Annotated in this window: 55 protein-coding genes and 1 other RNA gene (2 of these 56 cut by a window edge); 24 read left to right on the forward strand and 32 right to left on the reverse strand. The window is 71.3% G+C overall.

Going from position 1 to position 55519, the window contains the following annotated elements; genetic code table 11:
- Positions 1 to 585, forward strand: partial view of an amylo-alpha-1,6-glucosidase gene (locus MKL01_RS28595; RefSeq protein ID WP_243908568.1) — the 3' end only. The gene continues 1761 nt to the left of window position 1, outside the view; the window shows 585 of its 2346 coding nt (coding positions 1762–2346); its start codon lies beyond the left edge, outside the window; its stop codon occupies positions 583 to 585.
- An 81-nt stretch (positions 586 to 666) separates the two neighbouring features.
- Positions 667 to 1845, forward strand: a complete 1179-nt coding sequence (dapE, locus tag MKL01_RS28600; protein WP_243908569.1) for a succinyl-diaminopimelate desuccinylase — start codon at positions 667 to 669, stop codon at positions 1843 to 1845.
- Here dapE and truA read toward each other — a convergent pair.
- From truA to recR, 4 genes are all read right to left on the reverse strand, one after another.
- Complete coding sequence (gene truA / locus MKL01_RS28605; protein ID WP_243908570.1) at positions 1827 to 2588, reverse strand: tRNA pseudouridine(38-40) synthase TruA; 762 nt, start codon at positions 2586 to 2588, stop codon at positions 1827 to 1829. The genes dapE and truA overlap by 19 nt on opposite strands.
- Complete coding sequence (gene fmt / locus MKL01_RS28610) at positions 2588 to 3517, reverse strand: methionyl-tRNA formyltransferase (protein ID WP_243908571.1); 930 nt, start codon at positions 3515 to 3517, stop codon at positions 2588 to 2590. Before fmt ends, truA begins: the two co-directional genes overlap by 1 nt.
- Positions 3518 to 3523: 6 nt before the next feature.
- The gene (gene def / locus MKL01_RS28615; protein ID WP_243908572.1) at positions 3524 to 4039 is read right to left on the reverse strand and encodes a peptide deformylase; all 516 of its coding nucleotides are present in this window, start codon (positions 4037 to 4039) and stop codon (positions 3524 to 3526) included.
- Positions 4040 to 4145: 106 nt separating this feature from the next.
- Positions 4146 to 4751, reverse strand: coding sequence for a recombination mediator RecR (gene recR, locus MKL01_RS28620; protein WP_243908573.1), 606 nt, complete (start codon positions 4749 to 4751; stop codon positions 4146 to 4148).
- 423 nt (positions 4752 to 5174) lie between these two features.
- Here recR and MKL01_RS28625 point away from each other — a divergent pair, with 423 nt between their 5' ends.
- Positions 5175 to 6794, forward strand: coding sequence for a phosphoenolpyruvate carboxykinase (locus tag MKL01_RS28625; RefSeq protein WP_243908574.1), 1620 nt, complete (start codon positions 5175 to 5177; stop codon positions 6792 to 6794).
- Positions 6795 to 7143: 349 nt separating this feature from the next.
- Here the strand turns inward: MKL01_RS28625 and MKL01_RS28630 are convergent, their stop codons facing one another.
- From MKL01_RS28630 to ffs, 3 genes are all read right to left on the reverse strand, one after another.
- Positions 7144 to 7467 carry a YbaB/EbfC family nucleoid-associated protein gene (locus tag MKL01_RS28630; RefSeq protein ID WP_243908575.1) on the reverse strand — a complete coding sequence of 108 codons (324 nt, stop codon included), beginning with the start codon at positions 7465 to 7467 and terminating at the stop codon, positions 7144 to 7146.
- A gap of 78 nt (positions 7468 to 7545) precedes the next feature.
- Positions 7546 to 9399: a DNA polymerase III subunit gamma/tau gene (locus MKL01_RS28635; RefSeq protein WP_243908576.1), complete on the reverse strand. Its 1854-nt coding sequence runs from the start codon at positions 9397 to 9399 to the stop codon at positions 7546 to 7548.
- A 48-nt stretch (positions 9400 to 9447) separates the two neighbouring features.
- An RNA gene (gene ffs, locus MKL01_RS28640) (signal recognition particle sRNA small type) lies at positions 9448 to 9546 on the reverse strand.
- A gap of 245 nt (positions 9547 to 9791) precedes the next feature.
- Here ffs and MKL01_RS28645 point away from each other — a divergent pair.
- Together MKL01_RS28645 and MKL01_RS28650 are read left to right on the forward strand one after the other, a co-directional pair.
- Entirely contained in the window at positions 9792 to 11330 is a 1539-nt protein-coding gene (locus MKL01_RS28645; protein ID WP_243908577.1) for a YifB family Mg chelatase-like AAA ATPase, read from the forward strand.
- Positions 11327 to 13090: a bifunctional protein-serine/threonine kinase/phosphatase gene (locus MKL01_RS28650; protein ID WP_243908578.1), complete on the forward strand. Its 1764-nt coding sequence runs from the start codon at positions 11327 to 11329 to the stop codon at positions 13088 to 13090. Before MKL01_RS28645 ends, MKL01_RS28650 begins: the two co-directional genes overlap by 4 nt.
- A gap of 51 nt (positions 13091 to 13141) precedes the next feature.
- On the opposite strand, the gene MKL01_RS28655 is transcribed toward MKL01_RS28650, so the two are convergent.
- The 6 genes from MKL01_RS28655 to MKL01_RS28680 form a co-directional block, all read right to left on the reverse strand.
- Positions 13142 to 13861 (reverse strand): glutathione S-transferase family protein, encoded by a 720-nt coding sequence (locus MKL01_RS28655; RefSeq protein ID WP_243908579.1) that lies wholly within the window; start codon positions 13859 to 13861, stop codon positions 13142 to 13144.
- A 26-nt stretch (positions 13862 to 13887) separates the two neighbouring features.
- A complete protein-coding gene (locus MKL01_RS28660) occupies positions 13888 to 14334 on the reverse strand; it encodes a hypothetical protein (RefSeq protein ID WP_243908580.1) in 447 nt (148 codons plus the stop codon).
- 123 nt (positions 14335 to 14457) lie between these two features.
- Positions 14458 to 14883: a hypothetical protein gene (locus tag MKL01_RS28665; protein WP_243908581.1), complete on the reverse strand. Its 426-nt coding sequence runs from the start codon at positions 14881 to 14883 to the stop codon at positions 14458 to 14460.
- Positions 14880 to 16781 carry a methylmalonyl-CoA mutase subunit beta gene (locus tag MKL01_RS28670; RefSeq protein WP_243908582.1) on the reverse strand — a complete coding sequence of 634 codons (1902 nt, stop codon included), beginning with the start codon at positions 16779 to 16781 and terminating at the stop codon, positions 14880 to 14882. Before MKL01_RS28670 ends, MKL01_RS28665 begins: the two co-directional genes overlap by 4 nt.
- 302 nt (positions 16782 to 17083) lie before the next feature.
- Positions 17084 to 17521, reverse strand: a complete 438-nt coding sequence (locus MKL01_RS28675) for a response regulator (protein ID WP_243908583.1) — start codon at positions 17519 to 17521, stop codon at positions 17084 to 17086.
- 111 nt (positions 17522 to 17632) lie between these two features.
- A complete protein-coding gene (locus MKL01_RS28680; RefSeq protein ID WP_279604943.1) occupies positions 17633 to 18709 on the reverse strand; it encodes a PAS domain-containing protein in 1077 nt (358 codons plus the stop codon).
- 205 nt (positions 18710 to 18914) lie between these two features.
- Here MKL01_RS28680 and MKL01_RS28685 point away from each other — a divergent pair, with 205 nt between their 5' ends.
- The 3 genes from MKL01_RS28685 to MKL01_RS28695 all read left to right on the forward strand — a co-directional run bounded on the left by MKL01_RS28685 (position 18915) and on the right by MKL01_RS28695 (position 21997).
- Positions 18915 to 20300, forward strand: coding sequence for an AmpG family muropeptide MFS transporter (locus MKL01_RS28685; RefSeq protein ID WP_243908584.1), 1386 nt, complete (start codon positions 18915 to 18917; stop codon positions 20298 to 20300).
- A gap of 25 nt (positions 20301 to 20325) precedes the next feature.
- Positions 20326 to 21255, forward strand: a complete 930-nt coding sequence (locus MKL01_RS28690) for an EcsC family protein (RefSeq protein ID WP_243908585.1) — start codon at positions 20326 to 20328, stop codon at positions 21253 to 21255.
- A gap of 82 nt (positions 21256 to 21337) precedes the next feature.
- Entirely contained in the window at positions 21338 to 21997 is a 660-nt protein-coding gene (locus MKL01_RS28695; RefSeq protein ID WP_243908586.1) for an MgtC/SapB family protein, read from the forward strand.
- Positions 21998 to 22009: 12 nt separating this feature from the next.
- Here MKL01_RS28695 and ilvA read toward each other — a convergent pair whose 3' ends face one another.
- Entirely contained in the window at positions 22010 to 23644 is a 1635-nt protein-coding gene (gene ilvA / locus MKL01_RS28700; protein WP_279604944.1) for a threonine ammonia-lyase, biosynthetic, read from the reverse strand.
- A 151-nt stretch (positions 23645 to 23795) separates the two neighbouring features.
- Here ilvA and MKL01_RS28705 point away from each other — a divergent pair, with 151 nt between their 5' ends.
- A complete protein-coding gene (locus tag MKL01_RS28705) occupies positions 23796 to 24362 on the forward strand; it encodes a DUF433 domain-containing protein (protein ID WP_243908588.1) in 567 nt (188 codons plus the stop codon).
- A complete protein-coding gene (locus MKL01_RS28710) occupies positions 24343 to 24708 on the forward strand; it encodes a DUF5615 family PIN-like protein (RefSeq protein ID WP_243908589.1) in 366 nt (121 codons plus the stop codon). Before MKL01_RS28705 ends, MKL01_RS28710 begins: the two co-directional genes overlap by 20 nt.
- A gap of 14 nt (positions 24709 to 24722) precedes the next feature.
- On the opposite strand, the gene MKL01_RS28715 is transcribed toward MKL01_RS28710, so the two are convergent.
- The 3 genes from MKL01_RS28715 to MKL01_RS28725 form a co-directional block, all read right to left on the reverse strand.
- Entirely contained in the window at positions 24723 to 25070 is a 348-nt protein-coding gene (locus MKL01_RS28715) for a diacylglycerol kinase (protein ID WP_243908590.1), read from the reverse strand.
- Complete coding sequence (locus tag MKL01_RS28720; protein WP_243908591.1) at positions 25067 to 26122, reverse strand: AbrB family transcriptional regulator; 1056 nt, start codon at positions 26120 to 26122, stop codon at positions 25067 to 25069. The genes MKL01_RS28715 and MKL01_RS28720 overlap by 4 nt, the downstream gene beginning before the upstream one ends.
- Before the next feature lie 457 nt (positions 26123 to 26579).
- A complete protein-coding gene (locus MKL01_RS28725) occupies positions 26580 to 27515 on the reverse strand; it encodes a LysR substrate-binding domain-containing protein (RefSeq protein ID WP_243908592.1) in 936 nt (311 codons plus the stop codon).
- Positions 27516 to 27652: 137 nt separating this feature from the next.
- On the opposite strand from MKL01_RS28725, the gene MKL01_RS28730 reads away from it, so the two are divergent.
- Positions 27653 to 29242 carry a catalase gene (locus tag MKL01_RS28730; protein WP_243908593.1) on the forward strand — a complete coding sequence of 530 codons (1590 nt, stop codon included), beginning with the start codon at positions 27653 to 27655 and terminating at the stop codon, positions 29240 to 29242.
- A gap of 126 nt (positions 29243 to 29368) precedes the next feature.
- On the opposite strand, the gene MKL01_RS28735 is transcribed toward MKL01_RS28730, so the two are convergent.
- From MKL01_RS28735 to MKL01_RS28790, 12 genes are all read right to left on the reverse strand, one after another.
- Positions 29369 to 29944, reverse strand: a complete 576-nt coding sequence (locus MKL01_RS28735; protein WP_243908594.1) for a BA14K family protein — start codon at positions 29942 to 29944, stop codon at positions 29369 to 29371.
- 356 nt (positions 29945 to 30300) lie between these two features.
- Positions 30301 to 31497 (reverse strand): MFS transporter, encoded by a 1197-nt coding sequence (locus tag MKL01_RS28740; protein ID WP_243908595.1) that lies wholly within the window; start codon positions 31495 to 31497, stop codon positions 30301 to 30303.
- Positions 31494 to 33140: an apolipoprotein N-acyltransferase gene (lnt, locus tag MKL01_RS28745; RefSeq protein ID WP_409566370.1), complete on the reverse strand. Its 1647-nt coding sequence runs from the start codon at positions 33138 to 33140 to the stop codon at positions 31494 to 31496. Before lnt ends, MKL01_RS28740 begins: the two co-directional genes overlap by 4 nt.
- A 64-nt stretch (positions 33141 to 33204) precedes the next feature.
- Complete coding sequence (locus MKL01_RS28750) at positions 33205 to 34338, reverse strand: hemolysin family protein (protein ID WP_243908596.1); 1134 nt, start codon at positions 34336 to 34338, stop codon at positions 33205 to 33207.
- A 36-nt stretch (positions 34339 to 34374) separates the two neighbouring features.
- The gene (gene ybeY, locus MKL01_RS28755) at positions 34375 to 34854 is read right to left on the reverse strand and encodes an rRNA maturation RNase YbeY (RefSeq protein ID WP_243908597.1); all 480 of its coding nucleotides are present in this window, start codon (positions 34852 to 34854) and stop codon (positions 34375 to 34377) included.
- Between the two features lie 2 nt (positions 34855 to 34856).
- Entirely contained in the window at positions 34857 to 35960 is a 1104-nt protein-coding gene (locus MKL01_RS28760) for a PhoH family protein (protein WP_409566371.1), read from the reverse strand.
- Between the two features lie 21 nt (positions 35961 to 35981).
- Positions 35982 to 37319: a tRNA (N6-isopentenyl adenosine(37)-C2)-methylthiotransferase MiaB gene (gene miaB, locus MKL01_RS28765; RefSeq protein WP_243908598.1), complete on the reverse strand. Its 1338-nt coding sequence runs from the start codon at positions 37317 to 37319 to the stop codon at positions 35982 to 35984.
- Positions 37320 to 37523: 204 nt separating this feature from the next.
- The gene (locus MKL01_RS28770) at positions 37524 to 39260 is read right to left on the reverse strand and encodes an L-lactate permease (RefSeq protein ID WP_243908599.1); all 1737 of its coding nucleotides are present in this window, start codon (positions 39258 to 39260) and stop codon (positions 37524 to 37526) included.
- 190 nt (positions 39261 to 39450) lie between these two features.
- Positions 39451 to 40320, reverse strand: coding sequence for a lysophospholipid acyltransferase family protein (locus MKL01_RS28775; RefSeq protein ID WP_243908600.1), 870 nt, complete (start codon positions 40318 to 40320; stop codon positions 39451 to 39453).
- Positions 40321 to 40324: 4 nt separating this feature from the next.
- On the reverse strand, positions 40325 to 40840 hold the full coding sequence (locus MKL01_RS28780; RefSeq protein WP_243908601.1) for a GNAT family N-acetyltransferase: 516 nt from the start codon (positions 40838 to 40840) through the stop codon (positions 40325 to 40327).
- Complete coding sequence (tsaB, locus tag MKL01_RS28785; RefSeq protein WP_243908602.1) at positions 40837 to 41517, reverse strand: tRNA (adenosine(37)-N6)-threonylcarbamoyltransferase complex dimerization subunit type 1 TsaB; 681 nt, start codon at positions 41515 to 41517, stop codon at positions 40837 to 40839. The genes MKL01_RS28780 and tsaB overlap by 4 nt, the downstream gene beginning before the upstream one ends.
- 336 nt (positions 41518 to 41853) lie before the next feature.
- Positions 41854 to 42420, reverse strand: coding sequence for a NifU family protein (locus MKL01_RS28790; protein ID WP_243908603.1), 567 nt, complete (start codon positions 42418 to 42420; stop codon positions 41854 to 41856).
- Between the two features lie 68 nt (positions 42421 to 42488).
- Between MKL01_RS28790 and MKL01_RS28795 the strand changes: the two genes are divergently transcribed.
- From MKL01_RS28795 to MKL01_RS28810, 4 genes are all read left to right on the forward strand, one after another.
- Positions 42489 to 43034, forward strand: coding sequence for an atp-dependent helicase (locus tag MKL01_RS28795; protein ID WP_313901497.1), 546 nt, complete (start codon positions 42489 to 42491; stop codon positions 43032 to 43034).
- Positions 43035 to 43143: 109 nt separating this feature from the next.
- Complete coding sequence (locus MKL01_RS28800) at positions 43144 to 43548, forward strand: DUF2934 domain-containing protein (protein ID WP_243908604.1); 405 nt, start codon at positions 43144 to 43146, stop codon at positions 43546 to 43548.
- Between the two features lie 159 nt (positions 43549 to 43707).
- Complete coding sequence (locus tag MKL01_RS28805; RefSeq protein ID WP_243908605.1) at positions 43708 to 44373, forward strand: HAD family hydrolase; 666 nt, start codon at positions 43708 to 43710, stop codon at positions 44371 to 44373.
- 191 nt (positions 44374 to 44564) lie between these two features.
- The gene (locus tag MKL01_RS28810; protein WP_243908606.1) at positions 44565 to 44771 is read left to right on the forward strand and encodes a hypothetical protein; all 207 of its coding nucleotides are present in this window, start codon (positions 44565 to 44567) and stop codon (positions 44769 to 44771) included.
- 18 nt (positions 44772 to 44789) lie between these two features.
- Here the strand turns inward: MKL01_RS28810 and MKL01_RS28815 are convergent, their stop codons facing one another.
- From MKL01_RS28815 to MKL01_RS28825, 3 genes are all read right to left on the reverse strand, one after another.
- The gene (locus tag MKL01_RS28815) at positions 44790 to 45056 is read right to left on the reverse strand and encodes a hypothetical protein (protein WP_243908607.1); all 267 of its coding nucleotides are present in this window, start codon (positions 45054 to 45056) and stop codon (positions 44790 to 44792) included.
- Positions 45057 to 45186: 130 nt separating this feature from the next.
- On the reverse strand, positions 45187 to 45468 hold the full coding sequence (locus MKL01_RS28820) for a hypothetical protein (protein WP_243908608.1): 282 nt from the start codon (positions 45466 to 45468) through the stop codon (positions 45187 to 45189).
- A gap of 179 nt (positions 45469 to 45647) precedes the next feature.
- Complete coding sequence (locus MKL01_RS28825) at positions 45648 to 46028, reverse strand: DUF6481 family protein (protein ID WP_243908609.1); 381 nt, start codon at positions 46026 to 46028, stop codon at positions 45648 to 45650.
- Between the two features lie 892 nt (positions 46029 to 46920).
- Between MKL01_RS28825 and MKL01_RS28830 the strand changes: the two genes are divergently transcribed.
- From MKL01_RS28830 to MKL01_RS28870, 9 genes are all read left to right on the forward strand, one after another.
- Entirely contained in the window at positions 46921 to 47181 is a 261-nt protein-coding gene (locus MKL01_RS28830; RefSeq protein ID WP_409566372.1) for a DUF4089 domain-containing protein, read from the forward strand.
- Positions 47178 to 48575 carry an AtzE family amidohydrolase gene (locus tag MKL01_RS28835; protein WP_243908610.1) on the forward strand — a complete coding sequence of 466 codons (1398 nt, stop codon included), beginning with the start codon at positions 47178 to 47180 and terminating at the stop codon, positions 48573 to 48575. The genes MKL01_RS28830 and MKL01_RS28835 overlap by 4 nt, the downstream gene beginning before the upstream one ends.
- Complete coding sequence (gene hpxZ / locus MKL01_RS28840) at positions 48575 to 48955, forward strand: oxalurate catabolism protein HpxZ (RefSeq protein ID WP_243908611.1); 381 nt, start codon at positions 48575 to 48577, stop codon at positions 48953 to 48955. Before MKL01_RS28835 ends, hpxZ begins: the two co-directional genes overlap by 1 nt.
- 94 nt (positions 48956 to 49049) lie before the next feature.
- Entirely contained in the window at positions 49050 to 50672 is a 1623-nt protein-coding gene (locus tag MKL01_RS28845) for an ABC transporter substrate-binding protein (protein ID WP_243908612.1), read from the forward strand.
- Positions 50673 to 50833: 161 nt separating this feature from the next.
- Positions 50834 to 51787, forward strand: coding sequence for an ABC transporter permease (locus tag MKL01_RS28850; protein ID WP_243908613.1), 954 nt, complete (start codon positions 50834 to 50836; stop codon positions 51785 to 51787).
- Between the two features lie 14 nt (positions 51788 to 51801).
- The gene (locus MKL01_RS28855) at positions 51802 to 52737 is read left to right on the forward strand and encodes an ABC transporter permease (protein WP_243908614.1); all 936 of its coding nucleotides are present in this window, start codon (positions 51802 to 51804) and stop codon (positions 52735 to 52737) included.
- Positions 52734 to 53789, forward strand: coding sequence for an ABC transporter ATP-binding protein (locus MKL01_RS28860; RefSeq protein WP_243908615.1), 1056 nt, complete (start codon positions 52734 to 52736; stop codon positions 53787 to 53789). The genes MKL01_RS28855 and MKL01_RS28860 overlap by 4 nt, the downstream gene beginning before the upstream one ends.
- Entirely contained in the window at positions 53786 to 54823 is a 1038-nt protein-coding gene (locus tag MKL01_RS28865) for an ABC transporter ATP-binding protein (RefSeq protein WP_243908616.1), read from the forward strand. Before MKL01_RS28860 ends, MKL01_RS28865 begins: the two co-directional genes overlap by 4 nt.
- A gap of 88 nt (positions 54824 to 54911) precedes the next feature.
- Positions 54912 to 55519, forward strand: the start of a protein-coding gene (locus tag MKL01_RS28870; protein ID WP_243908617.1) for a hypothetical protein. 637 nt of this gene lie beyond the right edge of the window; the window shows 608 of its 1245 coding nt (coding positions 1–608); the start codon lies at positions 54912 to 54914; its stop codon lies off the right edge, out of view.

Consider the following 55519-nt stretch of genomic DNA (forward strand, 5'->3'; position numbering starts at 1 on the left):
CTGTTCACCGGCATCGCCAAGCCCGAGCGCGCGGCCCGGGTCGCCGAGACCCTTCTGTGCAAGGACGGGTTCAACGGCTGGGGCGTGCGCACCATCGCCCGGGGCGAGGCGCGCTACAACCCGATGTCCTACCACAACGGCTCGATCTGGCCGCACGACAATGCGCTGATCGCCATGGGCCTCGCCCGCTACGACCGGAAGCACGAGGCCGCGCGCATCTTCCAGGGGATGTTCGAGACCTCGCTCTACCAGGACCAGAAGCGGCTGCCGGAACTGTTTTGCGGCTTCATGCGCCGCCACCAGCGGGGGCCCGTCTCGTACCCTGTGGCGTGCAGCCCGCAGGCCTGGGCGGCCGCCGCGCCCTTCGCGTTCCTGGCCGCCTGCCTCGGCCTCGAACTCGACCACGCCCGCAACCGCGTCCGGCTCAAGAACCCGATCCTGCCGGCCTTCCTCGACGGCGTGACCCTCTACAATGTCAGGCTCGGCTCGTCCCACGTGGACATCCGCTTCCAGCGCTACGACCACGACGTGACCGTCTCGGTCCAGCGGCGCCACGGCGACGTGCAGGTGGTGATCACCAAGTAGGGCCCGGGTTGGGGCTACGCGCCGCGGCCCGGTTCGGGTTAAGCGGGCCGTGCGGCGCGTCCCGCCGCCGAGGACGGGTTCATGCCGGCTGATCACGACGCTCCCGATCTTGCCCTGCGCCTCGCGCAGGACCTGATCCGATGCCCGTCCGTGACCCCCGAGGATCGCGGCGCCCTCGACGTGGTCGCCGAGGCGCTCCGCCCGGCGGGGTTCGCGATCGCGCGGCCGGTCTTCTCGGAGCCGGGCTATCCCGACACCCCGAACCTCTACGCGCGGATCGGCCGGGAGGCGCCGTGTCTCCTCTTCGCCGGCCATACGGACGTGGTGCCGACCGGCGAGGCCGCTTGGCGTCACGGTCCCTTCGACGGCACTGTGGCCGACGGGATGCTGTACGGGCGGGGGGCGGCCGACATGAAGGGCGGCATCGCCTGCATGCTGGCGGCGACCCTGACGTTCCTGGCGCGCCGGGGCGCGAACCGTCCGGGGTCCATCGCCTTCCTGATCACCGGCGACGAGGAGGGGCCGGCGGTCAACGGCACGGTGAAGCTGCTCGACTGGGCGCGGGCGCGGGGCGAACGCTTCGACCATTGCCTGCTCGGCGAGCCGACCAATCCGGGCCGCCTCGGAGAGATGATCAAGATCGGCCGGCGGGGCTCGCTCACCGGCAAGCTGATGGTGCTCGGCCGGCAGGGCCACGTCGCCTATCCGCACAAGGCGGACAACCCGATCCCCGGCCTGTTGCGCCTCGCCTCGGCGCTCATCGTCCAGCCCCTGGACAGTGGCACGGCGCATTTCGACGCCTCGAACCTCGAATTCACCACGATCGACGTCGGCAACCCCGCCACCAACGTGATTCCCGCGACCGCGCGGGCGACCTTCAACGTCCGGTTCAACGACGACTGGACGGCGGAGAGCCTGGGCGCCGAGATCCGCGCGCGGCTTGAGCGTGCGGCCGGGAACGCCGTGCGCTTCACCCTGGACCTGCAGCCGTCGAACGCCCCGGCCTTCCTGACGCGGCCCGACGCCTTCGTGGATCTGGTCGTGGAGGCGATCCGGGCCGAGACCGGCCTGACGCCGACCCTCTCGACCACCGGCGGCACCTCGGATGCCCGCTTCATCAAGGATGCCTGCGCGGTGATCGAGTTCGGGCTCGTGGGCGAGACCATGCATCAGGTCGACGAGCACGTGGCCGTCGCCGATCTGGAGCGGCTGACGGCGATCTACGGACGGGTGCTGGAGGCCTACTTCCCGGACTCGTAGTCCACACCCACGAAGGTCAGGCCCGCGGCCGGCGCGAGCGGCCCGCAGCGGCGCTTCTCGCCGGAGGCCAGGATGTCGGCCACGTCGTCCGCCGACAACCGCCCGCACCCCGCCAGCATCAGCGTGCCCACCATGGCCCGCACCTGATGATGCAGGAAGGAGCGCGCCGAGGCCGCCACCACGATCTCCTCGTGGAGCGCCATCGGCGCCGGCGCGACGTCGAGCTGCTCCAGGGTGCGGATCGGGCTGTTCGCCTGGCATTCGGCGGCCCGGAAGGCCGAGAAATCGTGCAGGCCGACGAGGCGCTGCGCCGCTTCGTGCATCCGCTCCGGATCCAGCGGCCACGGCACGTGCCAGACCTGGGCCCGCGTCAGCGCGGCCGGGCTGCGCCGGTTGAGGATCCGGTAGCGGTAGTGCCGGCGGATCGCCGAGCGGCGGGCGTCGAAGGTCGCCGGAACGATCCCGGCGGAGAGGATCGCCACCGGCTGCGGCCGCAGATGCGCGTTCAGGGCGTCGCGCACCGTGTCGGTCCGCCACGTCTTGGCGAGGTCGAGATGCGCTACCTGATGGATGGCGTGCACGCCGGCATCGGTACGTCCGGCGCAGGTGAGCCGCACGTCCTCGCCGGAGAAGCGCGTCACCGCGGCCTCGATGGCCGCCTGGACCGACGGATTTCCGACCTGCCGTTGCCAGCCGCAGAACGGACCGCCGTCATATTCGATGACGAGCTTGTAGCGGGGCATCAGCCGAGGCGGGCGCCGGGCGTCAGCCGGGCGCCGCGGACGAAGTCCGGCCCGCTGGCGCTGCCGCCCTTCCCGGCGCGACGCAACTCGATCAGCCGAACCGCGCCGTCGCGGCATGCCACGGTGCCGTCGGCGTCGAGCAGCGTTCCGGCCTCGCCGGCTGCGTCGGCGGCTGCGGCCCGCAGGACCTTCACCCGCTCCGGGCCCTTGCCGAGATCGACCTCGAAGAACGCGCCCGGGAAGGGCGAGAGCCCGTTGATCCGGTTCGCGACCTCTCCGGCGGCGAGCGACCAGTCGATCCGCGCCTCGTCGTTGGCGATCTTGTGCGCGTAGACGACGCCCTCCTGGGCTTGAGGCGTGAAGGTCAGCGCCCCCTGCTCGAGCCTGGCCAGGGCGCGGGCCATCAACTCGGCCCCGAGCGGCATCAGGGCGTCGTGCAACGCGCCGGCGGTCATGCCCGGCGTGATCGGCAGCCGCCCCTCCAGGGCGACCGGACCCGTGTCGAGCCCGGCCTCCATCCGCATCACGCCGACGCCGCTCTCGGCGTCGCCCGCCATCACGGCGCGCTGGATCGGAGCGGCCCCGCGCCAGCGCGGCAGCAGGGACCCGTGGAGGTTGAGGCAGCCGTGTTTCGGCGCATCGAGGACGGTCTGCGGCAGGAGCATCCCGTAGGCGACCACCACGGCGACGTCGGCCCGGTGAGCCGAGAAGGTGCCGGCCGCCTCCGGCGTGCGGAGCGTCGACGGCGTGAGCACCGGCACGCCGAGGGCATCGGCCTGGGCATGGACCGGGGAGGGGCGCAGGCTCATGCCGCGGCCGGCCCGCGCGGGGGCGCGGGTGTAGACGGCGACGATGTCGTGACCGTCCTTTGCGAGCCGCGCCAGCGTCGGCACCGCGAAATCCGGAGTGCCCATGAAGACGACGCGCATGGCGGGTCAGGCCGCGTCACGCTTGGCCGCCTTGGCGAACTTCTTGATCACCCGGTCACGCTTCAGCTTCGACAGGTGATCGATGAACAGCACGCCGTTCAGGTGGTCGATCTCGTGCTGGATGCAGGTCGAGAGCAGCCCGTCGGCCTCGATCTCCCGCTCGGTGCCGTCGAGGTCGCGGAACGTCACGCGGACCCGGTCCGGCCGCTCGACCTCGCCGTAATATTCCGGGATCGACAGGCAGCCCTCGTCGTAGACCCGCTTCTCCTCCGAGGACCAGACGATCTCGGGGTTGATGAAGACCCGCGGATCGCGAACACCCTCTTCCTTCGACGTGTCGATGGTCACGATGCGTTTCGGCACGCCGACCTGGATCGCCGCGAGCCCGACGCCGGGGGCATCGTACATCGTCTCGAACATGTCGGCGACGAGGGTGCGGATCTCGGCGGTGATCGGCCCGACCGGATCGGAGGCGCGGCGCAGGACGGGATCGGGCAGGATGACGAGCGGGCGGATGGTCATGGCGGAAACCGGCGGGAACGGAGCCGGGACGGGTCCGGGCTCGTGGTCGAATAGGATGCGGCCGGGAGCCGGTCAAATAATCGTCCCGCCGCAGATCCCGGGCCGGTCAGAACGCCGTGCGGCTGCGAATGGCCGCCGTCAGCGTACCCTCGTCGAGGTAGTCGAGTTCGCCGCCCACCGGCACCCCATGGGCGAGGCGCGTCACCTTCACGTCGCAGTGCCGGATCGACTCGGTGACGTAGTGGGCGGTCGTCTGCCCATCCACCGTGGCGTTGAGGGCGAGGATCACCTCGGTCATTTCCGGACGCGCCACGCGGTCCACGAGGGTCGCGAGGTTCAGGTGCTCAGGCCGCACGCCGTCGAGGGCGGAGAGCACGCCGCCCAGCACGTGGTAGCGCGCCTTGACGGCCCCCGAGCGTTCCAGCGCCCACAGGTCCGACACGTCCTCGACCACCACCAGGGTCGCCGGATCGCGCTCGGCGTCCCGGCAGATCGTGCAGGGATCGGAGGTATCGACGTTGCCGCAGGCCGTGCACACGACGATGCGCTCGGCGGCGACGCGCATCGCGTCGGCGAGCGGACCGAGGAGCGTGTCGCGCTTCTTGATGAGTTGGAGGGCGGCGCGCCGCGCCGAGCGCGGCCCGAGCCCCGGCATACGAGCCAGGAGCTGGATCAGACGTTCAATCTCGGGGCCGGCGACGGCTTGGGGCATCGTGCCTCTGTGTGCCGCTCAAAGCGTGCGGGCGCGGGGAGGGTGAGGAGTCCGGTACGGGCATAGCCGTCGCCGGTCAGCATGCAAGGGCGCGCGCGCGCCCATCTGGCATGTGGGTATTGCGGAGCGATGACGCCCGTGCCGGCGAGCCGGCCGGTGCGGGTGACTGCTTACAGACCGGGGTTCCTGCCTCCACAACTGTGATCTAACTTGGTCGTCCACATTGCGGGCCTCGGACGAAGCCCATAATGACAGCGAAGCTTCGCCGCCTACTCAGCGGGAGACGGGAAGCGGCTGGGGAACGGTGATCCAGCGTGCGGCGGACCTGTACGATCGCACGGACGTCCCCCGGTCAATCCCGGACGATGGTCTCGTCCGGCACAGTCGCGTCGACGGTCGAACAGGGTCCCGGGAGATACGCTCTTGACGAATATCGGTGATCACAACGGGGCCCACGGCGCCGAGGCGGCCGGCTTCCGCGGTCTCAAGGCCGTCCATTGGAATTTCGAGGCCCCGCGTCTCTACGAGGAATCGCTGGCCCGCCGGGAGGCGCAGCTCGCCCGCGGCGGCGCGATCGTCGCCACCACCGGCAGCCATACCGGCCGTTCGCCCAAGGACAAGTTCGTGGTCCGGGATGCCGGCACCGAGAACGAGGTCTGGTGGGACAACAACGGCGCCATCACGCCCGAGCAGTTCGAGACGCTGCGCCAGGACTTCCTGACGCATGCCGAGGGCCGGGAGCTGTTCGCCCAGGACCTCTACGGCGGCGCCGACCCGGCCTACCGGGTCAAGGCGCGGGTGTTCACCGAGTTCGCGTGGCACTCGCTGTTCATCCGCAACCTGCTGATCCGTCCGGACCGCTCCGAGATCGCGTCCTACGTGCCGGACATGACCATCATCGACCTGCCGAGCTTCCAGGCGGATCCCGCCCGGCACGGCTGCCGGTCCAAGACCGTGATCGCCATCGATTTCACCAAGAAGCTCGTGCTGATCGGCGGCTCGGCCTACGCGGGCGAGATGAAGAAGTCGGTCTTCACCTATCTCAACTACATCCTGCCGGGCCGCGGCGTGATGCCGATGCACTGCTCGGCCAACGCGGCGCTCGACGCCGAGGGCGGCTCGGCGATCTTCTTCGGCCTCTCGGGCACCGGCAAGACCACCCTGTCGAACGACTCGTCCCGCCAGCTGCTCGGCGACGACGAGCACGGCTGGTCGAACGCGGGCATCTTCAACTTCGAGGGCGGCTGCTACGCCAAGACCATCCGCCTCTCGCGCAACGCCGAGCCGGAGATCTACGCCACCACCGAGCGGTTCGGCACGGTGATGGAGAACGTGATCATCGATCCCGTCACCCGGGCGCCGGACTTCGACGACGCGTCGCTGACCGAGAACACCCGCTGCGCCTATCCCCTGGACTTCATCGCCAACGCCAGCGCCACCGGCCGGGCCGGGCATCCCAAGAACATCGTGATGCTCACCTGCGACGCCTTCGGCGTCATGCCGCCGATCGCCAAGCTCACCGGCGCCGAGGCGATGTACCACTTCCTCTCGGGCTACACCGCCAAGGTCGCCGGCACCGAGCGCGGCCTGACCGGGCCCGAGGCGACCTTCTCGACCTGCTTCGGCGCGCCGTTCATGCCCCGGCACCCGAGCACCTACGGCAACCTGCTGCGCGACCTGATCGCCAAGCACAGCGTCGATTGCTGGCTGGTCAACACCGGCTGGACCGGCGGCGGCGTCGGCACCGGCCGGCGCATGCCGATCCGCGTGACGCGGCGCCTGCTGGGCGCGGCGCTCGACGGCTCCCTCGCCCAGGCCGAGTTCCGCCGCGACCCGTATTTCGGCTTCGCGGTGCCGGTCTCGGTCCCGGGCGTCGAGCCGCACATCCTGACCCCGGTGAAGACCTGGGCCAACAAGGGGGCGTTCGTCGAGACGGCGGCGCGCCTCGTGAAGATGTTCGACGACAACTTCAAGCGGTTCGAGACCCATGTCGACGCCGACGTGCGCGCCGCCGGGCCGACCGCGCAGGCGATCGCGGCCTGATAACGCGGGCGGGCGGCCCGGACGGCCGCCCGTTCCCCGCAGTCATCGCGAGCGCCCCCCGGGCGGCGCGAGCGCGCTCGCCGTAGCGCTCTCGGGTTGCTTCGCTCCGCTTCCAGAACCGGGGCACGCGTCCCGCCGATCCGGAAGGGCGCCGAGCCGCCGGATAGTGCATGTTCGGCTTGAGTTGGATCGCGCGCCTGACGGTCTAGGCGCGACTCCCCTCGCCCTTGCGGGGTGGGCGTGGTGCCGGATGTGGCCCGGCGGTGCCGTCTGCCCCACCCCCACCTCATCCCCGCGAGGGGGAGGAGAGAGCGTCGCGCTTCGTGATCCGCCTCGGATAGAAAGCGGTCTAGAACGGCAGCTTCATGCCGGGCGGCAGGGGCAGGCCCTTGGTCAGCTCGGCCATGCGCTCCTGCATGGTGGCCTCGGCCTTGCCGCGGGCGTCGTTGCAGGCGGCGACGATCAAGTCCTCCAGAATCTCGCGCTCGTCGGCGACCATCAGGGACGGGTCGATCGCGACGCCCTTCATCTGCCCCTTGGCCGACATGGTGACCCGCACCGAGCCGCCCCCGGAGGCCCCCGTCACCTCGATCTCGTCCAGCTCCGCCTGCAGGGAGCCCATCTTCTCCTGCATGGCCTGAGCCTGCTTCATGATGCCCATCAGGTCGCGCATGCGGATCTCTCCCGGTTCGTTCTCGTCTGATCTGGGTACGGCGCGGCCGGCGCGCCATGCGGGTCCCCGCCGACCGCGTCAGGGATCGTCGGCGTCGACCTCGTCCACCCGCGCGGCATCGCCTTCCCCGAGGATCTCCTGCTCGGCGGAGGCCAGCGCCTCGGATGCGGTCTCGCGCACGTCGACGATCTCGGCGCCGGGGAAACGGGTCAGCACCTCGCGCACGAACGGGTCGGCGGCGGCGTTCTCGTGGCGGGTCTCGGTGGCGGCGCGGGCGGCGGCGTCGAGGGTCGGGGCCCCCGCCTCCTTCGACAGGACGACGGCCCAGCGCCGCCCGGTCCAGCGCTCGATCGCGGCGGCGATGTCGGTGGCAAGGCTCGGGCGGCCTCCGGGGGCGAGCCGGATCTCGATCCGGCCCTCCTCGAAGCGCACGAGGTGGACGTCGCGCTCCAGCGCGGTCCGGAGCAGGATGTCCCGGTTGGCGTCCGCCAGGGCGATCAGGTCCTCGAACCGGCCGAGGGTCGGGGTCGGCGGTGCGACGGGCGCCGGCGCCCGCATGCCGGCCGGGGCGGCAGCGGGGCTCGGCTCGGCCGGCATCGTCCGCGGTGCCGCGGCGAGCGCCGCGGAGCCGCCGCCCCGCAGGTCGGGGATCGGCGGCAGCGGCGGCCGGCCCGGCTCGGTGGCGGGATCGCCCGCCGGCGCGGCGGCCGCATCGGCCCGGAGCTGATGCAGCGCCTCGTCGGGGGTGGGCAGGTCGGCGGCGTAGGCGAGGCGCACGATCGCCATCTCGGCGGCCGCGAGCGGGCGCGGGGCGGCCTGGACCTCGGGGATCGCCTTCAGCAGGATCTGCCACGCCCGGGACAGCGCGCGGATCGACAGCTTCTCCGCGAACGCGCCGCCGCGGACGCGCTCGGTCTCGCTGAGCGTCGGATCTGACGCGGCCTCCGGCACGATCTTGAGCCGGGTCACCAGATGCGTGAAGGCGGCGAGGTCCGACAGCACCACCGACGGGTCGGCGCCCGAATCGTACTGGGCGCGCAGCTCGGCGAAGGCCGCCGGCACGGATCCGCGCATCACCGCCTCGAACAGGTCGAGGATCCGGGCCCGATCGGCCAGCCCCAGCATGTCGCGCACGCTCCGGGCGGAGACGGTGCCGGCGCCATGGGCGATCGCCTGATCGAGGAGCGAGAGCGCGTCGCGCACCGAACCCTCGGCGGCGCGCACGATGGCGCCCAGGGCCTCGTCCTCGGCCTCGACCTTCTCGGCGGCGCAGACCTTGGCGAGGTGTGCGTGCAGCACCGGCGCCTCGACCCGGCGCAGGTCGAACCGCTGGCAGCGCGACAGGATCGTCACCGGGACCTTGCGGATCTCCGTGGTGGCGAACACGAACTTGGCGTGGGGGGGCGGCTCCTCCAGCGTCTTCAGGAAGGCGTTGAACGCCTTCTCGGAGAGCATGTGGACCTCGTCGACGATGTAGACCTTGTAGCGCGCCGAGACCGGCCCGTAGCGGATGCCGTCGATGATCGCCCGGACGTCGTCGATGCCGGTATGCGAGGCGGCGTCCATCTCCAGCACGTCCATGTGCCGGGATTCCATGATCGCCGCGCAGTGCAGGCCGAGTTCGGGCATCGACACGGTCGGCCCGGTATCGGGCACGCCGGCCCGCGCGTAGTTCAGGCCGCGGGCCAGGATGCGAGCGGTGGTGGTCTTGCCGACCCCGCGGACGCCGGTGAGCATCCAGGCCTGCGGGATGCGGTTGGCCGAGAATCCGTTGGCCAGCGTCCGGACCATCGGCTCCTGGCCGATCAGATCGCCGAAATTGGTCGGGCGGTATTTCCGCGCGAGCACCCGGTAGGGCGTCGCCGCGCTGGCGGGGCTCGCGAACCCGGGCAGGCCCGGCTCGTCGTCAGGCGTGCCGGTCGAAGCGTCCATGCCGTATCGGGTCGGGCTGCCGAGCGCCAGGAAACGAGGCAAGAAATGAGGTGGGAGGCTGGACGAAGACCCGCTCGGTCTCGTTAGGGCTGCTTCCTTCCGGACCTGACCCGGTTGGCGAGTGAAACGTCCCTCGCCAACCCCCCGCCGGCTATATGGCCGGGGCGTCCGCCGAACGCAAGCGCCGCCCGGCGCCCCGTCGCCGGTCCAGCGGCGGGGCCGAGCCGCCCGGACGTCCGAGCCGCACCGGCGCGTGGCGGATCGCCCGCGGCGAACAGGTTTCATTGCCCGGTGCCCGATGGGCGGCGATCCTCTTGAGCCCGCTCCGATTCTCCCCCACAGCTTAGGTGCTCGCGGGACCAGCCCGGCCCCGCGTCGAGGAATGGCGTCCCATGGTCACCCGCGTCGCCACCGTGGCCTTCGAGGGCATCGAGGCGCGGGCGGTCGACGTCCAGGTCCAGATCATCCCGGGCTCGGTGGTGTTCACGGTGGTCGGCCTGCCCGACAAGGCGGTGGCCGAGTCCCGCGAGCGGGTGCGCGGCGCCCTCATCGCCTCGGGGCTCGCGCTGCCGGCCAAGCGCATCACGGTCAACCTCGCCCCGGCGGATCTGCCGAAGGAGGGCTCGCACTACGACCTCCCGATCGCGCTCGGCGTCATGGCGGCGATCGGCGCGATCCCGGTCGACGCGCTCGGCGGCTACTGCGTGCTCGGCGAACTCGCCCTCGACGGCAGCATCACGGGGGTCAACGGCGTGCTGCCGGCCGCCATCGCGGCGGCTGCCCGGGGTCTCGGCCTGATCTGTCCGGCCTCCACCGGCCCGGAGGCGGCCTGGGCCGGCGGCGACCTCGACGTGCTGGCCCCGCGCTCGCTGATCCAGCTCGCCAATCACTTCAAGGGCAGTCAGGTCATGGCCCGGCCGGAGCCGTCCATCGCGGGCCCCGCCGGACCGCTGCCGGACCTCGCCGACATCAAGGGCCAGGAGGGCTCCAAGCGCGCGCTGGAGATCGCCGCGGCCGGCAGCCACAACCTCCTGATGAACGGGCCGCCCGGCTCCGGCAAGTCGATGCTGGCCGCGCGGCTGCCCTCGATCCTGCCGCCCCTGGACCCGCGGGAGCTGCTCGACATCTCGATGGTCCAGTCGGTGGCGGGCGAGCTCAGGGGCGGCGCGCTGTCGAACCGCCGGCCGTTCCGGCAACCGCACCACTCCGCCTCGATGGCGGCGCTGGTCGGCGGCGGCCTGGGCGCGCGCCCGGGCGAGGTCTCCCTCGCCCATGGCGGCGTCCTGTTCCTGGACGAGCTGCCGGAATTCGCCCCGCAGGTTCTCGACGGCCTGCGCCAGCCCATGGAGACCGGCGCGGTGATGATCGCCCGGGCCAACCATCGCGTCACCTACCCGGCCCGTTTCCAGCTCGTGGCGGCCATGAATCCCTGCCGCTGCGGTCAGGGGCTGGAGCCGGGCTATGCCTGCCGGCGCGGCCCGAACGAGCGCTGCATGGCGCAGTACCAGGCCCGGATCTCCGGCCCGCTGCTCGACCGGATCGACCTGCGCATCGAGGTCCCGGCGGTGACGGCGGCGGACCTGATCCTCCCGTCGCCCGCGGAGGGCTCGCGGGAGGCGGCCGGGCGGGTGGCGACGGCACGCGCCCTGCAATCGACGCGCTACGCCGGGCGGGGATTGCCGGCCGCCACCACCAACGCGACCTGCCCGGCGAACCTGATCGAGGAGGTCGCGAGCCCCGATGCCGACGGGACGGCGCTGATCCGGCAGGCGGCCGAGACCATGCGGCTCTCCGCCCGCGGCTTCCACCGGACCCTCCGCGTGGCCCGGACCCTCGCCGATCTCGACGGCGAGCCGCAGGTGCGCCGGCTGCACCTGGCCGAGGCCCTGTCGTACCGGGGCCGGGGCGACGGCACGGCGGCGGCCGCTTGAGCGCCGCCGCACCGACCCGGCCGGCCCAGGACCTGACGGTCTCGATCGGCCAGCACAGCGCCGCCGGCCGCAAGACCGCCAACCAGGACTTCCACGGCATCCTCGTGCCGCCCCAGCCGGGCCTCGGCCGGAAGGGCATCGCCGCGGCGCTCGCCGACGGCATCAGCACCAGCGCGGCCGGAGCGGCCGCCAGCGAGACCGCGGTCAAGAGCTTCCTGGGCGACTATTACGCCACCCCGGACACGTGGTCGGTGAAGAGCTCGGCGCTGCAGGTGATCGCGGCGGCGAATTCCTGGCTCTACGCCCAGACGCGGCGCGGCCGCGACCCGAACGATGCCGACCGAGGCTACGTCACCACCTTCGATGCCCTGGTGCTGAAGGCGGCCACCGCGCACCTGTTCCACGTCGGCGACGGCCGGATCTGGCGCGTGGCCGGGCGCTCGCTCGAACAGCTCACGGAGGATCACCGGGTCGTCGTCTCAGCGGCGGAATCCTATCTCGGTCGCGCCCTCGGGGCGAACGGGCGGGTCGACATCGACTACCTGATGCTCGGGATCGAGCGCGGCGACGTCTTCGTGCTCACCACCGACGGGATCCACGAGCACGTGCGTCCGCGGGATATGGCGGCGGCGATCGCGGCGGCGGGCGATCTCGATGCGGCGGCGCGCGCCATCGTCGAGGCGGCCCTGGCGGCCGGCAGCCCCGACAACCTCACGATCCAGATCCTGCGGGTCGAGTCCGTGCCGGAAGGGGAGCCGGCCGACCTGCTCGGCGGGATCGACGGGCTCGACCCGGCGCCGCTGCTCGACCCGCCGGCGGAGTTCGACGGCTACCGGCTCCTGCGAACCCTGCATTCCGGTCCGCGGAGCCGCGTCTACCTCGCGGAGGATCCGGCCGCCGGGGCGCGCGTGGCCCTGAAGGTCCTGTCCCACGACCTCCGCGACGACCCTGCGCAGCGGCGCCGGTTCGTGATGGAGGAGTGGATCGCCCGCCGGATCGACAGCCCGCACGTGCTCAAGGCCCATCCGCAGACCCGGCGCCGTAGCCACCTCTATACGGTGATGCGCTACGTCGAGGGCCAGACCCTGACGCAGTGGATGCGCGACCACGCCGCGCCCGAGTTGGAGGTGGTGCGCGGCCTCGTGGAGCAACTCGCCAGGGGCGTGCAGGCGTTCCATCGCCGGGAGATGGTCCACCAGGATCTCCGTCCCGATAACGTGCTGATCGACGCGGCCGGGACGGTCCAGGTGATCGACTTCGGCGCCACCAAGGTCGCAGGCGTCATCGAGGGCGATCCGCGGATCGACACGGCCGACATCCTGGGAACGGTCCAGTATACGGCGCCGGAATGCTTCCTCGGCGAACGCTCGACGGCGGCGTCCGACGTGTTCTCGGTGGGCGTGATCGCCTACCAGATGCTGACCGGCCGGCTGCCCTACGGCGATGCCGTGCCCCGGGCGCAGACGGCGTCGGCCCAGCGCAAGCTGCGCTACGCGTCGGCCCTCACCGTGCGTCCGCTCCTGCCGGTCTGGATCGACGGCGCCCTGCGCAAGGCGGTCCACCCGAACCCCCAGCGCCGCTACCAGGCCCTCTCGGAATTCGTCCACGACCTCCGGCATCCCAATCCGGCGTTCACCGGTGCGAGGCGCTCCCCGTTGCTGGAGCGCGATCCGCTGCTGTTCTGGCGGCTGCTCTCGCTCGTCCTGCTGATCGCGGTTTTGACGCTGGCGGCCGTCCTGATCGCGCGCACGCCCCGGTGACGGCGCGTCGCCTATGCGGGTGCGGCGCCGGATCGGGCGAGCGGGGCCGTGTCAGGGATCGAGCTCGGGATAGTGCCGGAAGATGCCGTCCTCGCTGAACCGCACCCGACGGTCGCTCGCCAGGTAGGCGGCGATCCGGGGACGGGCCGCCACGGCCGCGTGCAGCCGAACGAGCCGCGGCGCGTCGCGCAACGCGGCCCGTGTCGCCTTCGGGAACGCGTAGTCGAGCCCGGCGATCAGCTGAAACAGCGACAGGTCGGCGTAGGACAGGCTGCAGCCGACCAGGGTCTCGCCGCCGTTGCCTGCCAGCACGCGCTCGAAATACCCGAAAAATTTCGGGAGGCGCTCGGCCCGGAATGATTCGGCGCGGCGTGCGGCCTCCGGCTTCTGATCCGCATAGTATAGGCCGACACCCAGAGGATGGTGGGTCTCGTGCGCCTCGTTCACCGCATCCGCGATGGTGAGCTGGAGCTGATGGGTCCAGATCCGGTCCGCCTCCGAATCGCCGACGAGGCCGAGACGCGGACCCAGGTACAGGAGGATCGCGGCGGTCTGCCCGATGACGACGGCGCCGTCGCGCAGGAAGGGCGGCGCCAGCGGGGGCCGCGGGTTCTCGGGATCGGAGAGGCGGTCGAGCATCGGCGCGATGCCGCCGGCTTCGTCGTCGCGGCGGGCGACGTCGACATAGGGGACCCCGGACTCCTCCAGGGCCAACCGGACGAACTCGCCCCGCCCCTGGATCATCGGCCAGTAGTGCAGTTCGTAGGGCATCCCCGGCGCTGGAGCCCCGGCTCCGCTCAGTTGCCCGGCGCGGCTTCCTCGGCGGCCTTGTCGACCGGCGGTTCGGCGCTGGCGACGGCCTTGCGCGCCAGCATCGGCTCGAGCCGCTGGGCGAGCTGCTGGTCGAGGTGCTTGGCGTAGGCGGTCTTGAAGTAGCGCTCGCCGGTCTTGGAGCCGTAGATCCGGTCGTGCGCCTGGATCATCGCGGCGACTTCTGGCCGGCAGAGGAAACCGGTGATGCCCGCCGCCTGGTACCAGCGGCCGGCCCGCGCCTCGGCGGTCGCCTTCGGGTTGGTCAGCACCGTGTCGGCGAAGCATTCGGTCGCGGCCTGGCGGAGCGGACCCAGAACCTTCTCGGCCGCCGCGGCGTCCACCGCCGGCTTGGCCGGATGCCGCTGAGGGCGCGCCTGTGCCGTCGGGACCAGAACGAGGACGGCGAGCGTGGCGAGAATTGAAGTCTTCATGCGGGCGGCCTCGTCGGGTTCCGAACCGCGTTCAGCATTCCCTCATGATTGCGTCGGGAACGGGGCTGACGGCGCAGTCGGCGTGCCCGATCTTGGGCAAGATCCGGACCGTTTCGCGGCGCCTCAGCCGCGGCGCTCGGCGTTCCATCGCCCCCGGCATTGCAGAAGGCCCGACGAGACCCAAGTCCCGGCGCCGAATCCATCGAGGCCGAGGCGTCCGCGCACGTCGGCCGAGGAGGTGCCGTTCGAGATGGACCCCCGGATCGCACCGCTGCCCGCGACCCCACCGTCGATCGTGAAGCCTATTCCGACGAAGCGCGGCCGCCCGCCCTCGATCTTCACCGGGTAGCGGTAGGCCCGATCGCAGGAGCCCGATTCGGTGATGATCTCCACGCTCCACGTGCCGTCGAACCGGGCCGCGTTCGCTGCCCGGTGGGGCGCGGCCGAGGCCGGGACCGTGCAGGCGAGGCCCAGGGCGGCGGCGACGCGCAATGCGCGGCTGTGCGCCGCCAGGCGCAGACGGTCGCGCCGGGGAGGGCGGTCCGTCATGGCGCGCCCTGGTCCGCCGCAGCCCGCGCCGGCGCCCGCATGGCCGCGCGGAGCGCCTCGTTCAGCAGGGCGACGAGGTCGCATCCGGCGTGAAGGAATGCGCCGACCCCGGCCCGCTGCAGCGGCTCGATCAGGTCCCCCGGCTTGCCCGCGAGGTAGATCGTGGCGGCGCCGGCCCGCGACAGCGCCTCCGCTGCCGCGACGGCGCGCTTGGCGTAGATCGCATCGGTTGAGCAGATGCAGGCGAGCGGGGCCCCGGAGGCCGTGAACGCCTCGGCGAGCACGTCCGCGTCGGCGTAGCCCTCGTTGGACAGGGCCTCGATGCCGCCCGCCGCGAAGGCATTGGCCGCGAAGGTCGCCCGCGCATTGAAAGCCGCGACCGGACCGAGGTTGGCCAGGAACACCGTCGGCCGTCGTCCGGTCTTGGCGAGGACGGCGTCGGAGGCGTCGCGCAGGGCTTCGTAGGGCTCGGCCAGGCGCTGGGACGGCAGGGCGTCGCTGGCGACGGCCGAGCCGGATCCGAAATTCGAGGCGGGCGGCGGGACCACGGGGGCCGCGTCGAGCACGGCGACCGCCTTCTCGGCGAGGTTCGGGAACTCGCTCGCACCCGTCAGCGGCTCGCGGCGGCTGGCGACGGCCTTCATCCGCGTCTCCCGGGTCAGCTCGATCCGGCGCTGCAGCTTGCCGACGCTGAGGGAGGCGACGATGCCCCCCTCCGCCTCGATCGCCTGGAACGCCTCCCAGGCCGCCTCCGCGATCTCGCCCGTCAGCGCCTCGAATCCGCCCGCTCCCGCGGCCGGATCGGCGACCCGGGCCAGATGCGCCTCCTCGATCAGGACGATCTGGCTGTTGCGGGCGACGCGGCGGGCGAAGGCGTCCGGCAGCCCGAGAGCCTGCGTGTAGGGGAGGACCGCGACGCTGTCGGCCCCGCCCATTCCGGCCGCGGCCGCCGCCATACCGGTCCGGAGGATGTTCACGAACGGGTCGCGGCGGGTCATCATGCGCCACGCGGTCTCGGCGTGCAGGCGCAGGGGTTTCGGATCCAGGCCGCAGGCCTGCTCGACCCGGGCCCAGAGGCGCCGCATCGCGCGGAACTTCGCCACCGTCACGAACTCGTCGGCATCGGCCGCCAGCAGCACCCCGACGCGGTCGCGGGCGGTGCCGAGGTCCCCGCCGGCCGCCTCGAGGGCGCGCAGATAGGCCACGCCCGTGGCCAGCACGGCGCCGAGCTCGGCCGCCTCCCCGGCGCCCGCCTCGTGGTAGGGGCGGCCATCGGCCAGGAAGGCCCGCCCGGTGAACCCCGCCGCCTCCAGCTCCGAGACGGTCTCGGCTAGGCGCGGGGCGATCTCGCTCCAGACGGCGCCCAGGCTGCCCGTCGCCGCCAGGACCCCGACCGGATCGATGCCGAGATCGAGATCGTAGGACGACAGGTCCTCGCCCCGGCGCTCGGCCAGCGCGCGGACCAGACCGGCGGCCTCGAGCCCCCGGCCGCCGGCGTCGAGCCGCAGGGCGATCAGCGGCAGCATCACCCCCTTCAGCACCGCATCGAGGTCGTCGACGGTCATGGCGGTCAGGCCGTAGCCCCGGGCGCCGGGTGCCCCCGCGAAGGCGAGGACGAGGGCGTCGGCACCGCCTTCGAGGTCGGCCATCGCCTGGGCGTTCGCGACGGCGAACTCCGGGTGGTCGACCCGCTGGGCGATCCGCCAGGGTCCCGGCTCGCGCACCGGCTGCGGGGTCGGATCCGCGGGGCCGTAGAGCGGTTCGATCCGCAGGCCGTCGGCCGTCCGGGAGACCAGCCGCTTCTCGAAATCGGCGCCCTTCAGGACGCCTTCGACGAGGCCGAGCCAGCGCGCCCGGTCGGCGGGCTCGAACAGGTCGGCGAGCGGTCTGTCTTCCATCGGATCGTCCCAGGCCGCGGCGTCTCGCGCACCGCTGTCTTCCGATTGCCTCGCATGCCGTCCCGCCGGAGGCAATCGCTGGACGGTTGAGGAAACCTCAAGCCGCAGGCGACCGGTTTTTGAACCGGACGGCGGTGGGTTCCGGTTACGCGTCAGCGGCTTCGAGTCGAGACGGCGATCCCGGCGTTCCGGCGCGGTCGGAAAGGCCCGCAATCCGTCCAGCCAAGGCAGCCAGACCGACCCCGCCGCGCGGACTCGCTTGGGCCGCCGCCCGCGTCCCGTGAAGGCCCGGGCCCCGTCGGTCAGGCCGGCGCGGGTGAGAATCCGTCCGGACAGGCCGGATCGGCCCGGCCGGCGCGCCGGTCGGCCACGTAGTCGAGGGTGCTGGCCACGACACGCTCGGAATAGGGCTTGGCGATCACCCCGATCGCCCCGGCGAAATCCTCCGGAATCCGCTTCGCGTTGGCGGTCATGAACACCACCGTCGTGCGCCGGTCGGCCGACAGGGCCCGGGCGACCTCGATGCCGGTCGGGCCGTCGACCAAGTGGATGTCCACGAGGGCGACATCCGGCGTCGTCGACCGGCCTAGGGCGATGGCCTCCGCCGCAGTGCCGGCGACGCCCACCATGACGTGACCGAGATCTTCCAGAAGGCTCTCGAGTTCGAGCGCGATGAGCGCCTCATCCTCGACCACGAGGATGCGGAGGGCGGTTTCCGTACCGGCGTTCCCGATCCCCATGTCCACTCCGGACCCCGTGTCGACGCCGGACGCCATGCCCGCTTTGGATCCAACGTCCGAGCCCTTCGTCGGCCCGACCGGCGCCGAGCTTGAAGGGTCAGAACCCGATTCTCAAGGCAACGGCCTGAGCGGGATGTCGATCGTCACGGTCGTGCCCGGCCCGGCATCCGCCCACACGATCGTCCCACGCATCTGACGGACCACCATCTCGACCAGGTTGCGTCCGAAGCCCGCGGGATTGACCGGGGTCGCCGCGAGGCCGACGCCGTCGTCCCGGATGATCAGGTGCATGCCATCGTCGGTCCGCCGGGCGGCGATCGAGACGCGCCCCTCCCGCTCACCCGGGAAGGCGTGCTGCAGGGCGTTGGCGGTCAGTTCGTGGATGAGCAGGGCCAGCGGGGCCGCCATCGCGGCGGCCACCGCGATCGGCTCGACATCGGCCTCGATCCGGCGCCGGTCGGGGTCGAGACCGGCGTTCATGTCCGCCAGGAACTCGGCGGCGAACTCGCCGAGGTTGAAATGCGTGCAGTCGCCTTCGGAGTAGAGCATCCGATGCGCCGTCGACAGCGCGCCGATGCGCTCCGCCATGCTCTGCAGCGCGTCACGCGCCTCGCCCTCGGGGGTCCGGCGCGCCTTGAGCAGCATCAGCGAGGAGATCACCTGCAGGTTGTTCTTTACCCGGTGATCGACCTCGTGGAGCAGAGCGGTCTTCTGCTCCAGCGCGGCGGACAGGTCCTGCGTCCGGGCGTCGACGAGGCGCTCCAGCTCGTCGTTGGTCCCCCGCATGGAGACTTCGAGCTGGTGGATATGGGTCATGTCCGCCTGGGCGGCGTAGAAGAACGCCAGACCGTCCGAATCGCGCACCGGCGTGATGGTCATCGCGTTCCAGAAGGGCGTGCCATCCTTCCGATAGTTCAGCAATTCCACCGAGATCGGCTCGGCCGCCCGGACGGCGCCGCGGATCCGCTCGACCGTCGCCTGATCCGTGGCGGGCCCCTGCAGCATGCGGCAATTGCGTCCGACGATCTCTTCGGTGCTGTAGCCCGTCACCTTCAGGAACGCCTCGTTGGCCCAGGCGATCGGGTTGTCGGGCGCGCGCGCGTCGGTGATGACCATCGGCGAAAGGCTGTTCGCGAAAGCCTCGACCAATGCCACGGGTGGCGGGCTCGGCTCGGATCGGACACTCAACGCATTCGTCCATCTACGGAAGGCGATTTGCGCCGCCTCGGCGGCACCGTCGCCGCGCCGCGATCCGCCCGCGGCGGACCCGGCGTTAAGCGAGGATCGATCAAAATTGGGGCAAAAAGCATCACAATCCAGCGGAAAGCCGCGCGGCGTAAGGCTGCCACGATTTCGCGGGATCAAGGCCACGAAGGCTCAGGAGTTCCATGCCATGGGCAACCCGCCACAGGCTGTGCACCGCTTCCGCCTCCGCGATATCGTGGAGGACCGGCGGATCGTGCTGATGCTCGCCCTCGGGTTCTCCTCGGGCCTGCCGCTGCTCCTGGTCCTCGGGACCTTCACGCTGCGGCTGGCCTTCTCGGACATCGACGTGCGCGCCATCGGGCTGTTCAGCTACGTGGCGCTGCCCTACTCGCTGAAATTCCTCTGGGCTCCGGCCATCGACCGCCTGAACGTGCCGGTCCTGAGCGCCCGGCTCGGTCGCCGCCGGGCCTGGATGGTGACTACGCAGGCCGCGGTCGCCCTGTGCCTCGTCCTGATGGCGTTCTCCGATCCCAAGTCCCATCTGGCGCTCCTGGGCCTCGGGGCGTTCCTTGTGGCGTTCTGCGCGGCCAGCCAGGACGTTGTGATCGACGGCTGGCGGATCGATGCGGCCGGCAGCGATTTCCAGGGCATCCTGGCGGCGACCTCCAACCTCGGCTACCGCCTGGGCCTGATCTCCGCGGGCGCCGGCGCGCTCTTCATCGCCTCGGCGGGCGGGTGGACGCTGGCCTACCTGATCATGGCCGCGCTGATGCTGGTCGGGATGATCGCCGCGCTGCTGGCCCCGGCCTTCGACAGGCCGCGGACGGTCCAGACGGAGAGCCCCGGCCGCTCGCGGTTCTGGTCGATGCGCCGCGCCGTGCTCGAACCCCTGACCGAGCTGCATGGACGCTTCGGCAGCGCGATATGGGGCATCCTGCTGCTCGTGGCCCTGTACCGCCTGCCCGACTTCCTGTCGGGGGTGATGGCGAGCCCGCTCTACCGGACCCTCGGCTTCGACCTGACGCAGATCGCCACCGTCACCAAGCTTTACGGCATCTGGGTCGGCATCGCGGGCGGCTTCGCCGGAGGCTGGGCCCTGGCGCGGCTCGGGCTGTTTCCGACGCTGCTGCTCGGCGCCTTCCTGGCCGCATCCTCGCACCTCGCCTTCGCGTGGCTGTCCGCCGGGCCGCCGGAGATCTGGCGCCTGACGGTGGCCATCTCGGTCGAGAACTTCTGCGGCTCCTTCGCGGGGATCGTGCTGATCGCCTACATGTCGAGCCTGACCAGCATCGCCTACGCGGCCACGCAATATGCGCTGTTCTCCTCCCTCTACGCGCTGCCGGGCAAGCTCGTCGCGGGCTCATCCGGCTTCGTGGTCGCGGCGATCGGATACCCGGCCTTCTTCGTGATGACCTCGCTGGTGGGTCTCCCGGTGCTCGCGCTCTGCCTCGCCGTCGGGCGCCGGAGCGGCCAGCCCGCGGTCGCGGCGCCGTCGCGCGAGGCCGGCGAGGCGGGGAACCGCATCCCGGGGCACGAGCTTCCTTCCACGGCGCGAGCCCCCGGGGCCGCGTGAGCGGGACAGAACCAGGGATCATCGGATGAGCACGAGCGACCTCACCCGCGCCGACGAGACGCTGCCGGCGACCAGTCCGGAGACGGTCCTGAGCGACGCCGATCTGGCCGCCCTGCGACGGGCCGTCCAGGTCCTCGAGCGGCCGAGCCTCGCGGCGCGCCTCTCCGCGGCGGCCGGCGCCCCCCTCGATCTCATCGGCCGCTCGCTGCCGGCGCCGGTCACCGAGGCGGTCGGCCGCAGCACGGAGGCCGCCATGCGGGGCGCGATGCGCGTCGCCCTGGCGACGCTGCCGCGCACGGACGTGGCTCCGGTCGAGGGCGACGGGCTCGGGCCGGCGAAGGCCGAGGGCCGGCTCGCCCGCCTGCTCGGCTCCGGCGACACCAAGCACAAGGCCCTTGCGGCGCTCTCGGGCGCGGTCGGGGGCGCCTTCGGCCTCGCGACGCTGGCGGTCGAGCTCCCGGTCTCCACGACGCTGATGCTGCGCTCGATCGCCGAGATCGCCCGGGAGGAGGGTGAGGATCTGGAGACGCCCGAAGGGGCGCTGGCTTGCGTCCAGGTCTTCGCCCTCGGTGGCCGTGCCACTGCGGCGGAGACCGGGTCCGTCCTGACCGAGAGCGGCTACTTCGCGGTCCGTGCCGCCCTGGCCAAGACGCTGGCGGAGGCGGCGCGCTACGCCGGCAGCAAGACGCTCCTCGACCAGTCCGCTCCGGCGCTCATCCGTTTCACCGCGCAGATCGCGGCGCGCTTCGGCGTCGTCGTCTCGCAGAAGGTCGCCGCGCAGGCCGTGCCGATCCTCGGCGCCTTCGGGGGGGCGGCGGTCAACACCGCCTTCATGAACCATTTTCAGGGCACCGCCCGGGCCCACTTCACCGTGCGGCGCCTCGAACGGACCTACGGCGCCGCGGCGGTGCGGGCCGCCTACGAGGTCGAGAAGGCGGCCCTCGGGATCGCGTGATCGACCGGCTCGGAACCCGCGAGGACCGCGACCGACCCCACGGCGCGGATGCAGGGAGGTACTCCTGATCGGAAACGGCGAGATGGTGGCCCGCTTGGCGCTGGCGGCCCTCTTCGGCAGCGTGATCGGGCTCGAGCGCGAGCGCCTGCTCTGGGCGGCGGGCCTGCGGACGCACATGCTGGTCTGCGTCGGCTCGTGCCTGATCATGCTGGTCTCGGCCTACGGCTTCGCCGACGTGCTCGGCACGGACCACGTGGTGCTCGACCCCTCGCGGATCGCCGCTCAGGTGGTCTCCGGCATCGGCTTCCTGGGTGCGGGCACGATCCTGCTGCGCGGCGAGGTGGTGAAGGGCCTCACCACGGCGGCGAGCCTCTGGGGCGTGGCGGCGATCGGGCTCGCGATCGGGAGCGGGCTCTACGTGCCGGCGCTCGCCACGACGGCGCTCATCATCGGCATCCTGGCCGGGGTGAAGCCGTTCGAGGAGCGGTGGCGCGCGCGGATGCAGGCCCGGACCCTGCAACTCACGGTGCGCCGGGACGCGCTGTCGATCGACACCCTGCAGGCCGCCATCGGCGGGCACGCCTCGCGGGTCCGGACCTTCACGGTCCGCCCGAGCGCGGATCCGGACCTCGACGAGGTCACCGTCACCTTCGTGCGCCTCTCGCAGGCGAGCGTCACGGCGATCGCCGCCAAGCTTCGGGCGCAGCCCGACATCGTCGCGGTGGAGGAGGTCGACGATTGAGCGGCGGTCGGCTCAAGCCGCCCCGCGACCCTCGCCGTCGAGGAACAGGCGGTAGGCCGGGTTCTCGGTCTCGTCCGTGACCGGGTAGCCGAGCGCCTCGATGACGGCGTCGAACCGGGCGCGCTCGCCCGGGGGCACCGCGATGCCGGCGAGCACGCGGCCGTAATCGGCACCGTGGTTGCGGTAGTGGAACAGCGTGATGTCGAAGTCCGGGCCGAGGGCGTCGAGGAACTTCATCAGCGCACCGGGCCGCTCCGGGAACTGGAAGCGGAACAGCCGTTCGTGCGCCACCCCGACGGCCCGGCCGCCGACCATGTAGCGGACATGGACCTTGGCCATCTCGTTGTCGCTCATGTCGAGGACACGGTAGCCGGCCTCGCGCAGGGCGCCGATCAGCGCCTGCTTCTCGCGCTTGCCGTCGGTGAGGTTGATGCCGACGAAGATCTGCGCCTCGGCGCCGGGCGCATGGCGGTAGTTGAACTCGGTGATGGCCCGCGGCCCGAGGGCGTTGATGAAGGCCCGGTAGGCGCCGGGGCGCTCCGGGATCGTCACGCCGATCAGGACCTCCCGCTGCTCGCCGATCTCCGCCCGCTCGGCGATATGGCGCAGGCGGTCGAAGTTCAGGTTCGCCCCCGACGAGATCGCGACGAGCGTCCCGTCGCCGCCCTCGCGCTCGGCATAGAGCTTGGCACCCGCAAGGCTCAGGGCGCCGGAGGGTTCCGACACGGCCCGCGTGTCGTCGAAGATGTCCTTGACGGCGGCGCACATGGCGTCGGTGTCGACGGTGATGACCTCGTCGAGGTGTTCGCGGCAGAGCCGGAAGGTCTCCTCGCCGGCCTGACGCACGGCGACGCCGTCGGCGAACAGGCCGACCGACGGCAGGCTCACCCGGGTCCCGGCGGCCAGCGCCGCGGCCATGCAGGCGGCGTCCTCGGGCTCAACGCCGATCACCTTGGTGCCGGGCCGCAGGTACTTCACGAAGGTGGCGATGCCGGCGGCCAGCCCGCCGCCGCCCACCGGCACGAAGATCGCCTCGATCGGCCCGGTATGCTGCTCCAGGATCTCCTTGCCGATCGTCCCCTGGCCGGCGATCACGTCCGGGTCGTCGAAGGGATGCAGGAAGGTCAGGCCCTGCTCGGCCTCGAGGGCCTTCGCCTGGGCGAGCGCCTCGTCGAAGGCGTCGCCGTGCAGGATGACCTCCGCGCCGCGCGCCCGGCAGGCATCGACCTTGATGGACGGGGTGGTGCGCGGCATCACGATCACCGCCCGGGCGCCGAGCCTGGCGGCGGCCAGCGCGACGCCCTGCGCGTGGTTGCCCGCCGAGGCGCAGACCACGCCGCGGGCGATCTGTTCGGCGCTGAGGCCCGACATCTTGTTGTAGGCGCCGCGCAATTTGAACGAGAAGACCGGCTGCAGATCCTCACGCTTCAGCAGCACGGGGCGGCCGAGTCGCTGCGTCATCCGCGGCATCGGATCGAGGGGGCTCTCGATCGCCACGTCGTAGACGCGGGCGGTGAGGATCTTGCGGATGTAGTCGGTCATCTGTTCGGGACGTGGGCGCGGGGCGTAGGGACCCGGGAGATAGCCGCTCGCGCCGCGAGATGCGAGCGGCGATGGGCGTGTGACGAGGCGGGCGCCGCGCGGCATTCCGGTCGGCAGAATGAGGCGGCGACAGAGCGATCGGCTACGGAAGGATCGTCTCGGAAGCGCCGGCCCTGGCTCGAGAGCAGGGCAGGATTGCGCGGGCCCCGCGGGCCGCTTAAATTCATCCGCGTCCGCGGATCCTTTTTGGCCATTTATGGCAGACCATACGCTCACGGTACCGGAAGCGGCCTTCGTCACCGGACACAGCGTCCGTGGCGTGAACGACGAGATCGACTCGGGGATCGTGGCATCGCGCGGACGGCCGACGCGCAGGATCGGCAGGACGGACCTGCTATATCTCGCCGCCATACGCGACCTGCGCACGCATCTCGGACGCGTGCTCCGCCAGCGCCTGCGCGATACCATTGCGGCCGCTCACGCCGCGAAGCAGCGGACGGCGCGGATCGGCCATCTGACGATCGGGCTGGATGCCGTCGAGGCCGACATAGCCGACAGGCTGCGGATGCTCGACCGCCTTCGTGGCGAGGCCATCGAGGAGCGTTTGGACATCCTCGGGGGCGAACCCGTCCTGAGGGGCACGCGCATCCCGGCGCGCCACGTGGCCGAGATGGCTCGGCAAGGTGCGTCGACCGCTGAATTGGGCCAGGAATTCGACCTCTCGCCCCAACAGGTGGAAGCCGCGATCCTGTACGATCAGGTCAGCCCGCGTTCGGGACGGCCGCCCCGGAAGGCGCGTCGCGTTGTACCTGCTCCTCGATGAATGCTGCCCGAAATCGCTCCTCGCCGTCGCGGAAGCGCGCGGGCATACCGCACAGCGCACCCTTGAGATTGCCGGTCTGGGCCGACAGGCGAGCGATGACGCGATCTTCGCCTTCGCCTGTCAGGTCGGCGGAATCATCGTGACGGTGAACGCCGGCGATTTTCTCCGGCTCGCCAAGCGCGTTCCCGAGCATCCCGGCTTGATCCTGTTGCCGTCGGTGCCGCCGACGGCGACCGCAAGTCTTTTTCGCCGAGCCGTTCTGGCTGCCGACGAAGCGCTTCGCGCACCGGGCAGCGTCATTCGGATCGATCCAGCAGGCCGGATCCGTCATGCCGGATCGCGCTGAGCGCCGACCGTTCGTCAGCCAAGCCGCTCGACCAACGCCGCAGCCCACACGAGCAGCGCTGCCATCTGCGCCATGAACGTGCCCGCGGAGGCGAGGTCCTTCACGGTGCCGATCATCGGGTTGTGGTCCGGATGGACGTGGTCGCAGAGCTTCTCGACGGCGGTGTTCAGGAACTCGGCGGCCAGCATCAGCAGCAGGCTCACCATCAGGGCGATCCGCACCCACAGGGTCGCGCCCAGGATGAGGGCGACCGGCACGCCGAGGATCAGGAGCGCCAGCTCCTGCCGCACGGCCCGCTCGGTGCGCGCCCCGTGGCGCAGGCCGCGCCAGGAATTGAGGAAGGCGAGGACCAGGGCGTTCACCGGGCCGCCTCCGGCACGGACCGGCTGATCCACTTGGCGAGCAGCGGGCCGGTGAGCAGCACCACGAACAGGCGCAGCGTCTGGACCGCCAGCACGAAGGAGACGTCCGCTTTCGAGCCGACCGCGATGATCGCCACCGAGTCGAGGCCGCCGGGACTGGTCGCGAGGACCGCCGTCAGGAGGTCGATCGGCAGCAGCAGGGTCAGGCCCCAGCCCCAGGCGGCGCAGAGCCCGATCACCGAGAAGGTCGCCACCAGGATGCCGGGGAGCGCCGTGACCGTCATGCGCAGGGTCTCGCGGGTGAAACGCAGGCCCACGTAGACCCCGATGCAGGCATAGGCGAGTTCGAGGAGCGGCACCGGCAGCGCCATGCGCACGAGCCCGGTGGCGTGGAGCAGGCTGCCGAGCACCATCGGTCCGATCTGCGCACCGGCCGGCACCCGCAGTGCCAGGGCCGCGCCGGCGCCGACGACGGCGACCGCCAGCGTCGCCAGCAGCGCGAACGGGCCGCTCACCTCTCCGGCGCCCGCCGCGGCGCCCGGAACCGGCGCCTCCATGAGGAATCGCGCGGCGAGGGACGCCGAGAACACGACGGCGGCGACGCGCACGTACTGCATGAATGCGACGAGGCGCGGATCCGCACCGAAATCCTCCGCCATGGCGACCATCGCGGAGGCCCCCCCGGGGGAGGAGCCCCAGGCCGCGGTGGTCCCGGGGAGCACCCGGAGCCGGGTCAGGATCCAGCCGACGAGGCCGCTCACCGCCACGGTGACCATCACCACCGCCACGATGAGCGGTCCGTCCTCAAGCAGCGTCTGGGCGATCTGCCCGGTGACGGCGTGCGCCACCAGGCAGCCGATCGCCGCCTGCGAGGCCTGGAAGGCGGCGCGCGGGACGCGGAGGCGCGAGCCGCCGACCCCGAAGGCGATGGCGGCGATCATCGGCCCGAGCAGCAGCGCGGCCGGAAACTGCGCGCGGGTCAGTCCGTACGAGACGACTGCGGACGCGGCGATGAGGGCGGCCCAGAGGCCGAGGATGCGGGGAGGGGGCAAGGCGACCGGGAGAGCGGGTGCCCGCGGGAACCGCCGGGCGACAGTCGCGCGCTACACTGCAATATTGGCTCTGTCACGGCAGAGTTTCGGCACGGTGGACCCGCGCGCCAGTCAGGGCTTGCGGATCGGCGCCCCTCAGCCTCGCCTGCCTCGCTGCGCGGCTCGGTTCGGCCGGACCGGCCGCACCCGGGCGATGCCGGTACGCGCATGTCCGGTTCAACAAGGCTTGAGCGCGGTCCATCAGCCGCCGCCCAGCGGGACGCGGGAGCTCGGCCGGTAGGCCGTGGAGCGGGCGCGCCGGCGATTCGGAGCGGTCCCGCGAAGGCTGGAACAGGGTCCATGGCCGTGCTGAACGCGGCGCGTATTTCCGCTCCTGCACGGGAGCGGGGATACGCCGTGTTTGTCTCGGCCGGGGACGCCAATCGTCCAGACCGTTCCAACTCGCTCGGTACCGGCTCTAGACCGGCGCATACGCGTCCCGGCAGGCCGCCGTGCCCGGCGGGGCATGCGCCCGGAAGAAGGCGGCGAGCTTCGCCAGCCCGTTCGCCCGGGGATCGCTCGCCCGCCAGACCAGCGCGATGGTCCGGCCCGGGCCATCGACGTCGAAGGCCCGGGTCACGATGAGACCGCTGGGATCGGGGCCGGAGGGCACGGCGAGGGCCGGGAGCAGGGTGTAGCCGGCCCCCGCCGCCACCATCGAGCGCAGCGTCTCCAGGCTCGTGGCGTGGCGCCCGACCGAGGCGCCCGCGCCGCAGGCGGCGATGGCCTGGTCGCGCAGGCAGTTGCCCTCGTCGAGGAGCAGGAGGTCCGGCCCGGCGATCTCGGTCGCCGACAGCGCGCCGCCGCGGGCCAGGACATGCTCGGCCGGGCAGGCGAGCCAGAAGGGTTCGATGAAGAGCGGCGACACGGTGAGCCCGAACTGCGGCACCGGCAGCGAAACCAGCGCCGCATCGATGCGCCCGTCGCGCAGGCCCTGCACGATCTCGGCGGTCCGGGTTTCCGACAGGGAGAGCGTCAGAAGGGGGTATTCCTCGCGCAGCGGCCGCAGCACCAGCGGGAAGAAGTAGGGGCCCAGCGTCTGGATCGCCGCCAGGACCAGGCGCCCGGCGAGCGGCGAGCCGCGCCCCTCGCTGGCGAGCGCCAGCAGGCGGTGCGCCTCGGCCAGAACGACCCGGGCCTGCCGCACGATCGCCTGGCCCGCCTCGGTGAGCAGCACCCGGCGTTTGGAGCGCTCGAACAAGGTCAGGCCGAGGGCGGTCTCCAGCTTGCGGGTCTGCACGCTCAGCGTCGGCTGGCTGACGTTGCAGCGTTCGGCGGCCCGCCCGAAATGGCCCTCGTCGGCGATCGCGACGACGTATTCGAGGTCGCGCAGCGACAGCCCGGCGAGATTCATAGGCCCCGTCTATCACATCCTTTGCGACGATGCATTTGCTTAAGGGGCATGCCGGGGTCATAACCCTTCACCAGAACGGTTCCAGGTCGGCCTCCTTGTCCCACCCGGCGCTTTCGCAGAACGGAGAGACGATACGCATGAGCGATCAACGCCCGATCCTGACCACACGCCAGGGCCATCCGGTCCGCGACAACCAGAGCACCCGCACGGTCGGTGAGCGGGGGCCGGCGACGCTCGAGAACTATCAGTTCATCGAGAAGATCACCCACTTCGACCGGGAGCGGATCCCGGAGCGCGTCGTCCACGCCCGCGGCGCCGGGGCGCACGGCTGGTTCGAGGCCTACGGCAGGATCGGCGACGAGCCGGCTTCCAAGTACACCCGCGCCCGGGTGCTGAACGAGACCGGGGTCAAGACCCCGATGTTCGTCCGTTTCTCCACCGTGGCCGGCGCCAAGGAGAGCCCGGAGACCGAGCGCGACCCGCGCGGCTTCGCGGTGAAGTTCAAGACCGTCGACGGCAACTGGGACCTCGTGGGCAACAACCTCAAGGTCTTCTTCATCCGCGACGCGATCAAGTTCCCCGACATGATCCACGCGTTCAAGCCCGATCCGGTGACCAACCGGCAGGAGGCGTGGCGCTTCTTCGACTTCGTGGCCCAGCACCCCGAGTCGATCCACATGGTGACGCACCTGAAGTCGCCCTGGGGCATCCCGGCGAACTATCGCGAGATGGAGGGTTCGGGCGTCAACACCTACAAGCTGGTCAACGACCAGGGCGAGGCGGTGCTCTGCAAGTTCCACTGGATTCCCAAGCAGGGCGTCCGGAACCTGACCTCGCAGCAGGCCTCGGAGATCCAGGGCAAGGACGTGGGCCACGCCACCCGCGACCTGTACGACAACATCAAGGCCGGAAACTTCCCCGAGTGGGAATTCGCCGTGCAGATCATGCCGGACGGCCCGAACGACCACCTGTCGTTCGACCCGCTGGACGACACGAAGCTGTGGCCGGTGGACCAGTTCCCGCTGCGGCCCTGTGGCCGCATGGTGCTGGACCGCGTGCCTGACAACTTCTTCGCCGAGGTCGAGCAGTCGGCCTTCGGGACCGGCGTGCTGGTCGACGGGATCGACTTCTCGGACGACAAGATGCTCCAGGGCCGGACGCTGTCCTACTCGGATACGCAGCGCTACCGCGTCGGCGCCAATTACCTGCAGTTGCCGATCAACGCGCCGCAGCCCGGCGTGAAGGTCTACTCGAACCAGCGGGACGGCCAGATGACCTACGGGGTCGACGGGACCGGGCCGAACAAGCACATCAACTACGAGCCCTCGACCCTGGCCGAGGGCCTGCAGGAGGCGCCTAAGCCCGCCAAGGACTACCACCAGCCGGTCCAGGGCAATCTCGGCCGCTACCAGACCTCGCGCACCGAGGACGACTACACGCAGGCCGGCGTCCGGTACCGCTCGTTCCAGGATTGGGAGCGCGAGGATTTGATCGCCAACCTCGTGGCCGACATGAAGCAGTGTCCGGAGCCGATCCAGCTGCGGATGGTCTGGCATTTCTGGCATGCGGACGAGGATTACGGCCGCCGCGTCGCCGAGGGCGCCGGGATCGATCTGGAGAAGGCCAAGGCCCTGCCGCCGCTGCCGGGCCGGGCGGCCCCGGGCAAGCGACTCCATTCCGAGACCTACACGGATGGTTCGCAGGCCCACCGGGTCGCCGCGGAGTAGGCTACTCCCCACGCAGGGACCGGACCGTATCGACGACAGGCCCCGCGGGTGGAAACCCGCGGGGCCTTTTCGTTTCAGTATGCCCGAACGGGGCCGCCGGCTTCCGGCAAAATGCGCCAAGCGTGCTCAGGGACAGTGCCGCCGGACGTGGCCTTTGCCGACATAGGTCTGCGTAGTCGGATCGTAGGTCTTGAACCGTCGCGCGCAGGCCGCGACGACGGTGGATCGTTCGACGGCGCCTCCGTCGGTCTCGACCACAACCTCGGCCGGCGGAACGGGGATCGGCGGTGCGTAGATCTCGTCGCCATACCAGGGATCGCCATACCAGGGATCGCCGAACAGGCTTCCGAGGCCGAGCCCAAGCCAGAGGCCGCCGAGCCCGTAGGCGTAGTTGTAGCCGTAGCCCCAGCGGTGGCCATGCCAAGGGCGACCGAAACCGGGAGGCCCGACGGCGAGACCGGGACGGCGAGCGCTCCCACCGGTGACGCCACCCGGCCGGACCGGCCCCAGCGGCCTCCCCCAGGCACCGACGCGCCCGCCCGGGCCACCGTGGAAGCCGCCCCCGAACCCCCGGGCCTCCGCGTCCGGAACTGTCAGAGCGAGGGCGAGCAGCGCGGCTGACGCCAGCCGGAGCCTCGACCATTCGTTGCGTGCCATATCCTCGACCCGACGCCAGCGCCGGTCCCGACTGACGGCGGGCACGGCGCAATACTCCGAGTAATCGTGCGCCGGTTTCCGGGCCGGTCAAGAGCGTTTCGGCAACATGCGGCTTCGCGCGGCTGCGGCCCTCCAGGCACCGGCGGCCGTGCGGCCCGCGCGGGGCACGGAGAATCGGCCCGGGCCTCCGGCTCCACCGGCGAAGCCGCTGCGGTCCGTCCCTCATCGAGGCGCATTGCCGCCTCGATTGCCGTCACCGTCTTTGCACCTGCGGCGGCGTGCCGGCGACCGCCCGGAAGCGCGCCGGTCGCAAAACTCGGTCTCGCCGGAGAGCTGCCCGGTGACCGCAGACTCGGGCCGTCGTCAGGAAGACCGGATCCGGATCGGCGTCCTCGGTCGCGTCAGGTTCGGCTCCGAGGGGCGGCCTCCGCCGCATCGACCTTGCAGTCGCGGCCGGCGGCCTGCCCGATCAGGATGGCGGTCAGCGCGATGCCGACGAACAGCGCGCCGGCCAAACCCCAGCCCCCCGTCGCCTCGTGGGCGAGGCCGAAGACCAGCGGACCCAGGCAGGCTCCGGTGTAGCCGATGCCCTGCGCCATGGCCGAGAGCCCGGCGGCACTCGCCGCATCGGCCGCGCGGAGCACGATGAGCGTCAGGCCGAGCCCGAAGCAGCCGCCGACCCCGAAGCCGAGCGCACAGGCTGCCGGGACGCGCAGCCAATCCGCCCCGAAGGCGACGACCAGGAAGGCGGCGGCGGTCAGCCCCGGGATCGCGACGATCCAGGCCCGCTGGTCGCGGGCGCGGGCAGCCAGCATGGCGATCAGCAAGGCGCCGGGCGCCTGAACCAAGGTCGTGAGCGAGGCGTAGAGGCCCGCATCCAGCGGCGTGAGACCGCGCCCCTGCAGCAGCAGCGGCAGCCAGCCGAACAGGATGTAGGCGAGCGACGATTGCAGCCCCATGAACCCGGTGACCCACCAGGCCAGCGGATTGCGGAGCAGCCGCCCGGCGGAGGGGGCCGCCGTCGTCACGGTCCTGCGGGCGAACGGGATCCACACGAAGGCCGCGGTGAGCGCCGGCAGGGCCCAGATCGCCAGGGCCGTGGGCCAGCCGCCCCCGAGCGCGTGCTCCACCGGGACGGCCGCGCCGGCGCCGGCGGCTGCCCCCAGGCACAGGGTCATGGTGTAGAGCCCGGTCATCAGGCCGCCGCGTCCGGAAAAGTCGCGCTTGACCAGGGCCGGGAGGAGGACGTTGTCGAGTCCGATCCCGATGGCGGCCAGCGCCGTCCCGGCAAAGAGCGGGACGAGACCGCCCAGGCCGCGCAGCGCCAGGCCGGCCGCCAGGATCGTGGAGCCGGCGAGGACCGCGAGATCGGGCCCGATCCGCCGGATCAGCGGCGCGGCCAGCGCGCAGGCGATCCCGAGGCACAGGACCGGCAGGGTCGTGAGGATCGCGGCCCCGCCCGCCCCGAGGCCGGTCGAATCCCGGATGGTCGCCAGCAGGGGCCCGACCGTGCTGAGCGCCGGGCGCAGGTTGAACGCGACCAGCATCAGCGCGAGACCGAGCAGCATCCGGCTCGGGACGGTGCGGTCCGGGTTCACCCGTGCCGCCGGGCGATCGCGACGCCGCCGAGGCATGCGGCGAGCATCAGCGCGAAGGCCGCGTCGCCGAGCTGGCCGTAGAGCGTGCCGCCGACGAGGCGCGCGGGCAGGTCGGCGTCGAGCCAGGTCTCCTGGTCGAGGGCGGTCCGGGCGACGATGCGGCCGTGCGGGTCGATCACCGCGGAGATCCCGGTATTGGCGTCGCGGACCAGGGGCAGCCCCTCCTCGACGGCGCGCAGGCGGGCCTGGGCCAGATGCTGGCGCGGGCCGGGGGTGTCGCCGAACCAGGCGTCGTTGGTGACGTTCAGGATCAGCCCGGCCGGCCGCGGGACCGAGACGGCGGCCGCCGGCAGGATCGCGTGCGGGAAGATCGCCTCGTAGCAGATCGTCGCCGCCACCGGAGGCAGACCCGGCACCGTCAGGATCCGCTGCGTCGCCAGCGTCCCGGCCGAGAAGCCGCCCGGGATCGCCACGAACTGGCGCAGGCCCAGGGCCCGCAGGGCGGCGTCGAGGGGCGCCGGCAGGTATTCGCCGAACGGGACGAGGTGGACCTTGTCGTAGCTGTCGGAGATCGTGCCGTCCGGCCCGATCACCATCACGGCGTTGAAGTAGCGCAGGCGCTCCCCGGGCAGGGGCTCCTCGGCGCGGGCCGCTCCGGTGATGAGGTGCTGCCCGGGCTTCAGGCCGGCCGCCACCTTGGACAGGGCGTCGGGGTCCCGCTGGATCAGGAACGGGAAGGCGGATTCCGGCCAGACGATATGGGTCGGCTCGGGCTCCCCGGCCGCCACCGGACGCTGGCTCAGCTCGATGTAACGGTCGACGATGTCGGCCCGGTTCTCGGGCCGGAACTTGGCGTCCTGCGGCAGGTTCGGCTGGACGAGGCGCAGCCGCACGCCCGGGACCACCGGATCGGGCGGTCCGAGGCGGGCGGCGCCGTACAGGGCCATGCCCACGAGCAGGAGGCCGGCGGCCACGCTCGGCCCGAGGCGGCTGCCGGAATGGCCTCCCGCGGCGAGCGTCGCCGGAGCGGCGCAGATCAGCACGGCCAGGACGGTGAGTCCGTAGAGGCCGACGATCGCGCCGCCCTGCATCAGCCAGAGGTTCTGGGCGAGCGCCATCCCGAGGGTGTCCCAGGGGAAGCCCGTGAACAGGTGCCCGCGCAGCCACTCCGCGGCGCCGAGCCCCAAGGCCAGGGCGGCGATCCGTGCCGGCCCGCGGCTCCAGAGCGCGCCGGCGACGCCGAAGCCCGCCCCGTAGAACAGACCCAGCGCGAAGGGCAGGCCGACGACGCCCAGGGGCAGGGCCCAGAGAAACTCGTCGGCCTCCACCAGGAAGGCCTGCCCGAGCCACCAGAGGCCGGCGGTGAGATAGCCGAAGCCCCAGGCCCAGCCGATCAGGAAGCCGAGCCAGGCCCGCCGCATCGGGGGCCGATCCGCGACGGCCCCGTCCTGAAGCCAGACCGCCACGGTCAGGGACACGGCCAGAGCGGGCAGCAGCCCGTAGGGCGGCATCGCCAGAGCGCCGAGCGCCCCGGCGAGCCACGCCAGTCCGAGCCGTCGCCAGCCGGTCTGGCGCATGATCGCCCGGACGGCGCGCGGCGCGGGCGCGCGATCCCGGCGCGCGTCGCCCGACGGGTGGCTCATGGGCGCGTCCGATACCGCGGACGACCGGGCGTGGGCGCCTGATGGGAACGTCACACCGGCCCCGTCACGGGTGCGGTGTCTCGGCGACCGGTGGGCTTGAGGGCGGGGGCAGGGCCAGCGGCACCACGTTGCCGATCCGCGCCGCGCCCTTGTGGAAGCGCAGCCGCTTCAGCCGCCGCGGATCGGCGTCGAGCACTTCGAATTCCAGGTTGCCCGGACCGGCGATCAATTCGCCCCGCGAGGGCACGCGGCCGGCCAGCGTCACGATCATCCCGCCCAGGGTGTCGATCTCCTCGGCCATCTCGCCCACCGCGGCAACCAGGTCGACGCCGGTCGCCTCGGAGACCTCGGCGAGGGGCGTGCGCGCATCGGCCACGAAGACCTCGCCCTCGCCGTCGACGCGCTGGACGTGCTTGTCCTCGGTGACGTCGTGCTCGTCCTCGATATCGCCGACCACCACCTCGATGAGATCCTCGATGGAGATCAGCCCGTCGGTGCCGCCATACTCGTCGATCACCAGGGCCATGTGGGTCCGCGTCGCCTGCATCCGCACGAGCAGGTCGATCGCCGGCATGGAGGGCGGGACGAAGAGCACCGGGCGCTGGATGCGCGTGGCCGCCAGGGTGGTGGTCAGGTCGACCTTGCCGAGGTCCAGCCCGCGGGGCAGGCGCGTCGCCGGGCGGCGCACCCGCGCGGGGACGACTGTGTCGGCTGCCCCGTCGATGGCCGGTTCGGCGGCCTTTACGGGCGCGGGCGCGCTGCGCCGGGCCGGCTCGGCCTTGGCGGCGATGTGATCCACGAGATCGCGGATGTGGACCATGCCGCGGGGATCGTCGAGCGTCTCGCCGTAGACCGGCAGGCGCGAATGGCCCGCGGTGCGGAACAGCTTGAGCAGGTCGCCGAGGCTGGTCTCGTTGGACACGGCGACGATGTCGGCCCGGGGGACCATCACGTCGTCGACGCGCACCTTGTGCAGGCCGAGGACATTCTTGAGCATGACGCGCTCGAGCGGGGTGAGGCCGCTCTCGCCGGCATCCGGCTCTGCGAGCGCCTCCTCCAGACCTTCGCGCAGGGAATCGCGCGGCTTGAGGTGGAGCGCCTGGAGGAGGCGGTCGTACCAGGGCTCCCGATTCTGGGACTCACCCTCGTTGGAACTGGGCGCGGCCAGGGCCGCGCCGCGACTTCGATCGTTGCTCATGTCTCTCGGGTCTGGGGTCGATCGGGCGTCGCGCGCTCAGGCGTAGGGATCTGGAATGCCGAGTGTCGCGAGAGCCGCGACCTCGAGGGCTTCCATGGCGTCGGCCTCGGTCTCGCCGATCTCGTGGTCCTGACCGAGACAATGCAGGATGCCATGGACGAGGAGGTGCGCGAGGTGATTCTGGAGCGGCTTCGACTGCTCCGCACTCTCGCGCACCAAGGTCTCGTAAGCAAGGACCACGTCGCCGAGCGGCGTCGCGACATTCGCATGGCGCGGCTGCGGGGCGGCCGGGAAGGACAAGACGTTCGTGGGCTTGTCCTTGCCGCGCCAGGTCCGGTTGAGGGCGTGGACGGCGGCGTCGTCCGTCAGCAGGACGCTGACCTCGACGGGGCCGTCCGGCATCTCGGGGGCGACGGCGAGGCCGGCCTCGACGGCCCGCGCGACGCGCGCTTCGAGATCCGGGATCGCCGTTTCCCAGCGCGCGTCCTCGACGGCGAGGTCGATCTCGTGCGGCATGCTCAAGCCAGCGGCCGGCGCCGGGGATTCGGATTGCGGTCGGCCTCGCTGTCGCCGTGGGCGGCGTGCTCGTAGGCGGTGACGATCCGGCGCACGAGGTCGTGGCGCACCACGTCGACATCCTTGAACCGGACGTGGCCGATCCCCTCGACCCCGTCCAGCACCTTCACGGCCTCGACGAGACCGGATTTCTGTCCCGGCGGCAGGTCGATCTGGCTCGGATCGCCCGTGATGATCATGCGCGAGCCCTCGCCCAGGCGGGTGAGGAACATCTTCATCTGCATGGAGGTCGTGTTCTGCGCCTCGTCGAGGAGCACTACGGCGTTGGTCAGGGTCCGCCCGCGCATGAAGGCCAGGGGCGCGATCTCGATCGTGCCGGTCTGCAGGCCGCGGTCGACGTGGCGCGCCTCCATGAAATCGTAGAGCGCGTCGTAGATCGGGCGCAGGTACGGATCGACCTTGTCGCGCATGTCGCCCGGCAGGAAGCCCAGGCGCTCCCCGGCCTCGACGGCCGGGCGCGACAGGATCAGCCGCTCGGCATGGCCCTGTTCCAGAAGCGACACGGCGTGGCCGACGGCGAGCCAGGTCTTGCCGGTCCCGGCCGGACCCTCGGCGAAGACCAGCTCGTTGGTGCGCAGGAGCTTGATGTAGGCGTCCTGTGCCGGGTTGCGGGCCCGCACGGCACCGCGGCGGCGCGTGGCGATCTGCTCGAAATGGGGCTTGTCGGCCTCGGCGGTGATCGCCTCCGCCGGGAACAGGGTCGCCTGGGCCGAGGCCTCGCGGATGGCGCCGTCCACGTCGCCCAGCGTCAACGTGCTGCCGCCGGTATGGACCCGGGCGTAGAGCTTCTGAAACACCCGCCGCGCCTTCTCGGCCGCATCGGGCGGCCCCTTGATGACGAGGTGGTTGCCCAGTGCGGTGGCGGTGACGTCCAGCCGCCGCTCGATATGGGCGACGTTCTGATCGTACTGGCCGAAGACGAGGCTGGCGAGGCGGTTGTCGTCGAAGGTCAGCGGCACCTCGACCGCCGCGTCCGATCCGGTCGGCCGCACCGGTCCGCGACCCTTCAGGGCGCCGCGCGCGCCCACCCCGTCCGATGCGCTCAAGCCGTCATCCTCGTCATCCTCTCACGCCGCCGCGGCCTCCGACACGAGCTGCCCGAACAGGCTGTTGGTGCCCGCCCGCTGGATCCGCACGGAGACCACGGAACCGATATGGTGTGGTGCGGCGTCGAACTGGACGGCGAGCAGGTGCGGCGTCTTGCCCGCCACCTGACCCGGATGCCGCCCGGGCTTCTCGACGAGCACGTCGAAGACCCGGCCCTCGGCTGCCCGCTGATAGGCGTAGCGCTGGCTGTCGAGGAGCGCCTGGAGCTCGGCGAGCCGGGCCGCCATCACGGTTTCCGGCACGGGGTCCGCACGGTCCGCCGCCGGGGTGCCGGGTCGGGGGCTGTACTTGAACGAGAAGGCGCTCTGGAAGCCGATCTCGCGCACGAGCCGCAGGGTGTCGGCGAAATCCGCGTCGGTCTCACCGGGGAATCCTACGATGAAATCGGAGGAGAGGGCGATGTCCGGCCGCGCCCGGCGGACGCGCTCGATCAGGCGCCGGTACTGGTCGCCGGTGTGCTTCCGGTTCATGGCACCCAGGATGCGGTCCGAGCCCGACTGCACCGGCAGATGCAGGTACGGCATCAGCGCCGGGATCTCGGCATGGGCCCGGATCAGCGCGTCGTCGAAGTCGTTCGGGTGGCTGGTCGTGTAGCGGATCCGCGCGATCCCGGGGATCCGCGCCACGAGGCGCACCAGCTCCGCGAGGCCGACCGGCGCGCCGTCGTCGCCCGCCCCGTGATAGGCGTTGACGTTCTGGCCGATGAGCGTGATCTCGCGCACCCCCGCGTCGGCGAGCGCCTGAGCTTCGGCCAGCACGGCGGCCACGGGCCGCGAGACCTCGGCCCCGCGGGTATACGGCACGACGCAGAAGGCGCAGAACTTGTCGCACCCCTCCTGCACGGTGAGGAAGGCGGCGGACCCGGGCGTCCGCCGCCGGGGCAGATGGTCGAACTTGTCCTCGACCGGGAATTCGGTGTCGACGACGCGCCGCTCGCGGGACCGGGCGAGGAGGTCGGGCAGGCGGTGATAGCTCTGCGGGCCGACGACCACGTCGACCGCGGGCTGGCGGGCCTGGATCTCTGCGCCCTCGGCCTGGGCGACGCAGCCCGCCACGACGATCCGCGTATCGAGCCCCTGCGCCTGCCGCGCGCCCTTGAGGACGCGTAGGCGGCCGAGTTCGGAATAGACCTTCTCGGCGGCCTTCTCGCGGATGTGGCAGGTGTTGAGGACGACGATGTCGGCGTCCTCGGGCGAATCGGTGGCCGCGTAGCCCTCGGCGCCCAGGACGTCGGCCATCCGGGCCGCGTCGTAGGCGTTCATCTGGCAGCCGTAGGATTTGACGAAGGCCTTCTTCAACACACGCCGTCCCGAACCCGCCCGCTCGAACTCGCCTCCGCCCCGGGGGGCAGGCGGCCCGGTCGCTGTAGCACGGATCGCGCGGTCCGTCGCGGCGCCCGCCAGCCCGGCACCGCCGGTGCGAACGTGATGGCCGCCGGGGCGGGGGCCGGAACCGACCTCCGCCCCGGCGGGCTGCTCCGATGCGGCCGCGGCCGCCGGCTCTCAGTGGGCGGCCGGTGCGGCCGCGGGGACGTCGATGATCATCTGGTGGAAGAACGGCACGTAGGCCTGCAGCATGACGAACAGCCCGACCAGGCAGGCGAGCGCGATCGAGTGCCAGAAGACGAAGCGCAGGATCTTGCCTTCCTGGCCGAAATAGCCGGTGGCCGTCGAGGCGACGACGATCGACTGGGCGTCGATCATCTTGCCCATCACGCCGCCCGACGAGTTCGCCGCCGCCATCAGCACGCCCGGAAGGCCGAGCTGCTCCGAGGTGATCCGCTGCAGGCCGCCGAACAGCACGTTCGAGGCCGTGTCCGACCCGGTCAACGCGACCCCGAGCCAGCCGAGCAGCGTCCCGAAGAACGGGTAGAGGATGCCGGTCCCCGCGAAGGCGAGGCCGAGCGTGGCGTCGACGCCCGCGTAGCGGGTGAGCACGCCCAGCGCGAGCATCGCCGCGATGGTCACGAGCGAGTAGCGCAGCGCCCAGATCGTCTCGAAGTAGGCCGTCACGAGGCGCACCGGCGAGAAGCGCATGATCAGGCCCGAGATGATCGCGGCGATCAGCACGCCCGTCCCGGTGAACGACATGTAGGTGAACAGGAAGACCGCGCCCTCGGGCGCCGGCTTCGGCACCACCGGCGGCACCTTCATGATCACGTTGTGCAGGCCCGGCACCTCGTACTTCCAGGTGAAGAGCGGGTTGACGATGCCCTTGAACCAGCCGGTCCCCCAGATCGCCACGATCACCGACAGGACGATCCACGGCAGCCAGGCCATCAGAATCTCGCCCTGCGAGGCCGTGCGCGCACCGGTGTGGACCGGGGGGGCGCCGGGGATGCCGGCGCCGAGCGCCACCGGCCGCGGACCCGCTACGGCCAGCGACGGATCGTGCCCGCGCAGGGCCGGGGAGGTCCAGATCTCGCTGGGCTGCCAGACCTTCAGGAACAGGACGAGGGCCAGCATCGACGCGAGCGAGGCGCCGATATCGACGATCCACGGGTTGACGTAGTTCGAGATCAGGAACTGCGCCACCGCGAAGGAGGCACCGCAGACCAGGATCGGCGGCCACACCCGGATCATCCCGCGGAAGCCCGCGAACACCCAGATCAGCCAGAACGGCACGATCAGCGAGAACAGCGGCAGCTGCCGGCCGATCATGGCGCCCAGGATCTCGGGCGGGTAGCCGGTCACCGAGGCGAGGCCCTGGATCGGTGCGCCGAGGGCCCCGAAGGCCACGGGCGCGGTGTTGGCGATCAGCGACAGGCCGGACGCCGCCAGCGGCGAGAAGCCGAGGCCGATCAGGATCGCGCCCGTGACGGCCACCGGCGTGCCGAACCCGCCGGCGCCCTCGAAGAACGCGCCGAACGCGAAGGCGACCAGCAGCAGCTGCAGGCGCCGGTCGGACGTGATGCCGGCCACCGATTGCTGAAGGATGGCGAACCAGCCCTTCTCCACCGTGAGCCGGTAGAGGAAGATGACGTTGAGGATGATCCAGCCGATCGGGAAGAAGCCCGTTACCATGCCGAGGATCGCCGCCCGGGTGGCGAGACCCGTCGGCATGCCGAAGCCCACGATGGCGACCAGCATGGCGAGGCCGAGGGCGATGACGGCCGCGATATGGGCCTTCACGCGCCCGCTGGCGATCATGGCGAGCAGTGCGATGACCGGCACTGAGGCGGCGATCGTCGAGAGCCAGGGGCTCCCGAACGGATCGTAAACCTGATTCCAGGTTTGCAACGGACGTCCTCCACAAGTCCCGCCTGATACGGGTTGTGGCCTAGCTAGCAGAGAGATTCGGCCCGCTCAATGCATTGCATCATGTATTCCAGGCCTCATTTCTGCGGTTGATCTTGTGTCGGGGGCGCGCCAACGGGACCCCGGAGGGCGGCCCGGCGAACCTGCCGGCCGGACGCGTCGGACTTGCGGGTCAGACGGTCGCGATCTCGGGGCCGTGCAGGCCGAGATCGGCCGCCTCGGGTCGCGCATCGGCCGCGGGCCGGTTCGCCCCGCGGCCGGCGCGGATGTCGCGCAGGGCCCTGCGCACCTCGGCCTCCGCGGCGGCCGTCGCGACCTTGCGGTCTGTGGTCGCCTCGAAGGCGATCGGCGTCCCCCAGGCCACGTGAACGTCGATCGGTCCGCCCTGAACGAAGCCCGCGAGGTGCGGGGCCAGGTCCATGTCGCCGTACCAGGCGATCTCGGCGCGCTCGGCGCGCGTGACCGGCAGGCCGTTGCGCCGGGGATAGGCGATCGCCAGCGGCTGCAGACGCACCCGGCCTCGCCCGGCCTCGGCCTGCAGGGCGGCGCGGGCGGCGCCGACCAGGGAGGAGCGGAACGGCAGGAGGCGCGTGCCGTCGCCGGTGGTGCCCTCGGCGAACAGCACCACGAGCTCGCCCTCGGCGAGGCGATGGCCCATGGCGGTGCTGACCGTGGCGGTGGCCCGGCGCCGCTGCCGGTCGATGTAGATCGTGCGCTGCAGCCCCGCGAGCAGACTGATCACCGGCCAGCCGGCGATCTCGGACTTCGCCACGAAGGAGAGCGGGCACAGCGAGCCGATCGCCACGATGTCGAGCCAGGACACGTGGTTGGCGAGGACCAGGGCGCCCTCGCCGGGCCCGGGCGGCGTCCCGCTCTGCGTCACCCGCACCGCGAACAGGCGCAGGAACACGCGGTGGAACAGGACCGGCGCGCGACCCGCAGGGAGCCCGCGGAGCCGCAGGGCGAGCCATTGCGGCGGCCCGAGGACCGCGAAGGCGAGGGCCAGGGCCGCGACGCGCCAGGCGATGCCGAAGCGGCTCACGGCGCTAGAGGTCGGCGCTCATCGTCAGCGCGGTCGCCCGGCTGCCGTCGGCCTTGAGGTAGTAGCCGGTGCGCGCGCCCACCTGCCGGAAGCCGTGACGCGCGTAGAGCCGAAGGGCCGGGGCATTGCCCTCGTCGACCTCCAGATGCACCCGGGCGACGCCGGCGAACGCCAGGTTCGACAGGTGCTCGCGGAGCAGATTCCGGCTGTGGCCGCCGCCGCGGAGGGTCGGGGACAGGACGACCGTCAGGATCTCGGCCTCGTCGGCGGCCCGCCGCGAGAGCACGAAGCCCTGGAGCGCGCCGGCCCGCCACAATCCGTGGGCCTGCGTCGAGCGCTCGCACAGCAGCCGCTCGAATTCATGCGTCTCCCAGGGCCGCGCAAAGGCGGTGGCGTGCAGGCGCGCGAGGGCCGGGGCCTGCGACGCGTCGGTCAGCGGCGCCACGTAGGGGGCGGGGGTCAGCGCCTCCCACCAGGCGACCCACCAGTCGAACGGCCAGAAGGGGATCGGTCGCGTCATCGCCGGGCGATCCGCGCATGGTCCTGCGGCCGCGCATCGGGGCCGCGCAGGTAGAGGGGCCGCGGCAGCGCCTGCTCCGGATCGGCCAGCAGCCCGAGGGACGCGACGGACGCGATGTCCGGTCCGGTCACGCCGGTGACGCGGGCGCTCACGCCGCGCTCGGCCAGCGCGGCCGCCAGCGCGGGCGCCCCCGAGCCGGCGAGCAGCATGGGACCGCTCCCCGCCAAGCGTTCGGCCGCCTCCTCGATGGGGAGATGAGCCGGCGGGATGCCGTCGCCGCCCGGGTTGAGTGCGTGGACATAGATCGCGCCGTGCCGTGCATCGATCGCCGCGGCGATCGAGCCTTCGACGGTCTCGGCGAGGAGGGGTGCCAGCAGCGCCGAAAGGGTGCCGACGCCGACCACGGGCGTGCCGGTGCAGAGCCCGATGGCCCGGGCGGCCGACAGGCCGACGCGCAGTCCCGTGTAGCTGCCCGGCCCAACGGTGACGGCGACGCGATCGAGCGCCGCGAAGCCGCCCTCGACCCGGGCCATGACCCGCTCGATCAGCGGCAGCAGGGATTCGGCATGCCCGCGCGCCATCGGGAGCGCCTCGGCGGAGAGCGGCGCCTCGGACCCTTCCGCCATGACGCAGGCGGCGCAGGTGTCCAGCGCTGTGTCGATGGCAAGGATACGCACGCCCACTCCCGTTGCCGGTCAGGACCGGCCATCGCCTCCCTGCATCCTCGGAGGACGCGAAGAGTCTCGACCGATAGAGCAAAAGAGCCGCTCCGTCAGTGCCGCAGGCGCGCCGACGCGACCATCGATCGGGAAGTGTTGCCGGCTTGCGCCGATTCGCAAGCGCGGCTTGCGGCGAGGCTCAGGCGGCGCGGACCGCGTTGCGAAAGCGGCGGACCGCGTCGGCGCGTTGATCCCACCGGCGCGGCCTCTCAGCCGGTCTCACGGGCGGCACGGGGCCGACGGGCCGTGCCGCCCTTCATCGAACCGATCCGGAATGCCGGCGGTCGGGAACCGTCAGATCGCCTGGACTTCGCGGATCTCGGGCAGGAAGTGCTTGAACAGGTTCTGCACGCCGTGCCGGAGGGTGGCGGTGGAGGACGGGCAGCCCGAGCACGCGCCCTTCATCTCCAGATAGACCACCCCTTCCTTGTATCCGCGGAAGGTGATGTCGCCGCCGTCGCCCGCGACGGCGGGACGGACGCGTGTCTCGAGCAGATCCTTGATCGTCACCACCGTATCGTGGTCGGCCTCGTCGTAGAACTCGTCGCCGGGCTCGACCGCGTCGTGGTCGCCTTCGGCCATCACGGGCGCGCCGGACTGGAAATGCTCCATGATCGCGCCGAGGACGGCGGGCTTGACCTGCGGCCACTCGGACCCGTCCTCAGCTTTCGTGACCGAGATGAAGTCGTGCCCGAAGTAGACGCCGGCCACGCCCGGAACGGCGAACAGCGCCGAGGCCAGGGGCGAGCGGGCGGCCGCCTCGGCGTCCCGGGCCTCGAAGGTCGTCTCGGGGAGGACGACCCGTCCGGGCAGGAACTTCAGGGTCGCCGGGTTCGGCGTGGCTTCTGTCTGGATGAACATGTTGGGCAAACTCCGCTGCGCCGGTTCAAGGCCGGCCGGGACAGGCGCCCTGGAGCGCCGTATCCCATGTGGACCGCCCACCGGATTTTCTCAACCTGGGCGCCGCTTCGGCGGAGTGGACATTCGCCGGACGGCGCGACAGGACGGACGCGATCGCGATGCCAGAGGAGCCGGCGGTGGATGTGACGGGGGATCAGACTCTCGCGCAAGGGTTGCTGAATGACCTGCGCGAGACCCAGGCCAGGCTCGAAGCGGCGCGGGAGGAGGCCGCATCCCTGAAGGTGTTGCTCGCCCTGCGCACGCACCAGCACGACCAGGCTTGGCAGGCCGAGCGGCGCCTCGCGGCGGAACTGGATACCGTGCGGGCCGAGGCGTCTTCGCCACTCCCCGATCGCGACGCGGACGCCGTGGCGATGGCCGACGAGCGCACCGAGGCGGTCCGGATCGTATTGAGCGCCGTCCTGGCGAGCATCGGTGCCCGTGCCCTGGACCGGCGACGCTTTCAGGAACTCATCGCCAGAGCCGGCCGCGAGGCGCCGGATGCGGGTCCGGGAGCGGCACGGCACGCGGTGCTGCTCACCGAGGCGCGTCGCGTCCTGGGCATCTCCGAGTAGGGCGGAAGCACCGGCGGTCCGATGGGTCCGAGGCCCCCGCGGCGCGGTTAACTGGCTCTTAACCCTGTCCCCCGATCGTCCAGGGCGGGACGGACAGGAGATCGATGGCATGCAGATCAGCGAGCAGAATGTGCGCGAGTGCGCCTATTACATCTGGGAGAACGAGGGACGGATCCACGGACGGGCCGCCGCGCATTGGCTCCGCGCCGAGTCCGAGCTCCGCGCCAACGCCGCGCTGGTGGCCGGCGAGACCGTGAAGGCACCGGCTCCGAAATCGGCCGTGAAGGCCGTCTCCAAGGCTGCGGCTCAGAAGGCCCCGGTCGCCGCGGCCGCGGCCAAGCCGGCCGAGGTCGCCGCCAAGGTTGCCGCCAAGGGCGGTGCCAAGAGCGCTGCCAAGGTCCCCGCAAAGCCGGCCGCGCCGAAGACGGTGCGGGCCTCCAAGACCGCAGTGACCGCCGGTCTCGCCGCCAAGGCCGCCACGAAGCCGGCCCGGTCGCCCGCTTCGATGCACTGACCCGACGGCGCTCACGCGCCTCTGGAGGCTATCCAGAAGCCCGCTCCCTCCCCAGGGGCGGGCTTCTGCCGTTCCGTCCGGGGGATACGACGGAACAGGCCGGTCATCGCCCGGTTGACTGCCGTGGAAGCGGGCGCAGGGCACCGCGATGGGGCTGCGATGCGCGCCGCGATCTTCGATATCGACGGAACGCTGCTCGACAGCGTCGACCTGCATGCCCGGGCCTGGGTGGAAGCCTTCGCGCATTTCGGCGTGGAGACGAAGGAGGCCGACGTGCGCGCTCAGATCGGCAAGGGCGGCGACGAGTTGATGCCGGTCTTCCTGCCGCAAGAGCGGATCGAGCGCGAAGGCAAGGCGATCGAGTCCTATCGTTCGGACCTGTTCAAGCGGAGATACCTGCCGGAGGTGCGGCCGTTTCCGGGTGTCCGGCCGCTGTTCGAGCATCTCCGGGCGGCGGGTCTGAAGATCGCGCTCGCCTCGTCGGGCAAGCGCGCCGAGGTCGAGCGCTACACGGAAATCCTGGACATCGGCGATCTCGTCGACGTGGCCACCAGTTCGGACGATGCGGACCGCTCAAAGCCGCATCCCGACATCTTCGAGGCGGCGCTGAAGAAGCTGGCGCGCGGACCGGACGATACCGTCCATGTGATCGGCGATACACCCTACGATGCGGAGGCGGCCAGCAAAGCGGGCCTGCGCACCATCGGGCTGCTCTGCGGCGGCTTTCCGGAAGCCGACCTATCCGCTGCTGGATGCATCGCGATCTACCGCGATCCGCAGGATCTGCTCGACGGTTTCGAGCGCTCGCCCCTGGCGGACGGGTGACCCGGGGGGATCGTGGACAACGTCCGGAAAGCGGCGGTCTTCGTCCACAGATTTCCGGTCGATTGTTGCAGGACGGTGACGGAGCGCGATGCCGGCTACGCAATTTGGCCGAAGGGACTGGTGCGAACTGGATGAAAGGCGTAGCGACCCGGCCGCCAATCTGGATCCTTTCGAAGGACGCGGTGCCTCGTATGCCCCAGACTCACTCCGCCGCCCCGGCGCCGCGCTTCGTTCCCGATGCGAAGCCGCTCCCGGAGCAGATCGCCGAGGCCATCGGGAGCCGGTCGACCCCGCTCAGCCAGCTGCTGCGACTGATGGCGGCCCTGGAGGCCGAGGGGGGCGACGCGGTCCTTCGCCTTCAGCTCCGGGCCCGGATCGGCGCACCGCTCGACGCCTAACGGTCACCTGACGTCCCGTCAGTGCCGTCGCTTATGCCGCCGCCGGTGTTTTGTTCTGCGGTTGTCCGCCTGACCGAGCCTGCTCATGCAGGCGTAGTAGATCTGGCGGCCGATCTGCTCGAGTTCCAGCCCGCGGGGGTTCGGGGTGGTGAAGACCTTGGCGCGTGCCTCCAGGCGGCAGGCCGCGTCCTCCGGGCTGAGGATCGGCGGCTCGGCCCGCGCCGGACCGCAGGCGAGCATCAACCCGGTCAATGCCCCCCACGACACCAAAGCGGTAAACCGCATCCTCGCTCGGCAATTCGGCATTCGGAAGCGCGGCCTTCACTGATCGGGATGTGGACATAATACATCGCGATCGGCCGCGAAGCTTCGTCAAACTGCTGGTTGATAATCGGGACCACGCACGGAACCCCCGTCAGGGAACGATCCAGAGACACCGGCCCGATCCGGTGACGGTCATGCATTCGTAGGGCGCGCCCCCGATCATCGCCCGCTGCTCCACGGATCCGACCTGACTCCGCGGAAGCCGGCGGCAGCCGGCCTCGGGCTCGGCCGGCCGGTCCGATCCGGCGGCTGCGTCGAGCCGGCGGGCGGCGAGCAGGGTCTCGCAGGCCGTCACGGTGGTGGCGTCCTCGGCCAGGGCGGAACCGGCCCACAGCGCCGCGGGCAACAGCGCCAGAATCGTTCGGGGGAGCATCGCGTCCTCAGGGGCGGACCGCGCGGACAGGGTTGACGCGCGACGGCGGCTCTCAACGCCGCGTCGCGCCTCCCGGTTGCCGACTCCGCGGCGCGTCTCAGGTGTCCACAAACGAAGACGCCCGCCGGACCGGCGGGCGTCGTTCACTCCTCGAACCTGCGTGGCGTCCGGTCCAGCGCTCAGCGCTTGGTTTTGACCTTAGCCTTCCGCGCGGCGTAGCGCGCATCGCGCTGCGCCTTCTTGGCTTCCAGTTCGGCGGACTTGCGTTCCTGGGCGGCGGCGAGTTCGGCGGCTTCGCGGGCGAGCTGAGCCGCGAGCTCGGCCTCCTCGCGCTGACGCTTCTCCTCCGCGGCCTTCCGCTCGGCGGCCACCCGGGACGCTTCGCGCTCGCGCGTGCGCTCCTCGCGCGCCTTGGCGATTTCGGCGCGCGCCTTCGCTTTGGCGATCACCTCCGGATCATCGGCCGGCGGTCTGGCCTTGAACTTGGCCAGCAAAGCGGCCTTGGCACTCTGGGAGTTCTGACGGCGATCGTCGAAATTCCTGTAGTCGAATGCGCTCATCTGACCTTTCTCAGTTGCGTGGGTGAGCATCTCGCGGAGACATCCGAGCACCGTCGGCGTCTCCTGGTTCCGTCCCCGGGCTTCGGAACCAAACGAATCCATCGATGAAACCGATGGTCCGACCCGAGCGCTCGGACCACGCCGGAGCGCTCGGGTCGGACCAAGTTCAGAATTTCGGGAAGCCCATACCCGCAGCTCCGGCCTACATGCAATCGCCGCGGCACGCGAAGGCACAGCGGCGAGCGACAAACCAAGTCATCTCTGTAAGAGTTTCACCCGGCGATGCCGAAAAACCTCAACCGGGCGGACATGCAAGCCGCCGAAGCGCGGTGCGGGATGGCGGACACCCTGTCCTGATGCCAGGCAGAAATGGGGCGCCCAAGCGGACACCGCAAGGTTTCGGCGTAGGTGCATCACCATCCGGACGTGGCGGCACGACTACAATCGATGACGTCCGGCCCACGCCGGCGGACGCACGCCTGGCGCCGACCTGTTGCATTCGGCTCCGATGCTTGCGACGACAACAACCCAGACTTGCACCTCGAACAAATCGACGATCTTTGCTGTCTCCGCTCGATCCCCCGCCGTTCGCCCGTTCGCCCGCTCGGCCGAGCGGATCGTGCCGATCACCGGCCGACGCGGTGCGGATCCGCTCCTCGATGGATCGTCGGACCGCATCCTTGGGGCTCCCCCCATCCCGTCCGGACCGCCCTGCCGCGCGGAGACGCATCGGATAGCGTCCTGTCGCCCCGCGTGACTCATCACGGGCGGCCGCGGCGCCTGGCCTTGCAACAGGCTTCGACCGACGTGATGCTGCCAGACACCCGAAGCGCACCGGCGACTGGCGCATTTTTAGGCATTCCGGCGGCAGGGTGCCGCGCCGGATCGCCAAGTGCGGCACGAGGCCTGCTTCGTCGAACGCCACCAGGTCGTCGAGGCGGCCGCACCGAGGATTGCGATGCCCGACGAGAGATCACCGTTCGATCCGGAGTTGTACGCCGCCGCCGCATCGGCGCTCCTCGATCTGCATCTCGATCCGACATGGATGCCCGCGATCACGGCGAATCTCCGGGTCCTGGCGGCCGCAGCCGAATTGGTGAGCGGCTTTCCGCTTCCGGACGATCTCGAAGCGGCGCCGAGGTTCGAGGCATGAGCGCGCCGGTCCCAGCCGGTGCGGCGGCGCTCGCCGATGCGGTCGCGCGCGGACGCCGCAGCGCCCGGGCCATCGTGACCGAAACGCTCGACCGGATCGGGCGACTCGACGGCCGGGTCAACGCCTTTACGGATGTGCTCGCCGCGCGGGCTTTGGAGCGGGCCGACCGGCTCGATGCCGAGATCGCTGGCGGCGCCGGCGCGGGGCCGCTCGCCGGCGTGCCGTTCGCGGTGAAGAACCTGATCGACGTCGCCGGCCTGCCCACCCGGGCCGGCTCGGCCATCAACCGGGATCGCCCGCCGGCCGCCCGCGACGGCGCGCTCGTCCGCCGCCTGGAGGCGGCCGGGGCGATCCTGGTGGGCGCCCTCAACATGGGCGAGTACGCCTACGACTTCACCGGCGAGAACGTCCACGACGGCGACGCGCACAATCCGCACGGCCTCGACCGCATGACCGGCGGATCCTCCAGCGGCTCGGGGGCGGCCCTCGCCGCCGGGATGGTGCCGCTCACCCTCGGATCCGACACGAACGGCTCGATCCGCGTGCCGTCGGCCTTCTGCGGCTGTTTCGGCCTCAAGCCCACCTACGGCCGGCTGACCCGAGCCGGCAGCTTCCCCTTCGTCGGCAGCCTGGACCATCTCGGACCCATGGCCCGGAGCGTGACCGACCTCGCCCTTGCCTACGACGCGATGCAGGGCCCGGATCCGGACGACCCCGTGGCGACGACGCGACCTCCGGATCCGACCCTGCCGCTCCTCGAATCCGGTGTCGGCGACCTGCGCGTCGCGGTGGCCGGCGGCTACTTCGCCCGCGGCGGCGATCCGGACGCCTTCGCGGCCGTGGCCCGCGTGGCGGATGCACTCGGAGCACGCCGCGCCGTCGAACTGCCCGAGGCGCATCGGGCGCGGGCCGCGGCCTACCTGATCACCGCGGCGGAGGGTGCGACGCTCCATCTGGAGCGTCTCCGCGCCCGGCCACAGGATTTCGACCCCGCCGTGCGGGACCGCCTGATCGCCGGCGCGATGATCCCGGCGCCGCACGTGGAGCGGGCGCAACGGTTCCGCCGCTGGTATCGAAACGCGGTGCTCGACCTGTTCGAGCACGTGGACGTGATCCTGGCGCCGGCCACGCCCTGCCGCGCGCCGAAAGGGGGTCAGACCCATTTCGTGCTGGACGGCGTGACCCTGCCGGTGCGGGCCAATATCGGCGTCTTCACGCAGCCGATCTCCTTCATCGGGCTTCCGGTCGTCGCGGTGCCGGTCCGGCTCGACGCCGGGCTGCCGCTGGGGGTCCAGGTGATCGCCGCGCCCTGGCGCGAGGATCTGGCCCTGCGCGTGGCGCACCATCTCGAACGGAGCGACGTGTGCGCCGCGCCCGTAGCGGAGCTTGCCTGATGGAGATCGACGATCCCGCCGTGGTGGCCGAGATGCGGGCCGCCTTCCAGGCCTACGAGGCTGCGCTCACCAGCAACGACGTCCCGACCCTGGAGGCCCTGTTCCGAGACGATCCCCTGACCATCCGCTACGGCATCGGCGAGAACCTCTACGGCATGGAGGCGATCCGCGCCTTCCGGCGGGCTCGGTCGCCGGCGGGCCTGGATCGCGCCCTGGATCAGACGGTCATCACCACCTACGGCCGGGACTTCGCCACCGCCATGACCCTGTTCACCCGGGAGACCGCCCCGGGCAAGATCGGTCGCCAGAGCCAGACCTGGGTCCGCTTCCCGGAGGGATGGCAGGTCGTGGCCGCCCATGTCAGCGTCATCGACGCCTAGCCGGCGCCGCGGAAGGCGACTGGCCGCAGGCTTGCATGTTGTCGAGCGTATTCCGGCCCCGCAGGACCGGACGAACGCGAGTGTACGCCTCCCGATGTTGTTCCGCCTGACACGTTTCGGCGCCCGTGCGGCGCTTGCCGGCAGCCTCATGCTCTCCGCCGCCACGGTGGCCTCGGCGCAGGGGACCCTGCGGATCGGCATGACGGCCTCCGACATCCCGCTGACCACCGGCCAGACCGACAATGGCGGCGAGGGCATGCGGTTCCTCGGCTATACGGTCTATGACGGCCTCATAAATTGGGATCTTTCGAGCGCCGACCGGGCTTCGGATCTGGTCCCGGGGCTCGCCACCAGCTGGGCCGTCGACGCGGCCGACAAGACCAAGTGGACCTTCAAGCTGCGGCCGGGCGTGAAATTCCACGACGGCTCCGACTTCACCGCCGACGCCGTCGTGTGGAACCTCGACAAGCTCCTGAAGGCCGACGCCCCGCAATACGATCCGCGCCAGTCCGCGCAGGGCAAGACCCGCATCCCGGCCGTGGCCAGCTACCGGGTCGTCGACCCGCTCACCGTCGAGATCACCACCAAGGCGCCCGACGCCACGCTGCCCTACCAGATCGCCTGGATCATGATGTCCTCCCCGGCCCAGTGGGAAAAACTCGGCAAGTCCTGGGACGCCTTCGCCAAGCAGCCCTCCGGCACCGGCCCGTGGAAGCTGACCCTGTTCGCCCCGCGCGAGCGCGCCGAGATGGTGCCGTTCAAGGAGTACTGGGACGCGAAGCGGGTCCCGAAGCTCGACAAGCTCGTGCTCGTGCCGCTGCCGGAGGCCAATGCCCGGGTCGCGGCCCTGCGCTCCGGCCAGGTCGACTGGATCGAGGCGCCGGCCCCGGACGCCGTCGCCTCCCTGAAGGGCGCCGGGTTCACCATCGTCACGAACGCGTACCCGCATAACTGGACGTGGCACCTGTCGCGGGTCGAGGGCTCGCCCTGGAACGACATCCGCGTGCGCAAGGCGGCCAATCTCGCCATCGACCGGGACGGCCTGAAGGAGCTGCTGGGAGGCCTCGCGATCCCCGCCAAGGGCTTCATGCCGCCCGGCCATCAATGGTTCGGCCACCCCACCTTCGACGTGACATACGATCCGGAGGCGGCCAAGAAGCTGCTCGCCGAGGCGGGCTACAGCCCGGCCAAGCCCCTCAAGCTGAAGGTCGCGATCTCGGCCTCGGGCTCCGGCCAGATGCAGCCGCTGCCGATGAACGAGTTCGTCCAGCAGAACCTCGCCGACGTGGGCATCCAGGTCGATTACGAGGTGGTCGAGTGGAACACCCTGATCAACATCTGGCGCGCCGGCGCCAAGGCCGACATCTCCCGCGGCGTCTCGGCGATCAACTATTCCTACTTCATCCAGGACCCGTTCACCGGCTTCATCCGGCACCTTCAGTGTAACTTCGCCCCGCCGAACGGAACGAACTGGGGATACTACTGCGATCCGTCGATGGATAAGTTGTTCGATCAAGTCCGCAACACGTTCGACACGGCCGAACAGACCAAGGTCCTTGAGAAGATCCACGAGAAGTACGTGGATGACGCGCTGTTCGTGATGATCACGCACGACGTCAATCCGCGGGCGATGAGCCCGAAGGTCAAGGGCTTCGTCCAGGCACAGAACTGGTTCCAGGATTTTTCGAACATCACCATCGCGACCGCGGGGCGGTAACTGGGGGAAACACATCTCTCCTCCCCCTTGTGGGGAGGAGCCGGAGGTGGGGGTCGTGCAGGATTGAGCACAGCGGTGCCGTCTGAACCACCCCCACCCCTAACCCCTCCCCACAGGGGGGAGGGGAATAGCCTCCGCTATGCGCGACGACAGGGCCCTCAATGCTGCTCTACATCCTCAAGCGCCTGGTCTACGTGACGCCCGTGGCGTTCGGGGTCAGCGTGGTCTGCTTCCTCCTGGTCCATCTCGCGCCGGGCGATCCGCTGAGCGCAGTCCTGCCCGCCGACGCGACCCAGGCCACCATCGACGAGATGCGGGCGGCCTACGGGTTCGATAAGCCGTTGCCGGTCCAGTACCTGATCTGGCTGTGGCACGTGCTGCACGGCGACCTCGGCGTCTCGATCGCCACCGGCCGGCCGGTTCTGGGCGAAGTGAGCCGCGCCGTGGTCAACTCGCTGATCCTCGCCTCGGTGGCGACCGTGATCGGCTTCACCTTCGGCACCCTGTTCGGCTTCGTGGCCGGCTATCACCGCAACTCGATCGCCGACCGGGCGGCCTCCGCGCTCTCGGTCTTCGGGGTCAGCGTGCCGCATTACTGGCTCGGCATGGTGCTGGTGATCGTGTTCTCGGCCACGCTCGGCTGGCTGCCGCCCACCGGAGCCGGGCCCGACGGGTCCGGCAACTGGCGGCCCGATTTCGACCACCTGCGCTACCTGATCCTGCCGGCGGTCACGATGTCGGTGATCCCGACCGGCATCATCGCCCGCACCGTCCGGGCGCTCGTCGCCGACATCCTGGCGCAGGACTTCGTCGAGGCGCTCCGCGCCAAGGGCATGGACGAACGCGGCGTCTTCAAGCACGTGGTGCGCAATGCCGCCCCCACGGCGCTGGCGATCATGGGCCTCCAGCTCGGCTACCTGCTCGGCGGCTCGATCCTGGTGGAAACCGTGTTCGCGTGGCCGGGCACCGGCTTCCTCCTCAACGCCGCGATCTTCCAGCGCGACCTGCCCTTGCTCCAGGGCTCGATCCTGGTGCTGGCGATGTTCTTCGTGGTCCTCAACCTGCTGGTCGACGTGATGCAGACCGCCCTCGATCCGCGCATCGAGCGCGCCTGAGCCGGAGGACGATGATGACAGCTCCCATCACGGCGGCCTCCGTCGCCCTCGACGGCGGGGTCCTCGCCGCCGAAGACGCCGCCCGCACGCCCGACGCCGTCTTCGCCCCGTCACGCGGCTTCTGGGGCCATGTCGGCCACCGGCTGGTCCGCGACCCCGTCGCGATGGGCGCCGGCGCGGTGATCCTGCTGGTGGTGGTCATCGCGCTCCTGGCGCCGTGGATAACCCCGATGGACCCCTACAAGGGTTCGATGCTGCGGCGCCTCCGGCATGTGGGCGATGCCACCTACTGGCTCGGCTCCGACGAACTCGGACGCGACATGATCAGCCGGCTGATGCTGGGCTCCCGGCTGTCGCTGTTCATCGGCGTCACGCCGGTGCTCATCGCCTTCGTGATCGGCTCCGGCATCGGCATCCTCGCCGGCTACGTCGGCGGCTGGACCAACACGATCCTGATGCGCACGATCGACGTCTTCTTCGCGTTTCCGTCCGTCCTGCTGGCGATCGCTCTGTCCGGGGCGCTCGGCGCCGGCATCTTCAACTCGATCGTGTCGCTGACCTGCGTGTTCGTGCCCCAGATCGCCCGGGTGGCCGAGAGCGTCACCACGGGCATTCGCAAGCGCGACTACATCGACGCCGCCAAACTGTCCGGCGCCTCGGCCCTGACGATCATGCGCGTGCAGGTGCTCGGCAACGTCGTGGGGCCGATCTTCGTCTACGCCACCAGCCTGATCTCGGTCTCGATGATCCTGGCCTCGGGCCTCTCGTTCCTCGGCCTGGGCGTGCGCCCGCCGGAGCCGGAATGGGGCCTGATGCTCAACACCCTGCGCACCGCGATCTACGTCAACCCGGTCGTCGCCGCCCTGCCGGGCGTGTGCATCTTCGCCGTCTCGATCGCCTTCAACCTGTTTTCGGACGGCCTTCGCGCCGCCATGGAGATTCGCCAGTGAGCGTCATCCTGGACGCCCCCGACCCGTTCGCCCTCGACCGCGGCGGCCCCGCCCAGCCGCTCCTGTCGGTCTCGGGCCTGGTCAAGCACTTCCCGGTCCGGAAGGCCGGCGGCCGGAAGCAGGTGGTCCGCGCCGTCGACGGCGTCGATTTCGATGTCCTGAAGGGCGAGACGCTGGGCATCGTCGGCGAGTCCGGCTGCGGGAAGTCGACCACCGCCAAGCTGCTGATGGGCCTGATCGAGCGCGATTCCGGCACGATGCTGTACGACGGGCAGCCGGTCGGCGAGCGCGCCATGCCGTGGCGGTCCTACCGCCGTCAGGTCCAGATGGTGTTCCAGGACAGCTACGCGTCGCTCAACCCGCGCATGACCGTGGAGCAGTCGATCGCCTTCGGCCCGAAGGTCAACGGCGTTCCGGGCCGCGAGTCGGTCGAGCGCGCCCGCGCGCTGCTCGCCCGGGTCGGCCTGGAGCCGAAGCGCTTCGCCGGCCGCTACCCCCACGAGATCTCGGGGGGGCAGCGCCAGCGGGTCAACATCGCCCGCTCGCTCGCCCTGGAGCCGCGGCTGGTGCTCCTCGACGAGGCCGTCTCCGCCCTGGACAAATCCGTGGAGGCGCAGGTGCTGAACCTGCTCCTCGACCTGAAGGCCGAGTTCGGCCTGACCTACATCTTCATCAGCCACGACCTGAACGTCGTGCGCTTCATCTCCGACCGGGTCATGGTGATGTATCTCGGCCGGGTCTCCGAGATCGGACCCTCCGATACCGTGCTGGACGCTCCGGCCCACCCCTACACCGAGGCTCTCCTGGCCTCGATGCCCTCGCTCGATCCCGACAACCGCACCGAGGTGGCGCTCCTGGCCGGCGATCCGCCGAACCCGATCGATCCCCCCTCCGGCTGCCGGTTTCATCCCCGCTGCGCCCTCGCGGAGGGGATCTGCGGCGAGACCGAGCCGCCGCTCGACCCGGTCCGGCCGCTGCACCGGGTCGCCTGCCTGGCGCGGCAGCCCGGCTCCGGCCATTCCAAGGCTCCGGCCCGGGCGCTCGCGGCATGAGCGACGCGATCTCCCCGTCCGAACCCGCCGTCGTCCTGAGGGACCTGCGCGTCGCCTTCGGCAAGGTCCAGGTCGTCGACGGCGTCGATCTGACGGTCGAGCGCGGGCAGGCGCTGGCGCTGATCGGCGAATCCGGCTCCGGCAAGAGCGTGACCCTGCGGGCGATCCTGCGCCTGTTCGCCGAGGGCCGCAGCCGGATCGAAGGCGAGATCCGGGCGGCCGGCCGGGACGTGCGGGCGCTCAGCCGGCGCCAGCTCGCGGACTTCCGCGGCGGCGACGTCTCGATGATCTTCCAGGAACCGCTGCTCGCCTTCGACCCGGTCTACACGGTGGGTCAGCAGATCACCGAGGCGATCCACCGCCACGAGACGATCTCCCGGGACGAGGCCCGCAAGCGCGCCCTCGCGCTGTTCGAACGGGTCCGCATCCCGAGCCCGGATCGGCGGCTCGACAACTACCCGCACGAGATGTCGGGCGGCATGCGCCAGCGCGCCATGATCGCCCTGGCGCTCGCCTGCCGGCCGCAGGTCCTGCTGGCCGACGAGCCGACCACCGCGCTCGACGCGACGGTGCAGATCCAGGTGCTGCTGCTCCTGCGCGAATTGCAGCGCGACCTCGGCCTGTCGATCGTCATCGTCACGCACGATCTGGGCGCCGCCGTCGAGGTCGCCGACCGGATCGCCGTGATGTACGCGGGCAAGATCGTCGAGACCGGGACCGCCCATCAGGTCGTGCTGAATCCGCACCACCCCTACACGATCGGCCTCCTGCGCAGCCGGGCGGAGGGGGCGCTGGCCAAGGGCTCCCGGCTCCAGACCATCCCGGGCAGCCCGCCCGACCTCGCGAACCGCCCCCCGGGCTGCCCGTTCGCGCCGCGCTGCTTCCTGGCGGAGGAGCGTTGCCGCCGGGAGATGCCGCCGGTGGCCGAGATCGGCCCCGGACACCGCGTGGCCTGCTGGCGCACCGAGGAGGCGTCGGCGGCCTACCGGGCCGGCCCGACCCCGGTGCGCGCCGTCGAGGCGGTCCCGGCCTGACCTCGACGGGTCGGCGTCGAGCCGTTATCGGGCTTGGCGCGGTCCCGCGGCGGCGAGCCGCGACCGGATCGGCCGCCCGGGCGTCACGATGAGTCAAGTTCCCACCGAGATCCTGCTCGTCCCCCGTGGCGCGGCCGGCCATTTCCTTCCGGCTGCGCTCGGCTGGATGGGCAAGGCGATCACCGTGACGGACCGTCCGGGCGCGGCGAATCACGTGCTCTGCCTGCCGGTGCTGGACTTCGTCCGCCTGGGCTTTGCCGAGACGGGCGGACGCCTCGACCTGCTGGAACCCGGGGATGCCGAGAACCTCCGGTCCGGGCGCGCGGCGCTGCTCCTCGACCTGTCGAACGAGGGACCGGGCCTCCATGCCCCGACCTTCGAGGCGCTGCACCGCAATCTCGACGCGCGCGCCATCCCGCGCGACCGGGTCATCCTGGTCTCCCAGAACCGATGGCTGCGGCTGGACTACGAGCGGCTCTACGGCGAGGGGCTGCGCTTCTGGACCTTCGAGTTCTTCCCGCTCCAGGTCGCCCTGTGGCTCGACGCGGAGGCGGGCCCGCGGCTGTTCCCGCAGCACGCGCTGGACCGCGCCGGCTACGCGCCGTTCGCGCGCAGGGCCGATCCGCCCCGGTTCCTCTGCCAGAACGCGGCCCTGCGCTGGCACCGGGTCCTGCTCTACCGCTGGTTCCAGCTCAA

Source organism: Methylobacterium sp. J-070 (assembly GCF_022829385.1).
Lineage (GTDB): Bacteria > Pseudomonadota > Alphaproteobacteria > Rhizobiales > Beijerinckiaceae > Methylobacterium.

Bases quoted from the DNA above. Each gene is read 5' to 3' on its own strand.
- MKL01_RS28815 (WP_243908607.1), bottom strand. From the start codon at position 45,056: ATGCGGTTTACCGCTTTGGTGTCGTGGGGGGCATTGACCGGGTTGATG.
- MKL01_RS28800 (WP_243908604.1), top strand. From the start codon at position 43,144: ATGCAGATCAGCGAGCAGAATGTGCGCGAGTGCGCCTATTACATCTGG.
- MKL01_RS28820 (WP_243908608.1), bottom strand. From the start codon at position 45,468: ATGCTCCCCCGAACGATTCTGGCGCTGTTGCCCGCGGCGCTGTGGGCC.
- MKL01_RS28845 (WP_243908612.1), top strand. From the start codon at position 49,050: ATGTTGTTCCGCCTGACACGTTTCGGCGCCCGTGCGGCGCTTGCCGGC.
- MKL01_RS28835 (WP_243908610.1), top strand. From the start codon at position 47,178: ATGAGCGCGCCGGTCCCAGCCGGTGCGGCGGCGCTCGCCGATGCGGTC.
- MKL01_RS28675 (WP_243908583.1), bottom strand. From the start codon at position 17,521: ATGGGGATCGGGAACGCCGGTACGGAAACCGCCCTCCGCATCCTCGTG.
- MKL01_RS28630 (WP_243908575.1), bottom strand. From the start codon at position 7,467: ATGCGCGACCTGATGGGCATCATGAAGCAGGCTCAGGCCATGCAGGAG.
- MKL01_RS28750 (WP_243908596.1), bottom strand. From the start codon at position 34,338: ATGAGCAACGATCGAAGTCGCGGCGCGGCCCTGGCCGCGCCCAGTTCC.
- truA (WP_243908570.1), bottom strand. From the start codon at position 2,588: ATGCCCCGCTACAAGCTCGTCATCGAATATGACGGCGGTCCGTTCTGC.
- MKL01_RS28705 (WP_243908588.1), top strand. From the start codon at position 23,796: ATGGCAGACCATACGCTCACGGTACCGGAAGCGGCCTTCGTCACCGGA.
- lnt (WP_409566370.1), bottom strand. From the start codon at position 33,140: ATGAGCCACCCGTCGGGCGACGCGCGCCGGGATCGCGCGCCCGCGCCG.
- MKL01_RS28665 (WP_243908581.1), bottom strand. From the start codon at position 14,883: ATGACGGACCGCCCTCCCCGGCGCGACCGTCTGCGCCTGGCGGCGCAC.
- MKL01_RS28730 (WP_243908593.1), top strand. From the start codon at position 27,653: ATGAGCGATCAACGCCCGATCCTGACCACACGCCAGGGCCATCCGGTC.
- MKL01_RS28685 (WP_243908584.1), top strand. From the start codon at position 18,915: ATGGGCAACCCGCCACAGGCTGTGCACCGCTTCCGCCTCCGCGATATC.
- MKL01_RS28855 (WP_243908614.1), top strand. From the start codon at position 51,802: ATGACAGCTCCCATCACGGCGGCCTCCGTCGCCCTCGACGGCGGGGTC.
- dapE (WP_243908569.1), top strand. From the start codon at position 667: ATGCCGGCTGATCACGACGCTCCCGATCTTGCCCTGCGCCTCGCGCAG.
- MKL01_RS28725 (WP_243908592.1), bottom strand. From the start codon at position 27,515: ATGAATCTCGCCGGGCTGTCGCTGCGCGACCTCGAATACGTCGTCGCG.
- hpxZ (WP_243908611.1), top strand. From the start codon at position 48,575: ATGGAGATCGACGATCCCGCCGTGGTGGCCGAGATGCGGGCCGCCTTC.
- MKL01_RS28690 (WP_243908585.1), top strand. From the start codon at position 20,326: ATGAGCACGAGCGACCTCACCCGCGCCGACGAGACGCTGCCGGCGACC.
- MKL01_RS28825 (WP_243908609.1), bottom strand. From the start codon at position 46,028: ATGAGCGCATTCGACTACAGGAATTTCGACGATCGCCGTCAGAACTCC.
- MKL01_RS28865 (WP_243908616.1), top strand. From the start codon at position 53,786: ATGAGCGACGCGATCTCCCCGTCCGAACCCGCCGTCGTCCTGAGGGAC.
- ybeY (WP_243908597.1), bottom strand. From the start codon at position 34,854: ATGCCGCACGAGATCGACCTCGCCGTCGAGGACGCGCGCTGGGAAACG.
- MKL01_RS28655 (WP_243908579.1), bottom strand. From the start codon at position 13,861: ATGCCCTACGAACTGCACTACTGGCCGATGATCCAGGGGCGGGGCGAG.
- def (WP_243908572.1), bottom strand. From the start codon at position 4,039: ATGACCATCCGCCCGCTCGTCATCCTGCCCGATCCCGTCCTGCGCCGC.
- ilvA (WP_279604944.1), bottom strand. From the start codon at position 23,644: ATGCCGCGCGGCGCCCGCCTCGTCACACGCCCATCGCCGCTCGCATCT.
- recR (WP_243908573.1), bottom strand. From the start codon at position 4,751: ATGCCCCAAGCCGTCGCCGGCCCCGAGATTGAACGTCTGATCCAGCTC.
- MKL01_RS28790 (WP_243908603.1), bottom strand. From the start codon at position 42,420: ATGTTCATCCAGACAGAAGCCACGCCGAACCCGGCGACCCTGAAGTTC.
- MKL01_RS28695 (WP_243908586.1), top strand. From the start codon at position 21,338: ATGGTGGCCCGCTTGGCGCTGGCGGCCCTCTTCGGCAGCGTGATCGGG.
- MKL01_RS28635 (WP_243908576.1), bottom strand. From the start codon at position 9,399: ATGGACGCTTCGACCGGCACGCCTGACGACGAGCCGGGCCTGCCCGGG.
- MKL01_RS28670 (WP_243908582.1), bottom strand. From the start codon at position 16,781: ATGGAAGACAGACCGCTCGCCGACCTGTTCGAGCCCGCCGACCGGGCG.
- MKL01_RS28780 (WP_243908601.1), bottom strand. From the start codon at position 40,840: ATGACGCGACCGATCCCCTTCTGGCCGTTCGACTGGTGGGTCGCCTGG.
- MKL01_RS28645 (WP_243908577.1), top strand. From the start codon at position 9,792: ATGGTCACCCGCGTCGCCACCGTGGCCTTCGAGGGCATCGAGGCGCGG.
- MKL01_RS28660 (WP_243908580.1), bottom strand. From the start codon at position 14,334: ATGAAGACTTCAATTCTCGCCACGCTCGCCGTCCTCGTTCTGGTCCCG.
- MKL01_RS28810 (WP_243908606.1), top strand. From the start codon at position 44,565: ATGCCCCAGACTCACTCCGCCGCCCCGGCGCCGCGCTTCGTTCCCGAT.
- MKL01_RS28850 (WP_243908613.1), top strand. From the start codon at position 50,834: ATGCTGCTCTACATCCTCAAGCGCCTGGTCTACGTGACGCCCGTGGCG.
- MKL01_RS28805 (WP_243908605.1), top strand. From the start codon at position 43,708: ATGCGCGCCGCGATCTTCGATATCGACGGAACGCTGCTCGACAGCGTC.
- fmt (WP_243908571.1), bottom strand. From the start codon at position 3,517: ATGCGCGTCGTCTTCATGGGCACTCCGGATTTCGCGGTGCCGACGCTG.